The organism is Stenotrophomonas maltophilia group sp. SKK55 (assembly GCF_057179845.1).
Window position 1 is genome coordinate 1 of sequence record NZ_JBXUHP010000010.1, and the last position, 57,671, is coordinate 57,671.

General features: G+C 67.4%; 49 protein-coding genes and 1 tRNA gene (1 of these 50 running past the window's edge). 15 read left to right on the top strand and 35 right to left on the bottom strand.

Annotated features, from left to right (window positions below):
* Positions 1-286: 286 nt before the first annotated feature.
* The 7 genes from tsaB to AC2A1N_RS04650 form a co-directional block, all read right to left on the bottom strand.
* Positions 287-1,000: a tRNA (adenosine(37)-N6)-threonylcarbamoyltransferase complex dimerization subunit type 1 TsaB gene (gene tsaB / locus AC2A1N_RS04620; RefSeq protein ID WP_484371646.1), complete on the bottom strand. Its 714-nt coding sequence runs from the start codon at positions 998-1,000 to the stop codon at positions 287-289.
* Positions 1,001-1,009: 9 nt separating this feature from the next.
* Positions 1,010-3,058, bottom strand: a complete 2,049-nt coding sequence (gene yoaA / locus AC2A1N_RS04625) for a DNA repair helicase YoaA (RefSeq protein ID WP_346477289.1) — start codon at positions 3,056-3,058, stop codon at positions 1,010-1,012.
* Between the two features lie 670 nt (positions 3,059-3,728).
* On the bottom strand, positions 3,729-4,265 hold the full coding sequence (locus AC2A1N_RS04630; RefSeq protein WP_484371649.1) for a hypothetical protein: 537 nt from the start codon (positions 4,263-4,265) through the stop codon (positions 3,729-3,731).
* Positions 4,262-6,688, bottom strand: coding sequence for a penicillin-binding protein 1B (mrcB, locus tag AC2A1N_RS04635; RefSeq protein ID WP_484371651.1), 2,427 nt, complete (start codon positions 6,686-6,688; stop codon positions 4,262-4,264). Before mrcB ends, AC2A1N_RS04630 begins: the two co-directional genes overlap by 4 nt.
* 76 nt (positions 6,689-6,764) lie before the next feature.
* On the bottom strand, positions 6,765-7,718 hold the full coding sequence (locus AC2A1N_RS04640) for a glycosyltransferase family 2 protein (RefSeq protein WP_242894317.1): 954 nt from the start codon (positions 7,716-7,718) through the stop codon (positions 6,765-6,767).
* Between the two features lie 186 nt (positions 7,719-7,904).
* Complete coding sequence (locus AC2A1N_RS04645; RefSeq protein ID WP_484371653.1) at positions 7,905-9,476, bottom strand: hypothetical protein; 1,572 nt, start codon at positions 9,474-9,476, stop codon at positions 7,905-7,907.
* 30 nt (positions 9,477-9,506) lie between these two features.
* Entirely contained in the window at positions 9,507-11,663 is a 2,157-nt protein-coding gene (locus tag AC2A1N_RS04650) for a RelA/SpoT family protein (protein ID WP_065196662.1), read from the bottom strand.
* Positions 11,664-11,793: 130 nt separating this feature from the next.
* Here AC2A1N_RS04650 and AC2A1N_RS04655 point away from each other — a divergent pair, with 130 nt between their 5' ends.
* Entirely contained in the window at positions 11,794-12,318 is a 525-nt protein-coding gene (locus AC2A1N_RS04655; RefSeq protein WP_061480345.1) for a hypothetical protein, read from the top strand.
* 74 nt (positions 12,319-12,392) lie between these two features.
* Here AC2A1N_RS04655 and hrpA read toward each other — a convergent pair whose 3' ends face one another.
* Complete coding sequence (gene hrpA, locus AC2A1N_RS04660) at positions 12,393-16,475, bottom strand: ATP-dependent RNA helicase HrpA (RefSeq protein WP_484371656.1); 4,083 nt, start codon at positions 16,473-16,475, stop codon at positions 12,393-12,395.
* A gap of 86 nt (positions 16,476-16,561) precedes the next feature.
* On the opposite strand from hrpA, the gene AC2A1N_RS04665 reads away from it, so the two are divergent.
* The 6 genes from AC2A1N_RS04665 (at position 16,562) to AC2A1N_RS04690 (ending at position 23,445) form a co-directional block, all read left to right on the top strand.
* Complete coding sequence (locus tag AC2A1N_RS04665) at positions 16,562-17,110, top strand: Dps family protein (RefSeq protein WP_006439098.1); 549 nt, start codon at positions 16,562-16,564, stop codon at positions 17,108-17,110.
* A gap of 511 nt (positions 17,111-17,621) precedes the next feature.
* Positions 17,622-19,424 (top strand): DNA helicase RecQ, encoded by a 1,803-nt coding sequence (gene recQ, locus AC2A1N_RS04670; protein WP_242894170.1) that lies wholly within the window; start codon positions 17,622-17,624, stop codon positions 19,422-19,424.
* 170 nt (positions 19,425-19,594) lie between these two features.
* Complete coding sequence (locus AC2A1N_RS04675; RefSeq protein ID WP_061480342.1) at positions 19,595-19,978, top strand: CopL family metal-binding regulatory protein; 384 nt, start codon at positions 19,595-19,597, stop codon at positions 19,976-19,978.
* A gap of 75 nt (positions 19,979-20,053) precedes the next feature.
* Complete coding sequence (locus AC2A1N_RS04680; RefSeq protein ID WP_242894171.1) at positions 20,054-21,865, top strand: copper resistance system multicopper oxidase; 1,812 nt, start codon at positions 20,054-20,056, stop codon at positions 21,863-21,865.
* The gene (locus AC2A1N_RS04685; protein WP_242894173.1) at positions 21,862-22,851 is read left to right on the top strand and encodes a copper resistance protein B; all 990 of its coding nucleotides are present in this window, start codon (positions 21,862-21,864) and stop codon (positions 22,849-22,851) included. The genes AC2A1N_RS04680 and AC2A1N_RS04685 overlap by 4 nt, the downstream gene beginning before the upstream one ends.
* Positions 22,852-22,932: 81 nt before the next feature.
* Positions 22,933-23,445 (top strand): GNAT family N-acetyltransferase, encoded by a 513-nt coding sequence (locus AC2A1N_RS04690; protein WP_242894176.1) that lies wholly within the window; start codon positions 22,933-22,935, stop codon positions 23,443-23,445.
* An 89-nt stretch (positions 23,446-23,534) separates the two neighbouring features.
* Here the strand turns inward: AC2A1N_RS04690 and AC2A1N_RS04695 are convergent, their stop codons facing one another.
* Positions 23,535-23,846, bottom strand: coding sequence for a TFIIB-type zinc ribbon-containing protein (locus AC2A1N_RS04695; RefSeq protein WP_484371660.1), 312 nt, complete (start codon positions 23,844-23,846; stop codon positions 23,535-23,537).
* Between the two features lie 149 nt (positions 23,847-23,995).
* Between AC2A1N_RS04695 and AC2A1N_RS04700 the strand changes: the two genes are divergently transcribed.
* Positions 23,996-24,763 (top strand): CPBP family glutamic-type intramembrane protease, encoded by a 768-nt coding sequence (locus AC2A1N_RS04700; protein WP_242894182.1) that lies wholly within the window; start codon positions 23,996-23,998, stop codon positions 24,761-24,763.
* Between the two features lie 93 nt (positions 24,764-24,856).
* Positions 24,857-25,282, top strand: coding sequence for a response regulator (locus tag AC2A1N_RS04705; RefSeq protein WP_061480336.1), 426 nt, complete (start codon positions 24,857-24,859; stop codon positions 25,280-25,282).
* A gap of 37 nt (positions 25,283-25,319) precedes the next feature.
* Here the strand turns inward: AC2A1N_RS04705 and AC2A1N_RS04710 are convergent, their stop codons facing one another.
* Together AC2A1N_RS04710 and AC2A1N_RS04715 are read right to left on the bottom strand one after the other, a co-directional pair.
* Positions 25,320-26,258 (bottom strand): alpha/beta hydrolase, encoded by a 939-nt coding sequence (locus tag AC2A1N_RS04710; protein ID WP_242894186.1) that lies wholly within the window; start codon positions 26,256-26,258, stop codon positions 25,320-25,322.
* Between the two features lie 82 nt (positions 26,259-26,340).
* Positions 26,341-27,189 (bottom strand): alpha/beta hydrolase, encoded by an 849-nt coding sequence (locus AC2A1N_RS04715; RefSeq protein WP_242894191.1) that lies wholly within the window; start codon positions 27,187-27,189, stop codon positions 26,341-26,343.
* Positions 27,190-27,658: 469 nt separating this feature from the next.
* Here AC2A1N_RS04715 and AC2A1N_RS04720 point away from each other — a divergent pair, with 469 nt between their 5' ends.
* Positions 27,659-28,738, top strand: a complete 1,080-nt coding sequence (locus AC2A1N_RS04720; protein ID WP_061480334.1) for an acyltransferase family protein — start codon at positions 27,659-27,661, stop codon at positions 28,736-28,738.
* A gap of 383 nt (positions 28,739-29,121) precedes the next feature.
* Positions 29,122-29,346, top strand: coding sequence for a hypothetical protein (locus AC2A1N_RS04725; RefSeq protein WP_242894194.1), 225 nt, complete (start codon positions 29,122-29,124; stop codon positions 29,344-29,346).
* 75 nt (positions 29,347-29,421) lie between these two features.
* Here the strand turns inward: AC2A1N_RS04725 and AC2A1N_RS04730 are convergent.
* Positions 29,422-29,497 (bottom strand) — tRNA-Lys (locus tag AC2A1N_RS04730).
* A gap of 178 nt (positions 29,498-29,675) precedes the next feature.
* Between AC2A1N_RS04730 and AC2A1N_RS04735 the strand changes: the two genes are divergently transcribed.
* Complete coding sequence (locus AC2A1N_RS04735; protein ID WP_061480333.1) at positions 29,676-30,632, top strand: DUF2268 domain-containing putative Zn-dependent protease; 957 nt, start codon at positions 29,676-29,678, stop codon at positions 30,630-30,632.
* A 97-nt stretch (positions 30,633-30,729) separates the two neighbouring features.
* Here AC2A1N_RS04735 and queC read toward each other — a convergent pair whose 3' ends face one another.
* The 18 genes from queC to aspS all read right to left on the bottom strand — a co-directional run bounded on the left by queC (position 30,730) and on the right by aspS (position 46,891).
* Positions 30,730-31,395: a 7-cyano-7-deazaguanine synthase QueC gene (gene queC, locus AC2A1N_RS04740; RefSeq protein ID WP_061480332.1), complete on the bottom strand. Its 666-nt coding sequence runs from the start codon at positions 31,393-31,395 to the stop codon at positions 30,730-30,732.
* A 77-nt stretch (positions 31,396-31,472) separates the two neighbouring features.
* Positions 31,473-32,174, bottom strand: a complete 702-nt coding sequence (gene queE / locus AC2A1N_RS04745; RefSeq protein WP_484371664.1) for a 7-carboxy-7-deazaguanine synthase QueE — start codon at positions 32,172-32,174, stop codon at positions 31,473-31,475.
* Between the two features lie 176 nt (positions 32,175-32,350).
* Positions 32,351-33,169, bottom strand: a complete 819-nt coding sequence (ybgF, locus tag AC2A1N_RS04750; protein WP_019660125.1) for a tol-pal system protein YbgF — start codon at positions 33,167-33,169, stop codon at positions 32,351-32,353.
* Between the two features lie 3 nt (positions 33,170-33,172).
* Entirely contained in the window at positions 33,173-33,691 is a 519-nt protein-coding gene (gene pal, locus AC2A1N_RS04755) for a peptidoglycan-associated lipoprotein Pal (RefSeq protein WP_005418510.1), read from the bottom strand.
* Between the two features lie 64 nt (positions 33,692-33,755).
* Positions 33,756-35,075: a Tol-Pal system beta propeller repeat protein TolB gene (tolB, locus tag AC2A1N_RS04760; RefSeq protein WP_005418511.1), complete on the bottom strand. Its 1,320-nt coding sequence runs from the start codon at positions 35,073-35,075 to the stop codon at positions 33,756-33,758.
* Between the two features lie 283 nt (positions 35,076-35,358).
* Positions 35,359-36,414 (bottom strand): cell envelope integrity protein TolA, encoded by a 1,056-nt coding sequence (tolA, locus tag AC2A1N_RS04765; RefSeq protein ID WP_242894196.1) that lies wholly within the window; start codon positions 36,412-36,414, stop codon positions 35,359-35,361.
* Complete coding sequence (tolR, locus tag AC2A1N_RS04770; RefSeq protein WP_005410751.1) at positions 36,404-36,832, bottom strand: protein TolR; 429 nt, start codon at positions 36,830-36,832, stop codon at positions 36,404-36,406. Before tolR ends, tolA begins: the two co-directional genes overlap by 11 nt.
* A gap of 24 nt (positions 36,833-36,856) precedes the next feature.
* Positions 36,857-37,636 carry a protein TolQ gene (gene tolQ / locus AC2A1N_RS04775; protein ID WP_005410752.1) on the bottom strand — a complete coding sequence of 260 codons (780 nt, stop codon included), beginning with the start codon at positions 37,634-37,636 and terminating at the stop codon, positions 36,857-36,859.
* A gap of 10 nt (positions 37,637-37,646) precedes the next feature.
* On the bottom strand, positions 37,647-38,078 hold the full coding sequence (gene ybgC / locus AC2A1N_RS04780) for a tol-pal system-associated acyl-CoA thioesterase (RefSeq protein WP_061480413.1): 432 nt from the start codon (positions 38,076-38,078) through the stop codon (positions 37,647-37,649).
* Positions 38,068-39,108 (bottom strand): Holliday junction branch migration DNA helicase RuvB, encoded by a 1,041-nt coding sequence (gene ruvB / locus AC2A1N_RS04785; RefSeq protein WP_005418515.1) that lies wholly within the window; start codon positions 39,106-39,108, stop codon positions 38,068-38,070. Before ruvB ends, ybgC begins: the two co-directional genes overlap by 11 nt.
* Positions 39,109-39,439: 331 nt before the next feature.
* Positions 39,440-41,290 (bottom strand): potassium transporter Kup, encoded by a 1,851-nt coding sequence (locus tag AC2A1N_RS04790; RefSeq protein WP_171953504.1) that lies wholly within the window; start codon positions 41,288-41,290, stop codon positions 39,440-39,442.
* 118 nt (positions 41,291-41,408) lie between these two features.
* A complete protein-coding gene (gene ruvA, locus AC2A1N_RS04795) occupies positions 41,409-42,002 on the bottom strand; it encodes a Holliday junction branch migration protein RuvA (RefSeq protein ID WP_005418517.1) in 594 nt (197 codons plus the stop codon).
* A gap of 13 nt (positions 42,003-42,015) precedes the next feature.
* Entirely contained in the window at positions 42,016-42,537 is a 522-nt protein-coding gene (ruvC, locus tag AC2A1N_RS04800; RefSeq protein WP_005418518.1) for a crossover junction endodeoxyribonuclease RuvC, read from the bottom strand.
* A 105-nt stretch (positions 42,538-42,642) separates the two neighbouring features.
* Positions 42,643-43,374: a YebC/PmpR family DNA-binding transcriptional regulator gene (locus AC2A1N_RS04805; protein ID WP_005418519.1), complete on the bottom strand. Its 732-nt coding sequence runs from the start codon at positions 43,372-43,374 to the stop codon at positions 42,643-42,645.
* A 176-nt stretch (positions 43,375-43,550) separates the two neighbouring features.
* Positions 43,551-44,183, bottom strand: a complete 633-nt coding sequence (locus AC2A1N_RS04810; RefSeq protein WP_032954421.1) for an esterase/lipase family protein — start codon at positions 44,181-44,183, stop codon at positions 43,551-43,553.
* Between the two features lie 75 nt (positions 44,184-44,258).
* Positions 44,259-44,780 carry a GNAT family N-acetyltransferase gene (locus AC2A1N_RS04815; RefSeq protein WP_111201913.1) on the bottom strand — a complete coding sequence of 174 codons (522 nt, stop codon included), beginning with the start codon at positions 44,778-44,780 and terminating at the stop codon, positions 44,259-44,261.
* Positions 44,781-44,811: 31 nt separating this feature from the next.
* The gene (locus tag AC2A1N_RS04820) at positions 44,812-45,123 is read right to left on the bottom strand and encodes a hypothetical protein (protein WP_061480409.1); all 312 of its coding nucleotides are present in this window, start codon (positions 45,121-45,123) and stop codon (positions 44,812-44,814) included.
* Between the two features lie 16 nt (positions 45,124-45,139).
* The gene (gene aspS, locus AC2A1N_RS04825) at positions 45,140-46,891 is read right to left on the bottom strand and encodes an aspartate--tRNA ligase (RefSeq protein ID WP_061480408.1); all 1,752 of its coding nucleotides are present in this window, start codon (positions 46,889-46,891) and stop codon (positions 45,140-45,142) included.
* A 158-nt stretch (positions 46,892-47,049) separates the two neighbouring features.
* Here aspS and AC2A1N_RS04830 point away from each other — a divergent pair, with 158 nt between their 5' ends.
* Entirely contained in the window at positions 47,050-47,793 is a 744-nt protein-coding gene (locus AC2A1N_RS04830) for a DUF3011 domain-containing protein (RefSeq protein WP_061480407.1), read from the top strand.
* A gap of 76 nt (positions 47,794-47,869) precedes the next feature.
* Here AC2A1N_RS04830 and AC2A1N_RS04835 read toward each other — a convergent pair whose 3' ends face one another.
* The 4 genes from AC2A1N_RS04835 to blaL2 form a co-directional block, all read right to left on the bottom strand.
* Entirely contained in the window at positions 47,870-48,514 is a 645-nt protein-coding gene (locus tag AC2A1N_RS04835; RefSeq protein WP_242894061.1) for a hypothetical protein, read from the bottom strand.
* Between the two features lie 59 nt (positions 48,515-48,573).
* Complete coding sequence (locus AC2A1N_RS04840) at positions 48,574-50,130, bottom strand: ArnT family glycosyltransferase (protein WP_061480405.1); 1,557 nt, start codon at positions 50,128-50,130, stop codon at positions 48,574-48,576.
* Positions 50,131-50,234: 104 nt separating this feature from the next.
* The gene (locus AC2A1N_RS04845) at positions 50,235-51,464 is read right to left on the bottom strand and encodes a cation:proton antiporter (protein WP_061480404.1); all 1,230 of its coding nucleotides are present in this window, start codon (positions 51,462-51,464) and stop codon (positions 50,235-50,237) included.
* An 83-nt stretch (positions 51,465-51,547) separates the two neighbouring features.
* Positions 51,548-52,462, bottom strand: coding sequence for a L2 family extended-spectrum class A beta-lactamase (gene blaL2 / locus AC2A1N_RS04850; protein ID WP_242894064.1), 915 nt, complete (start codon positions 52,460-52,462; stop codon positions 51,548-51,550).
* A gap of 174 nt (positions 52,463-52,636) precedes the next feature.
* Here blaL2 and ampR point away from each other — a divergent pair, with 174 nt between their 5' ends.
* Positions 52,637-53,500, top strand: coding sequence for a LysR family transcriptional regulator AmpR (gene ampR / locus AC2A1N_RS04855; protein ID WP_061480416.1), 864 nt, complete (start codon positions 52,637-52,639; stop codon positions 53,498-53,500).
* Positions 53,501-53,614: 114 nt separating this feature from the next.
* Here ampR and AC2A1N_RS04860 read toward each other — a convergent pair whose 3' ends face one another.
* A complete protein-coding gene (locus AC2A1N_RS04860; protein WP_242894067.1) occupies positions 53,615-55,480 on the bottom strand; it encodes an ABC-F family ATP-binding cassette domain-containing protein in 1,866 nt (621 codons plus the stop codon).
* A 335-nt stretch (positions 55,481-55,815) separates the two neighbouring features.
* Between AC2A1N_RS04860 and AC2A1N_RS04865 the strand changes: the two genes are divergently transcribed.
* Positions 55,816-57,671: the 5' portion of a TonB-dependent receptor plug domain-containing protein gene (locus AC2A1N_RS04865; RefSeq protein ID WP_242894071.1), read on the top strand. It continues 532 nt past the right edge of the window; only the first 1,856 of its 2,388 coding nucleotides appear in the window; it begins with the start codon at positions 55,816-55,818; its stop codon lies off the right edge, out of view.

The following is a 57,671-nucleotide window of genomic DNA, read 5'->3' on the forward strand; positions in this document are numbered from 1 at the left end:
CATCGGTGTAGCTACGACGGGTGATACGGGACATAAGGGACCTCCAAGTGCGATCAAAGTATCGCTTCTTGGCGTCCGCTGACGGGGGGCCAGATCAATCCGCGCCATGGATGGCGCGGCTAAGCCCCCATGGGTGAGGGCGCTTCGCTTGCGAAGCATTGCTTCGCAAGCGCCCGAACGCCCAGCCGCCAGCGGCTGGGCCGGACTGGGGGTTCACGGCGTCCCCCGCGCACCCACCTCGCCCGGCCAAGCGCGGCTCGTGCTTTCGCGCTCCGCCACGAGGGGCTCAGCCGTTGGCCTTCGCCTTCGCTTCTCGCGCCGCCTGCTGCTCGACCAGGGTCAGTGCCACGTTGTCGCGCAGGTACGCCGGCTCGACCTTCTCCGGTGCGATCGCCTCGCCACGCGCGAACGCCGGCACGGCCAGTGCCAGCACGTCCGACGCCCGCGGCAATGCCGCAGCATCGAAACCGCGCAGGCCACTGCCCAACTGTGCCACCAGCGCGCCGTCGGCCGCGCCGAAACCGGTACCCACACCGTAGGCGGACAGCCCTTCCGGCAACGTCACCACGGAGGGCGCGCAGACGCGCTCGGCATCCTGCGCGACCGGCAGGCCGTCCACGCGTTCGAAGCGCGCGACGTAGAGTTCGCCCATCCGGGCATCGATTGCCGACAGGATCTGCGTTTCTTCCACCGGTGCCCGCAGCGCCAGCACCTGCAGCGTCGAAACCGGCAGCAGCGGGCGGTCCAACGCCAACGCGATGCCTTGGGCGATGGCGATCGCCAGGCGCACACCGGTGAACGCCCCCGGGCCGCGACTGAGCGCGATGCCGTCGAGCTGGCGACGGCTGATGCCGGCTTCGGCCAGCAGCGCCTCGGCCCATGGCAGGCTCAGGTCGGCATGCCGGCGCGGGGCGATCTCGAAGCGTTCCAGCACCTGCCCATCGACATGCAGGGCAACGGAGCAGGCTTCGGTGGCGGTTTCAAAGGCGAGCAATTTCATCAGATCAGGTCAGAACAGGGGGAACGTGGCACCGGGAGCCGGCTCCGGGCCCGGCGCAACAGCGGCCGGGTCAGCCGCATCATCAGCCACGGGCAGCCATTGTGGCGTAAAGAAGGCCTGCACATCGGCCAGGCTGCGGGTGCGGCGGAAGGGTGGTAGTGAATCCAGGAAGACCCGGCCATAGCCACGGTTGAGCAGGCGCGGATCGCACAGGACCAGCACGCCACGGTCGCTTTCGCTGCGGATCAGGCGACCGACACCCTGCTTCAGTGCGATCACCGCCTGCGGCAACTGTTCGTCGCGGAACGGATTGCCGCCCTGGCTGCGGATCGCCTCCAGGCGTGCCTCGTACACCGGATCGTCCGGTGCCGCGAACGGCAGCTTGTCGATCATCACCACACTCAGCGCTTCGCCGACCACGTCCACGCCCTCGCGGAAACTGGCCGAGCCCAGCAGCACGCCATTGCCCGATTCACGGAAGCGCTGCAGCAGCGTCGCGCGCGGTGCCTCACCCTGCACGAACAACGGCCATGGCCCGTCGCGCAGTGCTTCGGCCGCCTCGCGCAATGCACGGTGCGAGGCGAACAACAGGAATGCCCTGCCCTGCGATGCCTGCAGCACCGGCCGAAGGGTCTGGATCAGCGCGGTTCCGAAGCCCCGTGCAGCCGGATCAGGCAGGCCTTCCGGGAGGTAGCACAACGCCTGCTCGGGCCAGTTGAACGGACTCGGCTGGACCAGGGTATGCGGATCGTCCAGGCCCAGGCGCGTGGCGATGTGGTCGAATCCATTGCCCACGGTCAGCGTGGCCGAGGTGAAGATCCATGCCGCGCGGCTGCGCTCGCGATGCTCGCGCAGCGGGCCGGACACATCCATCGGCGTGCGCTGGCAGCGGAAACCCCGCGGCGTGAGTTCGTACCAGAGCACATCGGTGGCACTGGCGTGGTCCGCCGGATCGGCATCGAAATCGAGGGTGGGTTCATCATCGCCCAGCCAGCGCTGCAACCGCGACACCGCCTCGCGCGCCCGCGCATGGCAGGCGTCCAGACCCGCCGCCGATTCGCGCAGCGGCTGAAGTGCCTGCTCCAGCGCCACCAGGCCGGCCATCACCGTATCGAAACCGTCGCGGACCTGTGGCATGGCCAGCGCACGCCACTGCGTACCACGCGGCGGCAGCCCCTCCATCGCCGAACGCAACGCCAGCAATGCCTGTTGCAACTGGTCGACCGGCTCCTGCAGCGCCGATTGTGCGCCCCCTACGCCGCGCGCTTCAGCCAGGCAGTCGCGACCCAGTTCCTGCCATGGGCGCATGCCGAAACCTTCGCCGAAGAACTGCGCTGCCAGTTCGGGCAGCTGGTGTGCCTCGTCGATGACAAAGGCCTGCGCCCCCGGCAGCAACTCGCCGAAGCCGTCCTGTTTCAGTGCCAGATCGGCCAGCAGCAGGTGGTGGTTGACCACCACCACGTCGGCGGCCTGCGCACGCTGCCGTGCGCGCACCACGAAGCAGTCATCCCAGAATGGGCAATCGGTGCCCAGGCAATTGTCGACAGTGGAGGTGACCATCGGCAGCAGCGGCGAGTCATCGGCCAGGCCCTCCAGTTCGGCGATGTCACCGAACTCCGAGCGGCCGGACCACGCCAGGATGCGCTGGAACTGCGCGGCCTGTTCGGGACTGGAAAACCGCGGCTCGCCCCGCGCCTGCTGCAGTCGGTAGCGGCACAGGTAGTTCGCGCGCCCCTTCAGCAGCGCGCTGCGCAGGCCGACGCCCAGCGCCTGGCGCACGCGCGGCAGATCGCGGTGGTAGAGCTGGTCCTGCAGCGCGCGGGTACCGGTGGAGATGATGGTGCGCAGCCCGGACAGCAGCACCGGCACCAGATAGGCGAAGGTCTTGCCGGTGCCGGTACCGGCCTCGGCCAGCAGCAGGTCCCGCTGCTGCAGCGCGTCGGCAATGGCTGCGGTCAGGTGCAGCTGTGCCGGACGCGGGACGAAGGCATCCAGGTGCGAGGCGAGCGCGCCGCCTTCGCTGAGGGCTTCGCGGCTGGCATGGACAAGGTCGGACATCAGAGGGAAAGGATACCCGGCCGGGCGCTGCCCGGCACCCGTTTCAAGCCGGAGCGCAGGCAAAGGCAACAGCAACAGCGTGGTTCATGACTCTGGGTTGCTGCGTGTTTGGCGGGGCGGGAGGGGCAGGCAGGACACGCCGTAAACCCGTCCATGGGGGCTCGATGGCGCCTTGCTCGTGTGCGCTGTCCTGCGCACACGGCAAGACCGGGGTTGGGCGTCCTGCCCAACCCGCCCGAGGCGTGCCTCGGGCCCATGGCGCCAACGGTCCTGCCTGCCCCTCCCGCCCCGCCTTCGACAGTTTCTCGGTGACGGATGGACGTGCTTCGTGGCGTCGCGCTTGCTCGACTGGATTCAGAAGCGGTGGGTCGAACGGAAACAAGAAGGGGTCGGAGCCGTTTTCCTGCGGAAAACGGATCCGACCCCACAACGAGTGCGCGCAGCGCGCGACCCGCTTTTGATTTTCTTTTTCTCTTCCGTGGCTGGCAGCACACGGAAACTGTCAGGGGCCGGGCGGGTGGGCTGCGCAGGGGCGTGAGCCGCATGGATGCGGCGACCGAGCTTACATGGACGTACTTGCAGCGTCCCCTGCGCAGCCCACCCGCCCGGCCCAATCACATGACCCGCATTTTGCGGCCAGCCACGAGGGGCTGCGCCGTTGGCTGGAAACTCAGTACCGCTTGATCCCCGGCACCGTGCAGCCCTCAATCTGCGCGTGCGCCGACACCGCATTCTCCTTCTCGCCCCGCGCCAGCCGCGACTGCTCGATCGTCGCCCAGTGCCGGCGGCACAGCGGCCCGGTCTTCGAGCCCAGATCCACGGCCTTGCGCGCGAACGTCTCCGCCTGTGCCCACTGCCCCTGCAGCAGCGCCAGTTCGGCACGCTCCTGCAGCACCGCCGGGTCACCAGCCACCATCTCCAGCGCATGGTCCAGGCTGCTGGCGGCACCGGCGAGGTCGTTGGCCTGGCGCTGCGCCTGCGCGGCCAGCCTCAGGTCTTCCACCTGCGAATCACGCAGCGGCTGCACCGACAATTCCTTGTCGTCCGGACCCGCTGCAGCATCCACGGCCGCCAGGCGCTGCGCCGGCGTGGTGGTGTCGACCGGTTTGACTACCGGCGGCGCGCTGCTCACGCAGGCGGCCAGGGCCAGACTTAGGCCGGTCAGGGCCAGGGGCTGCAGCAGGGTTCGCATGTTCATCGGCATCATCGGCTCGGGGGAGGAGTGGTGGCGGCAGGTTCGGCGGGTGCTTCCGGCTTGCGGTCCAGGCCGAACCAGCTGCGCCAGCCACCGCCCTCGCCTTCAGCCTCGCCCTGCCCCTCGGGCGACGCGGCCGGCGCGCACGGCGCATAGGCAGGCGCATAGCCCACCACGAACGGGAAACGACGCGCGCCGGGGCAGCCTTCATCGGTGCTGTTGAGACCGGTGGGAGCCACCGGCTGCCAATCCAGGCCCTTGTTGCTGACCCGCAATGGCGCACTCGGCAGGCGCTGGAAGATGCCAGACCAGACCCGCATCGCGCCAGTGGCGCCATACAGGCCGGCCTGCTGGTTCTGATCGTTGCCGATCCAGATCACCGCCAGGTGGTCGCCGGTGTAGCCGGCATACCAGCTGTCACGGCCATCGTTGGTGGTGCCGGTCTTGCCGGCTGGCTGCAGACGGCCGAGGCCATCAGCATTGAGCCGCTGCGCGGTACCACTGGTGACGACCTGCTGCAGGCCGACACTGATCAGGTTGGCGGCAATCGAATCGCCTTCCTGTGCCGGTGCCGGGGTCTTGTCATAGCGCTTGAGCAGCTTGCCCTGCGGATCGAGCACGCCACGCACGGCGTGCAGCGGCTGGATCTCACCCCCGGACGCGAGGAACTGGTACAGCTGCGCCATCGCATACGGGCTCTGGTCGGTCGAGCCGAGGATCACCGCCGGATTGGCCTCGGCCTTGATGCCGGCCAGCACATGGATCAGCTGGGTCACGCGCTCGGGGCCGACCTGCATGCCCAAGCGCACCGTCGCCTGGTTGTACGAATGCGCCAGCGCATCGATCAGGCGCACCGTGCCGTGGCTGCGGTTGTCGGCGTTGCCGGGGCTCCAGTTGCGGCCGCGGCCGAGCTGCACCGTCACCGGCGAATCATCGACCCAGCTGGCCAGCGAATAGCGGTCCGGCTGCGCCAGGGCCAGCAGGTACACGAACGGCTTGAGCAGCGAACCGACCGGGCGCTGCGCCTCGATCGCACGATTGAAGCCGACCTCGGACACCTCACGGCTGCCGATCACCGCCAGCACGTCGCCGTTGTGCACGTCGGTCAGCACCATGCCTGCCTGCAGTTCAGGGCGACGCTGGCTTTCCAGCGACTTGATGGTGCGGGTCACCGCGCCTTCGGCATAGGCCTGCGCGGACGGCGACATGCCGGTCATCACGCTCAGGCCCGCGCCCTGCAGCGCAGATTCCGGATAGTCATGCGCAAGCTGCCGGCGGACCAGGTCGACGTAGGCGGGGAAGCGGTTGGCTGCCACCAGGCCCGGTGTCTTGGGCACACCCAACGGAGCCTTCAGCGCGCGCTGGTACTCGGCATCGTCGATCAGCGTGGCCTCGTGCAGCTTGCCCAGCACGAAGTTGCGGCGATCCAGCGCACGTTCCGGGTTGCGCCGCGGGTCGTAGAAGGACGGCCCCTTGACCAGGCCGATCAGCAGGGCGATCTGCTCGGTCTCCAGCGACTGCAGGTCACGCCCGAACCAGAATTCGGCGCCGGAGGACATGCCATGGATCGCCTGGCTGCCGCGCTGGCCCAGGTACACCTGGTTGAGATACGCCTCGAAAATCGTGCGCTTGTCGTAGCGCGCCTCCATGATCAGCGCGTACAGCACCTCATTGAACTTGCGGGTGAGCGTCTGCTCCTTGCCGATGCCAAGCAGGCCGCTGCGGGCCAGCTGCTGGGTGAGCGTCGAGGCGCCCTGGCGGCTCTGGCCACCGGAACGGATCGTCACCCACACCGCGCGCGCGATGCCGGACAGGTCGATGCCGTGATGGCGGTTGAAGTCCTTGTCTTCCACTGCCTGCAGGCCGGTCACCAGCAGGTCCGGCGCCTCGTCCATGCGGATCAGGCGGCGTTCTTCCTGCTTCTGGCCGTACAGCGTGGCGATGCGCGCCGGATCCAGCCGCGCGGCCTTCAGTGCCTTGCGGCTGTCGGCATCGCGCAGCGAGGCCACGCCGCCATCGGCCAGCGACAGCTCCACCCGGCGCGGCGCCACCCGGCCATCGACATCGTTGTAGCCACGACTGGAGATCACAAAGCGACCGCCGTTCACCGCATAGGTGGCCGGCTCCTTGCCCTGGCCGTCATCACGATAGGCGGAGGCGGCCAGTTCGGTCTTCAGCGTGGACGCATCCATCGCCTTGCCGGGGGTGAGCACCAGCGGGCGCGCATACACGCGCGTCGGGATCTGCCAGCGCAGCTCGCCGAAACGCTGGGTCACCTGCTGGTTCAGGTACAGCGTATAGGGAATGAGGAAACCCAATCCCAATGCGACCGCAGCCATGCTCCAGGTGATCAGCCGGCGCCGCCACAGCGGACCGCTGTCCTGCGGGTCGTCGTCGAAATCGTCGATGTCGTCGGAATCGTAGCGTCGGGGCACGGGAGAAACATGGCATGGGCGTCAGCGGAGTCTACCCCAGCCCATTTCCACAGGTCAGGTTCACCAAACCGCCTGTTCAGCGATTTACCGGAGGCAATGGTCCGCCCTTGCCTCGAAGTCCATCCCACAGACCTCTCAGCATGAACCGCAACCGAATCCAGCGAGGGGCGAGGAACAGACCGTTGCCTGCCAGCTTCAGCAACAGGCGCGGCACATCCTGGGCAATCCACACCCGTGGCGTATAGGCACGTCCATAGAGTAGAACGCGATTGCGCATAATGAAGTAAAGGCGGAAGGGCTTGTGCACGATCACGCCATCCGGCTTCGTACGTGATGGCAGCAGCTCCTCGCCGATGCTATGGGTCATCTGCGCATCGCAGATGCCGTACAGAGAATAGCCCTGGCGCTTGGCCCTGAAACACCAGTCCATGTCCAGGTTGTCAATGAACAGGTCTTCGTCCATTGCACCAATATCCTGCAATGCCGACATCGGCACCAGCGAACCGGACGTGATGAGGAAATCGCAGGAGATGCGCTGGCCCGCCCCCCCTCGCAACTTGTGGTTGAACGGGAAGCCAAAGCGAACGAACGGGGCAAGCATGCCACTGCGCGAATCGCGGAACTGCGGCCCGACAGCAGCCACGCGCTCTGCGCGGGTGAGTTCGATCAGTGCAGTCCCCAGGACATCCACCATCTTTGGCGCCAGCACACTATCCTGATCCATCAGCAGCACATAAGCGAAGCCGAGCGCCTGCGCCCGCTCATAGGCCCGGTTCAAGGCACTCCCGAGGCCAACGTTGTGCGCCGAGGCAACCACGCTGATCCCCCCCCTTCCGGCCAGCAGTTCGTCGACATCAACACCAGTGCTGCCATTGTCGAACACCACCAGATGCCCCACCTGCTGCAGCACACTGTCAACCACCCGCCGCAACAGGTCCGGCTCGGGCCCATAGGTGACGATGACAGCGCAGACAAGGGAGGCATCGAATGCGGGCCCCGGACCTGGCCCTTGCGGAATCACTGGATTCATGACGTCATGTCGCTGGCTGCGGAACGCAGGCTGTGTGAAAAACGATGAAAACGACCAAAGGCCATCTCCCGCCAAGCCTGCAGCAATAGCATTGACAGCAAGACTGACAACTCACTGCACCGCTTGAGCGTGACGCAGCGGCTGGACTATACCCGACCAGTGCGACCTGCACGAATCCTGTCGATATCAGCGTGGTGGCAGCTCACCACCGGCGCGGCGCAGGCGATCTTCAAACGCCGGCAGTTCGGCCAGGTCCGGCTGCAGCAACCGCGCCTGTTCGGCGGCATGCGCGGCGAAGGCGAGGTCACCGTTACCGAGCCGCTCGCTGCCGATCGCCAGCCAGCGCTGGGCCAACCGCAGCCGCGCCGAGGGCAGTCCGGCTGCGGTCGGTGACAGGGTCTGCCAGGCCTGCAGGCAGGCGCCTGCCGCCTGCACGCGGTTCTGCCGCAGATTGTCGTCGAAGCAGCGTCGGCTGGCGGGCAGCAAGCGTGCGGCGGCCGCCTTCACCCGCGCATCGCGGGGAGCCAGCGACTGGGCTTCGCGCAACGCGTCGAACGCGCTGTGCCCGGGTGGGCTGATCCACTGCCCCGCGCGCTCGGCACGTTCGATCTTCCGCAGGTGGTCGCGCAGCTGGCGTTCGCGCTGCGCCGTGCTGACCGCGGGCTGCTGCAGAGCCCGCTGCGCCTGCTGCGCGCGCTGCAGGCGCTGCGCCAGTTGTTGCCGGACTGCCTGCGAAGCCCCCAGCTCCGCCGCCAGGGCCGCATCACGTTGCGCCGCATCGAACTGGAAGTCGTCGGCGGACTTCTGGCTGCGTGCAACCACTGCCTGCAGGGTCTGCTCACGCCCGCGCTGCGCATTGGAATCATCGGCGGCCACCACCAGAACCGCCTGGAAACCCTGGGCCGCAGCTTCCAGCTGCTGCCGTCGCAACGCACGCTGCGCCTGCCGCAGGCGCCGGTCGGCCGCGCGCGCGAGGGCCTCCTCGCTCGCCGGCAGATCGGCATGACCGGCATCGAACTGACGGGCACGACGCAGGAGCGCGGCCGCCTCGGCCAACTCCCCACGCTCTGCCAGCGTGCGTGCCTGCAGCAGCAGGTCGCTCAGCGCATCTTCGCGCCCTTCCAGCGCCGGCAGGTTGTCCGGCTGCAGGGCCAGGATGCGCTGGAACAAGGGCAACGCACTGCTGTCGCCGTCATCCAGGCGTCCGGCCGCGAACGCGTTACGCGCCTGCGCCAACAACGCACCAATACCGGCTCCGGCGCTGCGTCGCGCCTGCAACTGGCGGGCGACCGCATCGGCGTCGCCCTGCGGCACCTGCAGCTCACGGGCCAGTGCCAGGGCCTGCGCGCTGCCGTCCAGGTCATCCACCTGCAGGCGATCGCGCGCCTGTTGCAGCGCTGCCGCGCCGGTATTGGCCAGGCCCTGGCGCGCCTGCGGGCGATCACCGTCCAGCGCCAGCGCCGCCTGGTAGCGCTCGCGCGCACCACTGCCATCGGCATCGCTCAGGCGCCCAGCCGCCAATGCACGATCCCCCTCGGCCAGCAGCTGTTCGATCTGCGGCTCATCCCAGAACCAGTCTGCCAACGGCTTGCGCAGCAGGACCAGCAGCACGAACACGGCCAGCGCTGCGAGCAGCGCCCAGCGCCAGATCCGGCGCGCATGGCGCGCCTGCAGCCACCACCAACGCCCCTCGCGACGGACACGGTCCAGCGCAGGATGTTCAGCGCCATGCGGGCGATGCGGGGGCTCGCGTTCCATGCGTGCAGGGTAGCCGGGGCAGCGTGAAGCTCAGCCGAGGCGACGCGCCTCGCTCACGCCCGGCAGCGCATCGAGCTTGCCCAGCAGCGTCGACAACTGCCCGTAGTCACTGACCTTCAGGCGCAGCCGCAGATGGGCACGGCCACTGTTGCGCACGTTGTCACTGTGGATGTCGAGCACGTAGGCGTCTTCCTGGGCGATCAGGTTGGTGATGTCCTTCAGCAGCCAGCGGCGATCGACCGCATCGACCACGACGTCCACCTCGTAGCCGCCTCCGGCCTGGCCCCATTCCACCGGCAGGATGCGCTGCGGGCTGCTGGCCGCCAGCCGGGCCAGCGCGGCGCAGTCTGCACGATGCACGGTGACACCCCGGCTACGGGTCAGGTAGCCGACGATCGGCTCGCCGGCCACCGGCTGGCAGCAGCGTGCCAGCTGCACCAGCAGGTTGCCCACGCCCTGCACGGTGAACTTGGACTTGCCCAGGTTCTCGCGGCGCGCGGTCGGCCGCGGCAGGGTCGGTGCGGGTGCGGGCTGGCTGGCGGCACGCTCCGCCTCCAGCAGCGCACGGCTGACCTGGTTCGGGCCGGTATCGCCCAGCGCCACCTGGATGTACAGGTCATCGACGCTGTCGGCATGGAACTTCTTCGCCGCCACAGCCAGGTCCGCGTGCTGCAGGCCCAGCCGCTTCAGCTCGCGCTCGAGCAGCTCGCGACCGGCCTGCACGTTGCGCGCGCGGTCCAGCTTGTGGAACCAGCTGCGCACCTTCTCGCGCGAGCGGTTGCTGGCCAGGAAGCCGTTGGCCGGCATCAGCCAGTCGCGGCGCGGATCGGCCTCCTTGCCGGTCAGGATCTCGACGCGGTCGCCGCTGCGCAGGCGGTAGGTCAGCGGCACGATGCGGCCGTTGACCTTGGCGCCGCGGCAGCGGTGGCCCACCATGGTGTGCACCTGGTAGGCGAAATCGAGCGGCGTGGCGCCCTGCGGCAGATCCAGCACCTCGTCCTTCGGGCTCAGCGCATAGACCCGGTCCTCGGTCAGCTCGGCATCAAGCGCCCCGGCCAGTTCATTGCCCTGCCCGTCCTGCGCCTGTTCCAGCAGCTGGCGCATCCAGGTGATCTTGCGGTCGAAGGACTTCTCCGCGCCCTTGCCACCTTCCTTGTACTTCCAGTGCGCGGCCACGCCCAGCTCGGCCTGCGAGTGCATTTCATGGGTGCGGATCTGCACTTCGATGGTGCGACCTTCCGGGCCGACCACGGCGGTATGCAGCGAGCGATAGTCGTTGGCCTTCGGGCGTGCGATGTAATCATCGAACTCGCTCGGTACCGGTGCCCACAGCGCGTGCACCACGCCCAACGCGGCATAACAGGCGGCAACGTCGTCGACCATCACGCGCACCGCACGGATGTCATACAACTGGTCGAAGGCCAACCGCTTCTTCTGCATCTTCCGCCAGATGCTGTAGATGTGCTTCGGGCGGCCGCTGACTTCGGCCTTGATGCCCTGGGCGACCAGCTCGCGCGACAGCACCTTCTTGACGTTCTCGACGTAACGCTCGCGGGCGATGCGGGTTTCATCCACCTCGCGGGCGATGCGGCGGTAGGTTTCCGGTTCCAGGTGGCGGAACGCCAGGTCCTCCAGCTCCCACTTCAGCTGCCAGATGCCCAGCCGGTTGGCCAGGGGCGCGTGGATGTCGCGGGTCAGCTGGGCCAGCGCGCGCCGCTGCTCCTCGTCCAGCTTGTCGGCCGCACGCATCCTCGCGAGCTGGCGCGCCAGCAGGATCGGCACCACGCGCAGGTCGCGGATGATCGCCAGCAGCAGCCGGCGCAGGCCCTCACTGTTGCGCCCCGCCTCACGGCCGGCATGCAGCGCCCACACCGGATCGGCCGCATCCTGGCCATCCAGCAGGCCGGTCACCGCCGCCTTGTGGTTGCCCAGCGGTAGCTGGTCCAGGCTGGCGCGCAGGCCCGGCAGGTCGAACAGCAATGCGGCCACCACCGCGCCTTCGTCGGCCGAGAGCATCGCCAGCGCATCGAGGGTATCGCCCAGCACCGACCAGCTGGCACGCATCTGGTGGTCGCAATCCGGCGCTTCCCAATGCTCACGCAGGGCCTGGCGCAGCGGAGCAGGCAGCACCGCTGCCGAGGGACGGTTCAACAAGGCATCCAGGCCGGGGACGGAAGCGCGGTTCACAGCATCGAGCAGGCAAGACAGAGGCCCCTACACTAGCGCCGGCGCCGTTCAGGGACAATCACTGCACCTACCATCACCCGGCATGAAGACATGCCGCTACACTCGCCCACACACCCAGGAGAGACCCGCCATGCCTTCGATTGCCCCGCGCGTCCGTCCACGGCTGCTGGCCTGTGCCGCCGTGCTGCTGTCCCTGTCCGCGCCTGCGCTGGCCCAGCGCGTGGTGGAGGGCGACCTGCAGCAGCAGATGTCGCCCTCCGAGTTCAAGGCCGCCGGGCTGGACAAGCTCAGTGCTGGTGAACTGGCCACGCTCAACCGCTGGCTGCAGGGCAAGGTCGAGGCGGCCACCACCCAGGCCGTCGCCGCAGCGCGCGAAGAAGGCCGCCAGGAAGTGATCAAGAAGAACCGCGGCTTCCTGGACTTCGGCAGCAGCGAACCGATCGAAAGCAACCTGCAGGGTGAATTCCGTGGATTCGGCCAGGGCCGCCGCTACGTGCTGCAGAACGGCCAGGAGTGGGAGCAGATAGACGCCACGCACTATTCCGGTGGCCGCAAGGACGCCCCGCGCGTCAGCATGCGCCCAGGGGTGATGGGCGCCTGGTATATGAAGGTGGACGGGGTGAACGTGCAGCCGAAGGTTCGCCGCACCAAGTAACGTCCGGGCATTCCGGCCGTGCCGGCTCCCTGCCCGGCCGGCCCCGGTCGCCCGAGGGGGCGATCCGGGCGCGCTCAGGCCTGGCGCAATGCAGCCACGCGCTGCGCCAGCTTCTTCGCCGAGATACCGGTGCGTGCCCCCAGCTCCTGCGCGAACAGCGATACCCGCAGTTCTTCCAGATCCCAGCGCAGCGCCTGCCATTGCGGGCGATCACGCAGGCCCTGCTGCTCGCCCGCCGCCAGTGCTTCCAGGAACGGATGCAGTTCCAGCATGCGCGCCTGGTCGCGCGGCGGATCACGCTTGGCACGTTCGGTGCGCAGGATCATCGCCTTCAGGTAACGCGGATACTGCGCCAGCGCGTCGGCCGGCGTATCGCGCAGGAAGCCGGGGTGGATCAGCCCGGCCAGCTGCGCTTCCATGTCGTCCAGGTTGCCGCGCGCCCAGCCCATCAGCGGCGCCTCCAGCATCGGCTTCAGCTCCGCCACCAGCGCCAGGATGGATTCGGCCAGCTTCAGCCGCGACATCGCCTCGCCAAACAGGGCCTTGGCGGCATGCTCGCGGCGCTGCTCGAAGGCCGCCGCATCACGGATGTCTTCCAGGCCCTCGGCCAGCACCGCGTTCATCGCTGCATCGACCAGGTCACCACGCAGGCGCTCCTGCGATTCGATCGCGGCATACAACAGGCCGGTCTTGGCACCGACCGGCAACTGCTTGCGTGCCTGCTTCACCTTGTCGGCCAGGGCGATCTCCAGCAGGCGGCGCACGCCCAGCGGATGGGCGTCCTGCGCCTGCTGGCGGTCGGCGAAGATGCGCAGCGCCACGCTGTCGCCCTCGTCCAGCAGCGCCGGATAGGCCGGCACGCCGGCTTCACCGGGTACCTGCAGCGGAATCGGCGTGGCCGGGAACGTGCGCAGGCCGTCAGCCGCCATCTCGCGCCCGGCACGCGCGGCGAAGGCATCGCCAGCACGGCCACCGAATTTCGCGCGCAGCGCTTCCAGATCACGCGAGGTGGCCAGCACCTTGCCCTGTTCGTCGCGCAGCCGCAGGTTCATGTGCAGGTGTGGCTCGATCGAACCCGGCTCGAAATCCAGTGCGGTCACCGTCGCGCCGGTCGCACGTGACAGGAAACGCGCCAGCTCGCCGGTGATGGCATCGGCGCTGGGCTGCGGGAAGGCCTCGTAGAACGCGCGACCGAAGTCCGGCGCCGGCACGTAGTTGCGGCGCATCGCCTTGGGCAGGCTGCGGATCAGTGCCGAGGCCTTGTCGGCGACAAAGCCCGGCGCCAGCCAGCCCAGCTGCACCGGGTCCAGCGCGTTGAGCAGGTGCAGCGGCACGTCCAGGGTGACGCCATCGTCGTCGGCCCCCGGTTCGAAGCGGTAGTGCAGCGGCAAGCGTGCCTGGCCCAGCGCCAGGTACTTCGGATAGCGCTCCTGTTCGCTGCCCTCACCGGGCAACAGGTCTGCCAACGACCAGTGCAGCGCCTTGCGCTGTTCCGGCGCCAGCCCTTTCCACCAGCTATCCAGTCCCGCCGCCGAGTGGATCTGCGGCGGCACCCGGTCCAGGTACCAGCGTGCCTGCCAGTCTTCGTCGGCAACGATGCCGGCGCGGCGCAGCTTGGCTTCTTCCTCGCGCGCGACCTCCAGCACTTTCTGATTGTCGGCGACGAAACTGGCGCGGGTATTGATCTCGCCGGTCACCAGTGCCTGGCGCACGAAGATGTCATGCGCCTCGCCCGGCGCGATGCGGCCGTAATGGACCGGCTTCTTCGGTGCCAGCACCAGGCCGAACAGGCTGATCTGCTCAGACGCCAGCACCTGGCCCTGCGCGCGCGACCAGTGCGGGTCGAAGTGCTTGCGCAGCAGCAGGTGCGGCAGTTCGGCGATCACCCAGTCCGGCTCGATCGCGGCCAGGGTCATGCCCCATACCTTCTGCGTATCCAGCAGGTTGGCCACCAGCAGCCACGGCGGTGGCCGCTTTGCCAGCGCCGAACCGGGGAACGGCAGGAAGCGGCGCTGGCGTGGTGCCTGGAAATCGCCCTTCTCGGTGCGGTGGCCGATCTGCGTCGGCAGGCCCGCCACCAGTGCCCGGTGCAGGGTCTGGTAGGCAGCAGCGCGTACACGTTCGCTGAAGCCGCCGCCCACGGGCGCCTGTTCCTTCTGCGCGCGCACGGCCACCGGTGCCGGTGCGGCCTCGGCCTTGCCTTCGCGGGCCAGGCGCGCGGCACGATGCAACTGGCCGCGGGTGGCCTTTACTGCGGCCGCGTCATCACGCGCCGGTGCCGGCGCACTGCTGCCGGCCAGCAACGGTGCCATCGACGCCTCGCTGGCCTCTTCCTTCCAGCCCAGTTCCTCGCACAGCAGCCGCAGCTGGCGATGCAGCTCGCGCCACTCGCGCATGCGCAGGAAGCCGAGGAAATGACGTCCGCACCAGTCGCGCAGCTTGGACTGGGTCAGGTCTTCATGGGCCTGCCGGTAGGCATCCCACAGGCGCAGCACGCCGACGAACTCGGAGCGGCCATCGGCGAACTGCGCATGCGCGCTGTCGGCCGCACCGCGCGCTTCCGGCGGGCGTTCGCGCGGGTCCTGGATGCCCAGGAACGAGGCAATCACCAGCATCGGCCGCAGGCAGCCGGCGGCCTGCGCGGCGACCAGCATGCGCGCCAGCTTCACGTCCACCGGCAGGCGCGCCATCTGCTTGCCGATGGTGGTCATGCGCCGCTCGGCATCGATCGCGCCCAGCTCGGTCAGCTGCTGCCAGCCATCGGCTACCGCGCGCTCGTCCGGTGCCTCCAGGAACGGGAACTCCTCGATGCGGCCCAGGCCCAGCTGCAGCATGCGCAGGATCACGCCGGCCAGGCTGGAGCGGCGGATTTCCGGATCGGTGAACTCCGGCCGCGCCTGGAAATCCGCCTCGGCATACAGGCGGTAGCAGATGCCTTCGGCGATACGACCGCAGCGACCCTTGCGCTGGTTGGCGCTGGCCTGCGAGATCGGCTCGATGTGCAGGCGATCCAGCTTGTTGCGCGGGCTGTAGCGCTTGACGCGGGCGAAGCCCGGATCGACCACGTAGCGGATGCGTGGCACCGTCAGCGAGGTCTCGGCCACGTTGGTGGCCAGCACGATGCGCCGGTTCGGCCCGGGGTTGAACACCCGGTCCTGGTCCTGGTTGGACAGGCGCGCGTACAGCGGCAGCACCTCGGTATTGCCGTACTTGCGCCGTTCCAGCGACTGGTGCGCATCGCGGATCTCGCGCTCGCCCGGCAGGAAGATCAGCACGTCGCCGCGTGCGTCCAGGCGGGTGATCTCGTCGATGGCCGACACGATGGCATCGTTGACGGTGCGCTCGCCCTGGTCTTCGCCCTCGCCTTCCAGCGCGCGGTAGCGCACTTCCACCGGGTAGGTACGGCCTTCGACGCTGATCACCGGCGCATTGTCGAAATGCTGGGCGAAGCGTTCGGTGTCGATGGTGGCCGAAGTGACGATCAGCTTCAGGTCCGGGCGCTTGCGCAGCAGCTGCTTCAGGTAGCCCAGCAGGAAGTCGATGTTGAGGCTGCGTTCGTGTGCCTCGTCGACGATGATCGTGTCGTAGTTCGACAACCAGCGGTCGCTGGCGATCTCCGCCAGCAGGATGCCGTCGGTCATGAACTTGATGCGGCTGTCGTCGCTGACCTTGTCATTGAAGCGCACCTGGTAGCCTACCAGCTGGCCCAGTTCGCTCTGCAGTTCCTGCGCCACGCGGCTGGCCACCGCACGTGCGGCGATCCGTCGCGGCTGGGTGCAGCCGATCATGCCGGCCTGGCCACGGCCTGCGGCCAGGCACAGTTTCGGCAGCTGGGTGGTCTTGCCCGAACCGGTTTCACCGGCGATCACCACCACCTGGTGGTCGCGGATCAGTTTGATGATCGCGTCGGCTTCACGCGCAATCGGCAGCTGCGGGTCCAGAGTAATGGACGGCTGCTGTTGCGCCCGCACCTGCCGGCGCTGCACCGACGCCTGCAAGGCCTGCTCGAAAGTAGCGGCCAGTGCCGCATCCTGCGGCTTGGCCTGGCAACGCGAGAGCATTCCCAGCAAACGGCCCCGGTCGCGGCTCATGGCGCCGTCGATGGCGGCGCGCTGTTGGCGCAGGCGGGGCGATGGATTTTTATCGATAGAGTTCATCAATCGGTTCGTTCAAAACTTTGAAAGCGACCAGTCATCACGACCGGTTTATTGTGAAGGCCAACGATTCCACAAGGAGGAACCCCATGGCGAAGACCAAGAGCACGACCAAGGCCAAGACCGGCAAGCAGAAGCTTGCAGCGGCGGCACCGTCGGCACCGAACATCGATATCGGGATCACCCAGGGCGACCGCAAGAAGATCGCCGACGGTCTGTCGCGCTTCCAGGCCGATGCGTTCACGCTCTACCTGAAGACGCACAACTTCCACTGGAACGTGACCGGGTCGATGTTCAACTCGCTGCACACCATGTTCGAGACGCAGTACACCGAGCAGTGGGCGGCCTTGGACGACGTGGCCGAGCGCATCCGCGCGCTGGGCTTCAATGCCCCGGGCTCCTACCGGGAGTTCGCTGCGCTGACCTCGATCGCCGAGGAACCGGGCCTGACCGACAGTGCGGACTGGCGTGAAATGGTACGCCAGTTGGTGGTCGCCAACGAAGCGGTATGCCGTACGGCACGTGAAGTCCTGGACGTGGCGGCCAAAGGGGACGACGCCCCGACCGAGGATCTGATGACCCAGCGCCTGCAGACCCACGAGAAGTACGCCTGGATGCTGCGTTCCCTGCTCCAGTAAGAGTTGGGGGTGGTTCGGCAGGGCTGCGCCCTGCACCCGCAGAGGCAACTGCAACGGCAACGGCCGGAGCAAAAGCGGGTTTCCTGTGGGTTGGCGGGGTGGGTCCGGTTGCGGGGGACGCCGTGAATACGTCCATGTAGGCTCGGTCGCCGCATCCATGCGGCTCACGCCCCCGCAACCGGACCCACCCCGCCTTCGACAGATTTCCGCGATCTGCCGGCAAAGCCATTGGGGTCAGATCCGTTTTCCGCAGGAAAACGGATCTGACCCCATTTTGTTTGTCGATACCTGACAGATTTCATCCACGCATGGCGTGGAACTACCGGCCACCGGGCCAGGTCTGGGGGAGAGCCCCCTGAGTCAGGGGGCGGACGCGAAGCGGCGGGGGTCTGGGAGCTGGTAAGTGGGGCCCGCGTTTCGCGCAGCGAAGCGTGGGAGCGGCGGCGCGCATGCGATGGCGCGTTCCCAGGGCGCAGCCCTGCCGACTCCCCCGCCGGGGTAAACTAGCCGGATGGCTTCCCGTCCCGCGCACGACCTGCTCCAACGCGTCTTTGGTTACGACGATTTCCGTGGTCCCCAGCAGGACATCGTGGAGCATGTGGCTGCCGGTCACGATGCCCTGGTGCTGATGCCCACCGGCGGCGGCAAGTCGCTGTGCTACCAGGTCCCGGCCCTGCTGCGTGACGGTTGCGGCATCGTCATCTCGCCGCTGATCGCGCTGATGCAGGACCAGGTCGAAGCCCTGCGCCAGCTCGGCGTGCGTGCCGAGTACCTGAATTCAACCCTGGATGCCGAGACCGCCGGCCGCGTCGAGCGCGAACTGCTCGCCGGTGAGCTGGACATGCTCTATGTCGCGCCCGAGCGGCTGCTGACCGGTCGCTTCCTGTCGTTGCTGTCGCGCAGCCGGATCGCCCTGTTTGCCATCGACGAAGCACACTGCGTCTCGCAGTGGGGCCATGACTTCCGCCCCGAATACCGCCAGCTGACCGTGCTGCACGAGCGTTGGCCGCAGATCCCGCGGATCGCGCTGACCGCCACCGCCGATCCGCCGACCCAGCGCGAGATCGCCGAGCGCCTCGATCTGCAGGAAGCGCGCCATTTTGTCAGTTCCTTCGACCGCCCCAACATCCGCTACACCGTGGTGCAGAAGGACAACGCCCGCAAGCAGCTGACCGACTTCCTGCGCGGCCACCGTGGCGAGGCCGGCATCGTCTACTGCATGTCGCGGCGCAAGGTCGAGGAGACCGCTGAATTCCTCTGCGGCCAGGGCTTCAACGCCCTGCCCTACCATGCCGGCCTGCCGCCGGAAGTGCGCGCCGGCAACCAGCGCCGCTTCCTGCGCGAGGACGGCATCGTGATGTGTGCCACCATCGCCTTCGGCATGGGCATCGACAAGCCGGACGTGCGTTTCGTCGCGCACACCGACCTGCCCAAGTCGATGGAGGGCTACTACCAGGAAACCGGACGCGCAGGCCGCGATGGCGAAGCCGCCGAGGCCTGGCTGTGCTACGGCCTGGGTGATGTGGTACTGCTCAAGCAGATGATCGAGCAGTCCGAGGCGGGCGAAGAGCGCAAGCAGCTGGAGCGGGCCAAGCTCGACCATCTGCTGGGCTACTGCGAATCAATGCAGTGCCGCCGCCAGGTGCTGCTGGCCGGCTTCGGCGAAAGCTACCCCCAACCGTGCGGCAACTGCGACAACTGCCTGACGCCACCGGCCTCGTGGGACGCGACCATACCGGCACAGAAGGCGCTGAGCTGCGTCTACCGCAGCGGCCAGCGCTTCGGTGTCGGCCACCTGATCGACATCCTGCGCGGCAGCGAGAACGAGAAGGTGAGGCAGCAGGGCCACGACAAGCTGAGCACTTATGCCATCGGCCGCGACCTGGATGCACGCACCTGGCGCAGCGTGTTCCGCCAGCTGGTCGCCGCCAGCCTGCTGGAAGTGGACAGCGAGGGCCACGGCGGCCTGCGCCTGACCGATGCCAGCCGCGACGTGCTGACCGGCCGCCGCCAGATCAGCATGCGCCGCGACCCGGCCAGCAGCAGCGGACGCGAGCGCAGTGCGCAGCGCACCGGCCTGTCGGTACTGCCGCAGGACCTGGCCCTGTTCAACGCGCTGCGCGGCCTGCGCGCCGAACTGGCCCGGGAACAGAACGTACCGGCGTTCGTGATCTTCCACGACAGCACCCTGCGCAACATCGCCGAGCGGCGCCCGACCAGCCTGGACGAACTGGCCCGGGTCGGCGGCATCGGCGGTACCAAGCTGAGCCGCTATGGCCCGCGCCTGGTCGAGATCGTGCGTGAAGAAGGGTAGTGCCGGGCCAACCGTGCGCTGGTACCCCTGTAGAGCCGAGCCCACGCTCGGCTACCGTTCCCGCAGAAGCAGCCGAGCGTGGGCTCGGCTCTACATTGGTGCAGGTCCAACCTTGAACCGGCCATTCAGCCGGAAGTGCATCCACAGCCGCTTGCGGCTAGATTAGCGCCATGTCCCTCGCCTCGACCCTGCTCCGTGTCGTGCTCATGCTCAGCCTGTTGCTCAACGGGCTGAACGCGGCCATGGCCCGTGGTCACGAAGAAACGGGGCGGATGGCCCACGCCGCAGCCGCTGCTGTTGATGGCGGCACTGCCGACTGCCACCACCACGCCGGCATGCAGGCCGACCCGGCCCCGCAGGCCAAGGCCCCGGCCCACGACGCCCACTGCCAGATCAAGGACTGCGTGCGCAGCTGCGCCCAGCACCCGCTGCTGGTGGTGCAGCCGTTGCCGTTCATGGCCGGACCGGCACTGTCGCTGGCCCCGCAGCCGATGCCGGCCACCGGCCGGCCGGCGCCGCCGCTGCCGCCGATCTCACGCCCTCCCATCGGCTGATTCCACACGCACCGTGCGCCCTGCGCACCGCAGCCGGCCGCCTGCCGGCGTCTTTACGTGTCTGGAGTCACCACCATGAATACCCGCATCCCCCGCGGTCCGGGCGCTGTGCCCATGCCGTCGCGCCGCCTGTTCGTACAGGGCCTGGCCGCCGGTGGCGTGGTTGCCGGCATCGCCGCTGTCGGCGTGCCGCAGCGCGCGCTCGCCGCCGCCACTGCCGCCCCACGCCTGGCCGGCGCCCCCGCCGTGCTCAGCGACACCCGCATCGAACTGGCCATCGGCGAATCGCTGGCCAACTTCACTGGCCGCACCCGTCCTGCGATCACCGTCAACGGCTCGCTGCCCGCACCGATCCTGCGCTGGCGTGAAGGCCAGACCGTGGATCTGTTCGTGCGCAACACCCTGGACCGCCACCCGACCTCGATCCACTGGCACGGCATCCTGCTGCCGGCCAACATGGACGGCGTGCCCGGCCTGAGCTTCAACGGCATAGGCCCCGGTGAGACCTACCACTACCACTTCGAGCTGAAGCAGTCGGGCACCTACTGGTACCACAGCCACTCGATGTTCCAGGAACAGGCCGGCCTGTACGGCGCGCTGATCATCGATCCCGCCGAGCCGGCGCCGTACCGGCACGACCGCGAGCACGTGATCATGCTGTCCGACTGGACCGACATGGACCCAGGCGCCCTGTTCCGCCGCATGAAGAAGCTGGCGGCGTACGACAACTACTACATGCGCACGCTGCCGGATTTCCTGCGTGACGTGAAGCGCGATGGCTGGTCGGCAGCGCTGTCCGACCGTGGCATGTGGGGCCGGATGCGGATGACGCCCACCGACCTGTCCGACGTCAATGCCAATACCTACACCTACCTGATGAACGGCACCGCCCCGGCCGGCAACTGGACCGGCCTGTTCCGCAGTGGCGAAAAGGTGCTGCTGCGCTTCATCAACGGTGGGTCGATGACCTACTTCGACGTGCGCATCCCCGGTCTGAAGATGACCGTGGTCGCTGCCGACGGCCAGTACATCCACCCGGTGAGCATCGATGAGTTCCGCATCGCGCCGGCCGAAACCTACGACGTGCTGGTGGAACCGACCGGGCAGGACGCGTTCACCATCTTCTGCCAGGACATGGGCCGCACCGGCTACGCCGCCGGCACGCTGGCGGTGCGCCACGGCCTGCAGGCACCGATTCCCGCGCGCGACCCACGCCCGTTGCTGACGATGAGCGACATGGGGCACGACATGGGTAGTGGTGGCCATGGTGGCCACGACATGGCCGCGATGAAGGGCATGGAAGGCGGCTGCGGCGCCAGCATGGGCCACGGTGCGCACGGCGGTAGCGATGCCGCCAGCAAGGCACCGAAGCACCCGGCCAGCGAACGCAACAACCCGCTGGTGGACATGCAGAGCTCGGCCACCGAACCGAAGCTGGACGATCCCGGCATCGGCCTGCGCGACAACGGTCGCCAGGTACTCACCTACGGCGCGATGCGCAGCCTGTTCGAGGACCCCGATGGCCGCGAGCCGAGCCGCGAGATCGAGCTGCACCTGACCGGCCATATGGAGAAGTTCTCCTGGTCATTCGATGGCATCCCGTTCGCCAGCGCCGAACCACTGCGGCTGAACTACGGCGAGCGCATGCGCATCGTGCTGGTCAACGACACCATGATGCAGCACCCGATCCACCTGCACGGCGTGTGGAGTGATCTGGAGAACGCGCAGGGCGAATTCCAGCTGCGCAAGCACACCATCGACATGCCACCCGGCACCCGCCGCAGTTACCGCGTGCGTGCCGATGCGCTCGGTCGCTGGGCCTACCACTGCCATCTGCTGTACCACATGGAAGCGGGCATGATGCGCGAAGTGAGGATCGAAGAATGAGCCGCTCACTGCTTTCCCCCAGCCTGCTGGCCCTGGGCCTGGCCGCGGCATGGCCGGTGTTCGCGCAGTCGCATGCCGGGCATGACATGGCCGCGATGGATCCGACCGCGAAAACCGCGAAGTCTGCCAAGGCGCCGGTCGAACAGGTCGATCATTCGAAGATGGACATGGGCGCGGCGGATCACGCCGGCATGGACCACTCCACGATGGACCACTCGAAGAGGGATCATTCACAGATGGACCACGAGGCGATGGGTCACGGCACGCCTGCACCGATCGAACCGCGCGAGCCGATCCCGGTTCCCACCGATGCCGACCGCGCTGCCGCATTCCCACCGATCGCGCACGGTGCGATGGAGCATGCACCGCAGATCAACAGCCTGCTGCTGATCGATCGCCTCGAACACTGGGACGGCAAGAACAGCACCGGCCAGGCCTGGGAGGCCACCGGCTGGATCGGTGGCAACATCAACCGCCTGTGGTTGCGCACCGATGGCGAACGCAGCCGCGGCCGCACGGAGTCGTCGTCACTGGAAGCACTGTATGGTCGCAGCGTATCGCCGTGGTGGGACGTACTGGTCGGCGTGCGCCAGGACTTCCGGCCGGCCGACTCGCGCACCTGGGCGGCCATCGGCATCCAGGGCCTGGCGCCGTACAAGTTCGAGAGCTCGGCCACGCTGTACATGGGTTCTGGCGGCCAGCTGCTGGCCAAGGCCGAGGTCGAGTACGACGTACTGCTGACCAACCGCCTGATCCTGCAGCCGCTGCTGGAAGCCACCATCGCAGCCAAGGATGAACCGGAGTACGGCATTGGTCGCGGACTGAACAAGGTCGAAGCCGGGCTGCGCCTGCGTTATGAGTTCAGCCGTCGCTTCGCGCCGTACATCGGCATCAGCCACGAGCGCACGTTTGGCGACACCGCCGATTATGCCGGGGACCACGCGCGCGACACGCGCTGGGTGGCCGGCCTGCGCATGTGGTTCTGAGCAGCAGATCGTGAGCAATGGCCAGCCCCGGCAGCCGCCGGGGCCGGCTACACTGCGCCACGTTCCAATGCAGGCACCGCCATGTCGTTGCAGATCCGCCGCGCCACCCTCGCCGACGTCGACACGCTTTCGGCAATCGCCATCGCCACCTACAACGAAACCTGGGGCGACTCGTATCCGGCCCAGGAGCTGCAGGATTTCCTGCAGGCGCACTACAGCAGCGAACCGCAGCGCGCCGAACTGTCCGACCCGCGCAGCGCGATCTGGCTGCTGATGGACGGCGACGCCCTGGTCGGCTATCTGGCCGCCGGTGCCAACACCCTGCCGCATGCCGAGGCCCGCGAGGGCGACATCGAACTGAAGCGTTTCTACATCCTGGCCGCCTACCAGAACGGCGGCCATGGCGCGCGGCTGATGGACGCGTTCATGGCCTGGCTGGACCAGCCGCAGCGCCGCACCCTGTGGGTGGGCGTATGGGAAGAAAACTTCGGCGCGCAGCGCTTCTACGCGCGCTATGGCTGCAGCAAAGTGGGCGAGTACGACTTCATCGTCGGCGATACCCACGACCGCGAGTTCATCCTGCGCCGGCCGTGATCATGCGGCCCCTGTAGAGTCGAGCCATGCTCGACTATTGGCGGCAACAGCCAGTCGAGCATGGCTCAACGCTACAAAGAGCGAAGCGCCTAGAAATCGAACAGCTCCGACAGGAAGCTCTCCTTCTTCTTTTTCTTGTAGCCGTGGCCACGGTTGTCCTCGTAGCGCTGGCCGAGGTGGCGGGTATCACGGTGCATCACTGGTGGCGGCGCGGACGGCGGCTGAGCCTGCACGGCTGGCGGCGGTACGGCCGCACCGGCACCGGCACCGGCACGTTCGATGATCTTGTCCAGCTCGCCACGATCCAGCCAGACACCACGGCAGCCAGGGCAATAGTCGATTTCGATGCCATGGCGTTCGGCCATCTGCAGGGTCTGGGTCTTGCACACGGGGCACAGCATCGGCATTGCTCCTCTCGGTCTGGTTTCGACTCTACCTGCCCTGTGATGACTGTGCGGCAACACATGACCGATGGCACAGGGACTTCCGGCGCGTGCCAGCGTGCCCGGTCCCTTCCACACTGCATGCTGGTTCCGCAGGGAGTGCGTGCATGACCGTCCTGTCCCGCCTGCCCAGCGCCGCGCGCCTGCTGCTGGTGCTGCTCGGCGTCGGCGTTGGCCTGAATCTGCGCGACATCGCAGCCGCCGCAGGCACGCCGATTCCCGCCTTGCCCATTGCTTACGGCGGCAGCCTGCTCGACAACGCGCTGGCCGTGCTCGTGGCACTCCTGCTGGCCGCGCTGCTGCGGCCACGCGAGATGGGCCTGATGACCAGCCTGGGGCTGCGCGGCAACGGCTGGAGCGGCCCGATGTGGGTACTGCTGGCCAGCCTGCCCTGCTGGCTGGGCCTGGCGCTGCTCGGTACACCGAACAAGGCACTGACCGTACTGGATGCCATCATGCTGGCGGTGCTGTTCCCACTGGCCGAGGAAGTGCTGTTCCGCGGCCTCGGCTTCGTGCTGCTGGTGAAGCTCATGCGCGGGCCATGGCCCCTGCTCGCGCTGCCGCAGGCGCTGCTGTTCGGCTGGGTGCACTGGCTGGGTTTCGGCGGGTTCGACGGTGGCGGACTCGCGCTGTTCGTCGGGGCGGTGATCGCCCTGGGCGGCTTCATCTTCGCCTGGCTCGACCACCTCGACGGTGACACCTTGTGGTGCGGCCTGGTCCTGCACGTGTCGATGAACCTGGCCTGGAACGTGTTCAGCCTTGATGACGCCGTTGCACTGGGCTGGCAGGCCACCAGCCTGCGTATCGGCACCGCGCTGCTGGCGCTGGCGGTGCTGGCCTGGCAGGTGCGCCGCCGGCAGCAGCATCGGCTGTAACGCCCACTTAGCCTGCCGTGCACGCCGGGATCACCCCCGGCTTGCGCATACTTGCGCGCCTTTTGCTCCCCTGTTGTCCGGAGTTGCCGCGTCATGTTGCTGTCCAAGCGCTTTGTGGAACCGCGCGTCCTGCTGATCGAGGACGCCGAGGAAACCCAGGAACTCAGCCGCCTCGCCCTGGAAAGCCAGGCCTGCCAGGTCACCGCTGTCAGCAGTGCCGAGGCCGCGCTGGGCCTGCTCAACGCCGGCGAGCCGTTCGACCTGCTGTTCACCGACGTCTGCCTGGGCGGCATCAGCGGCATCGAAACCGCCAACCGCGTGCGCGAGCACCTGCCGCAGCTGCCGATCCTGGTCACCTCCGGCATGGACCAGCATCATGTGCTGCCGCAGCTGCGCGCCGGCATCCACTTCCTGCCCAAGCCGTACAGCATGAGCGAGCTGCTCGATGCCATCCGCCTGTGCTTCCGCCATGCAGCGGATGCCACGTTGATGCCGCCGCCGCAGGCCAGCGCGGCCTGAGGCAATCATTCACGCATGGCGTGGATTGAACCTGCAATCAACCGCTGCTGTACGGTCCGGTACCTGGGAACACCTTCAGCAACGCGCGGGTGATCATGTCCGGATACACGGTGAAGTGATCCTCGTCATCGATCACCATGTTGTCCACCGTCAACGAGCGCCCGCTGGCGCGCAGCTGCTCGGCGAATTCGGCGTTGTGGCGCAGCATGTCGTTGCGGGTGAAATAGCGCGGCTCCGGCTTCACCGTTTCGAAGCTGCCGATCGACAGCACCACCGTGGTCGGCTGCGTGGGCGCCTTGGCCTCGGCCTGCATGCGCGGCACCCGATGGTTGTCGAACCACAGCGACGGGCTTGACAGGATGTAGCTGTGAAACATGTCCGGGCGCGTGGTCAGCACGTAGGCACCGAACAAGCCACCATAGGAATGACCGGCATAGGCGCGCCGCGCCGGATCGGTGCGGTAGCGCGCATCGATCATCGGCAGCACATGCTCAGCGAGGAAATCGCGGTAGTGCGCCGCGCCGCCGTAGCTGACGTCGTCGCTGTAGTCACGCGGATCGGTGCGCGCCGGATCGCTGGGCGTGTAATCGCGCGAGCGGCTCTGCTTGGACGTCAGGCCTTCCTGCGGCGGCAGCCCGACCAGGATGAAATCCTCCAGGTTGACACCCTTCTGGCCCACCAGGTTGCGCACGCTGCGCACCAGCGGGAAGCTGTACAGCGCGTCGGTCACGTACAGCACCGGATAGTGCTTTTCCGGATGTGCGGCGTAGTCGGCCGGCAACGCCACCCAGACCGGATAATCGCGGCCGATCGGATCGTGCACGCGCAGCGCTTCGGTATCCGGCAGCACCACGCCCGACACTGCGGCGGCCGGGCTCTCCTTCGCTTCACTCTGCGCTGCCGGCGGCGCCACCGACATCGCACAGCCACTCACGGCCAGGCAGGCCGCCACACTCCATCCACGCATACGCTGCATCCACAGGCTCCCATTGCGGGCGGCGCACCGGATGGCGCCGCTGCCGCATCCTTGCATGGTGCGCAACCCGCTGCCAGTGCGGTCAGGGCGAGGCCGGCGGCGCCGGGAACAGTGTGCGCAGCGCCTGCAGTGCGGCTGGATGATAGATCGTAGCGTGGGTTTCTTCCGGCAACGGCAGGTACTTCACCAGCGGCGACGGCGAAGCCTGCTGCAGCAACTCGGCCAGTCGTGCAGTGGATGCGGCCAGCTCCGGCTGCCCACTGCTGGCCAGGAACACGTGCGGCTGCGCACGCGTCACCGCAGGCAACTGCTTGGCCACTCCGGCCAGCATCGCGCCGCGGTTCCACCACAGGCTGGGATCCAGCGCGATGTAGCTGTTGAACAGCATCGGCTCCTGCAGCAGTGTTTCCACCACGAACAGGCCGGCCAGCGACTCGCCGATCAGTGCGCGCTCGTCGGTGGTCGGGTAGCGCTGGCGTACCTGCGGCATCAGTTCATCGCGCAGAAACGTGCGGTAGGCCGCGGAACCCCCAATGCGCGGCGCGATCTTCTGGTCCTGCGGATCGCTGCTGGGGCCGGTCATGTCGCGACGGCGCTCGGTGTTCTCGATGCCGACCAGCAGGAACGGGCGCATGCTGCCATTGCCGCTAAGCACCTGCACCAGTCCTGCCACGTGCAGGAAGTCCTCGCCGATGCCGCCGTCGGGCATGTAGAGCACCGGCAGCGGCGTTTTCGGGTCCAGGCCCCAGGGCTGCGGGCGGTAGACATTGATGCGGCGGGTTTCACCCAGCGCCTTCGATTCGATGGTGAAGGTTTCGCCGATCACCAGCGGGGTTGCGGCCGCTGATTGTGCGGACGGCGCCGGTTCGGCGGCCATCAACGGCGCGACGGAGACGGCGGACAACAACAGCGACAGCATGATCAAGCGCATGACGGGCCCCTTTCTCGGAAAGACGCTGAGCATAGCGTCAAGGCCAGGGTGGCGACTCCGCATGTCTGCACGTGTACAACGGCGCTGCGCGATGCTTGACGCGCCTCGAAGAATGGCTGGCATCCGGGTGCTACCCTGCATCGTTTCCTGCAGGGGTTCGGATATGGGAGGTTTCAGCATCTGGCACTGGATCATCCTTCTGGCCGTGGTTCTCATCCCGGTCGGCATCGCTGCTGTCATCGCAGCGATTGTTCTCAAGCGAAGGTAGTACCTTCTCAGCTGCGGCATCCATTGTTTGCAGGGGGCTGCGCTGCGCCGCAAGCCATCAGCGCGTGGCCCGAACCTCCGGTTCTGCGGGACGGCCAGGCGTCGCGCGCAGCCGTGCAAGCCAACCCGATGCACTGGCCGGTCCGGTGCCGCCCCAGGACTGGACCGGGTAAGTACAATGCGCGGCAGCAATGGAGAAAAGATGAGCCAGCACGCCAGTCCACACCGCTTTCTGTCGCTGCAAGTTCTACGCGGCGTCGCAGCACTGGCCGTGGTCGTGTTCCATCTTCGGGGCGTCGAGATCAAATATCTGCCTGGCGAGGGGATCCTTGACGGGGTCGGGCGCTACGCGGACGCCGGCGTGGATCTGTTCTTTGTGTTGTCCGGCTTCGTCATGACCACCCTTACCGCCGGTCGTGAGGGAGGGATTGCCGCCGCCGGCACCTTTCTGATCCGGCGTGCGTGGCGAGTGCTGCCGCCGTACTGGATATTCACTACGGTGGTGGTGGTGTTGATGGCCCTGGTCCCGACGATGGTGAACTCTTCTTACCACGACCAGAGCATACTGGCCTCCTATCTGTTGATCCCGCATCAGCAACTGCCAGTGTTGACGGTAGGGTGGACTCTTGTGCACGAGGCCTACTTCTATCTGATGTTCGCCGTGGCGATCGCCTTCGTCCCGGCTCGAGCCCTGACCACGTTCCTGCTCGGGTGGGCCGCTCTGATCGGCGTCGCCCATCTGTTTGCACCGGCGGCCACTTCGCCAGCCCATGTGCTGGTCATCAATCCGCTCACCTTCGAATTCATTGCGGGTGCGCTGCTGGGCCTGCACTGGCGCTACCTTCCGCGCAGCCTTGGTTGGCCCTTGGCACTTGGCGGGGGAGCACTCGCGGTGGCCGCAGCCAGTCTTCTGTCCACCGAAGGCCCGTCGATCATGCCGGTGTGGACCCGGGTCATGCTGTTTGGCACGGCCAGCGCGCTCCTTGTCGCCGGGGCAGTGCTGATCGAAGCGCGTGCACGGCGAGCGCCACCGAACAGCCTGATCCTGTTGGGCGATACGTCCTATGCTCTGTACCTGTCCCATATCTTCGTGATCTCGGTCGCCGGCCGCCTATGGTCGATGCTGCTGCCCACAGGTGCCTGGTGGAATCACGGCCTCTTCGTCGCTGCGACCCTGCTGGCGTGCTGCGTGGTCGGCTATCTGGTGCATCGCGTGGTCGAGCGGCCGTTGCTGCTGTTGCCGCAACGGATGGCACAGCGCGGGCTCAGCAGGCCTGCATAGATCCAGGCCTTGCCGGGGGCGCCCGTGAAAGTGTCGTCTTTGAATCGTCACTGACGGCACGCACAGCGAATGGCATACAAAGCCAGCACGACACGTGCGCGCGTTCTCCATTGATGGCGGACGCGGAACTCGCCTCATGCCCCTCCGTTCGGGCCGGGTCATCCGCATTCCGCGCTTTGCGCCTTGTCTGACCCCAGCCGCCGGACGCCGGACGCCGGACGCCGGACGCCGAAGCAGGAACACTGCTCCATGATCCGGGCCATGCTCGGCCTGGTCCCTTCTCGGACCCATCCAGACTTGCAAGGAGGTTCACATGCTGGACCGCGCTGGCCGCCGGCTCGCCAACCTACGCCGATTGCCTGCTTGGCAACATCCAACCCGGGTTGTCCGACCGTGCGGTACAACTGATACAGCAGGCATGTGCTGCGAAGAATCCGGAGAGCCTTGCCGCAGCGATGGAACTGGAACGCAGGTTCAGTGAACAGCGGCAGGCCGAGTTCGCGGCGGCCCAGGCGCAGGCGGCACGTTCTGCAGATGCGGCCGCAACCGCTGCAAAGCAAGTCTCCGACGCGGCGGCCGCCAAAACGACGGCGGTAGGGACGCAGTAACGGCGGCGAACAGGTGCAACAGAAAAAGCGCCGCCAAGCGGTGCCTTTTTGAATGACTTGAGTCATTGACCGCAATGGTGGGCCGTGAAGGATTCGAACCTTCGACCAAAAGATTAAAAGTCTTCTGCTCTACCGACTGAGCTAACGGCCCATTGCACTGCCCCAGCCTTTCGGCGGGGTGGGCATTCTACCCTACTTTGCCGGGCCGGGTGAAACCCTGGTGCGTCGAGGTTGCCAGCCAGCGGCCGGCACTACCCGATCTGGACCGCCGGCTTAAACCTTCCGGGCCGTCGTCGCATCCCATCTGTGATCCTTCCCCGGAGCCACGGATGCGCCTGCCCCTCTGCCTCATTGCCGCCCTGCTGCTGCCCTGCGCGGCACTGGCCGCCCCGCCCCAGGTCGTCACCGACGACATCGGCCGCTTCTGGGCCACCTATGACGCGGTGCGCGCCGAGCCCGACGTTGACCGCCAGGTCGCACTCGTGCAGGAGCGCTACATCGATCCAGGCAGCCCCGGCCTGCATGCGCTGATGCAGGTCCGCAACTACACCGCCCGCGAATACGCCGAGGCCATGCGTGCGTGGCCGCGCTTCTGGACGTCGGTTCGGCCGTTGACCGCCAACGCGCAGCAGGCCAGCGCCACCCTGGAACGGGATCTTTCCAAATTCCGGGCGCTCTACCCGGCCTTGCGCCCGGCCACCATCACCTACGCAGTCGGTGTGCTGCGCACCGGCGGTACCACGCTGGACGACAAGGTGCTGATCGGCGCGGAGATGGCGCTCGGCGATGAGCGCGTGGACGTGAGCGAGCTGCCCGAGCCGATGCGCAGCCGCCTGCGGATCTTCTACGACAGCCGCCCCGGTGCGAACAACGCGCAGAACAACCTGCACGAATACGTGCATACCCAGCAGCGCGAGACCACCGGCAGCCTGGCCCAGTACGCGATACGCGAAGGCGTGGCCGAATACGTGGCAGAGCGCATCAGCGGGCGCCGCCCGGCGTTGCCGCTGTACACCTATGGGCCCGCGCACGAAGCGGAAATCCGCGCGCGCTTCCGTGCGGAGATGCACGGGGACAACCTGGACAACTGGCTGTACAACAGCGCGCGCAATCCGTTCGGGGTGAGTGACCTGGGCTACTACGCCGGCTACCGCATTGCGCAGGAGTACATGCGCCAGCAGGCCGATGAGAGAGCCGGCATCGCGCGGATGATCGAGCTGGACTATGCCGATCCGAATGCGGTGCGGGCGTTTATTGAAGCGTCGGGGTGGTTGCAGCAGCGGTAGCGCCGGGACAGAGAGTGCGAACCAACGGTTCGCACCCACCAGGGAGACATTCGCACCCACGGGGATGCCGGCCAGCGGCCGGCACTACCGGAAGCGGTCAGGCGTACCGCGTCGGGTCCGGCACGCCGGCCTCGGCGAAGCCCTGCGCGCGCAGGCGGCAGGCGTCGCAGTGGCCGCAGGCGGCGCCGTTGGCGTCGGCGTTGTAGCAGGACACGGTCAGGCCGAAGTCCACGCCCAGGCGCACGCCTTCGCTGACGATCTGGCCCTTGCTGAGGAACTGCAGCGGGGCATGCACCTTGATGCCGGCGCCTTCCACGCCCGACTTTGTGGCCAGGTTGGCCAGCGCCTGGAACGCGGCCACGAACTCGGGGCGGCAGTCCGGGTAGCCGGAGTAGTCGACGGCGTTGACGCCGCAGAAGATGTCATTGGCACCGAGCACTTCGGCCCAGCCCAGCGCCAGCGACAGCATGATGGTATTGCGCGCCGGCACGTAGGTGACCGGAATGCCGGCTCCGCCCGCCTCCGGTACGTCGATGTCGTCGGTCAGCGCCGAGCCACCGATGCTGCGCAGGTCCACGTCCACGGTCTTGTGCGCGACCACGCCCTGGGCCTTGGCCACGCGGGCGGCGGCATCCAGTTCGGAGGTGTGGCGCTGGCCGTAGCGCACGCTCAAGGCATGCACGGCAAAGCCCTGTTCCTGGGCCATGGCGATGACGGCGGCTGAATCCATGCCGCCGGAGAGAAGCACGACTGCCTTCTTCATGGGAAATCTTCCGGTTGGGAGGGGAAAGCCAGCACGCTGTCCCGCGCCGGAGCTACATCAGGGAACGCTGCGCCGGCTCATCGGCCCGGCTCGTTGTTCCACAGGATTTTATGCAACTGCATCTGGAAGCGCACCGGCAGCCGGTCTTCGACGATCCAGTCGGCCAACTGCCGCGCGCTGATCTCGCCCTTGCTCGGCGAGAAGAACACGGTGCAACGCTCCACCAGGCCGTGCTCGGCGACCATGGCCTTGGCCCAGTCGTAGTCCTCGCGGTTGCAGATGACGAACTTGATCTGGTCGCGGACGGTCAGCAGCGGCAGGTTTTCCAGGCGATTGCGGGCGGCTTCGGCCGAGCCCGGCGTCTTGATGTCGACCACGCGCGACACGCGCGGGTCCACTGTGCTGACATCCAACGCGCCGGAGGTTTCCAGCGAGACATCCATGCCCGCATCGCACAGCTTCTGCAGCAGCACCAGGCAGCGCTTCTGCGCCAGCGGCTCGCCGCCGGTCACGCAGACGTGGCGGACGCCCTGGGCCAGCACCTCGGCCACGATGTCGTCGATGTCCCACCAGGTGCCGCCGTGGAAGGCATAGGCGGTGTCGCAGTACTGGCAGCGCAGCGGGCAGCCGGTCAGGCGCACGAACACGGTCGGCCAGCCGGCGGTATCGGCCTCGCCCTGCAGCGAGGTGAAGATCTCGGTGATCTTCAGGCGCGGCAGCGGCGACTGCACGATGTCGCTGGGGGTGGCGACGGCGTTTGACGGGGTAACGGCGGTCATGGCGGGTACTTCTTGGTGGGACACGTGGCGGGTGGGCTACCGTGGCCGGTAACGAAAACAGCCGAGCATGGCTCGGCTCTACAACAGCAACCGGACGGGTTTGCTGGTCCGGAAACGAAAGCAGCCGAGCGTGGGCTCGGCTCTACAGGGCACCTATTGTACGCCCGCTCAGCGGATCAGCGGATCTGCTTGCCCAGGCGGATGGACTGCAGACGGTCCTGCGCGGTGCGCGCGGCGTCCGAGCCGGGGTACTGCGCCACGACGGTCTCCAGCGTCTGCTGGGCCTGGTCGACCTTTCCCTCGCCGTACTGCGAGAGGCCGATCTTGAGCAGGCCGCCCGCGGCCTTGTCGTGGGTCGGATAGCGCGAGAGCAGCTCTCGGAACTGGGTCTCGGCCATCGGGAAATTGCGGGTGGCGTAGTAGCTCTCGCCCAGCCAGTACAGCGCATTCGGCGCGTAGACGCCGTTCGGGTACAACTCCAGGAAGCTCAGGAACAGCTGCGCCGAATCGTCGTACCTGCCGGCCTTCAACGCATCGAAGGCAACGTTGTAGGAGGTGCGCTCGTCGCCGGTGGCGGCAAGGCTGCCAGCATCACCATGGACGGAAGGCGGCCGCTCGGAAGTGGCCGCCGCTGCGGGTTTTGCCGGGGCCGGTGCGGCCTTCGGCGCGCTCGCCGGAACGGGCGGCAGGGCCGGGGCGGCGTTGCCCCCTTCCAACCGGTTCAGGCGGCTGTCCAGATCCAGGTACTGATCCTGGGCGGACTGCTTGAGCTGGGCGTTGTCATGCTGCAACTGCTCGATCGAGGCCTGCAGGCTGGTGACCTGCTGCCGCAGCTGATTGATCTGGTTCAACAGGTCCTGGTTGGCACTGTTGTTGTACATCTGCTGCTCGAGCGCGCCGACACGGTCAGCCAGGCTCTGTCGCTGTGCGTGCGCCGGTGCGGCAGCCACAAGGGCTGCCGCAACGACCAGCATCAGTTTGATGCCAATGCGCATGGATTACTGCGCGGTGTAGACGATTTCGACGCGACGGTTCTGCGACCAGCACGACTCGTTCGACTCGGTGCAGACCGGACGCTCTTCACCGTAGGACACGACGGTCAGCTGCGAAGCCGAACCACCGTTGGCCTGCAGGGCCGAGCTGACGCCGTTGCCACGACGCTCACCCAGGGCCTGGTTGTACGCGCGCGAACCGCGCTCGTCGGTGTGGCCCTGCAGGGTGATGCGCGAGGACGGACGGTCACGCAGGTACTTGGCGTGGCACGCCATGATGGCCTGGAATTCCGGCTTCACGTCTTCCTTGTCCAGGTCGAAGTAGACCACGCGCTGGCGCAGGCAAGCGTCGGTGTCCAGGTCGCCCGGGCCGTACAGGCCGGAGGTCGACGGACCGGTCGGGGTGGTGGTCGAGGTGCCGGTGTCGACCGGGGCTGCCGGCTCTTCCTTCACCTTCTTCGAGCAACCGGCCAGGACGGCCACAGACAGCAGGGAAACAAGCAGAACGCGGGTGGACTTGTTCATGGCGATACCTTTGTGGCTCCTAAGCCGATGAGGGGTTCAAGACAACGAAAATATTAACACTCTTTTAGCGCTGGGTACGGTATGGGGACCATGCCGGTTCGCGCACATCACCGTCAGCCAGGACCAGGCGCTGGCGAACCCGCGCATCGGCCGAAACGGCATACAACACACCACGGCCACCTTCGCGGGCGGCGTACAGCACCATGCTTGCGTTGGGCGCAAAGCTCGGCGATTCATCCAGCGAACCCGGGGACAGCGTGCTCCAGCGCGGCGAGCCCAGCGAGCTGTCCATCATCGCGATCTTGTAGCTGTTGCCCGAGCCCTGGGCGACGGCGATCTTCTTGCCATCGTAGGACACCGACGGCTTGGCATTGTAGTTGCCCTGGAAGGTCACGCGCTCGGCGCTGCCGCCACCGGCACCGACCTTGTAGACCTGCGGACGGCCGCCGCGATCGGAGGTGAAGTACACCGCGCTGCCGTCCGGTGCCCAGGTCGGCTCGGTATCGATGGCGAAGTGGTTGGTCAGCTGGGTCAGCTGCTTGCTGCCCAGGTCCATCACGTAGATTTCCGGGTTACCGGAGCGCGACAGGGTCAGGGCCAGCTTGCGGCCGTCCGGCGAGAACGCCGGGGCGCTGTTGATGCCGCGGAAGCTGGTGACCAGCTCGCGTGCACCGGTGCCGATGTTCTGGATGTAGATGGCCGAATTGCCACGCTCGAAGCTGACGTAGGCCAGCTTGCTGCCATCCGGACTCCACGACGGCGACAGCAGCGGCTCGGCCGAGCGCACGATGGTCTGCGGGTTGAAGCCATCGGAATCGGCCACCATCAGCGCGTAGCGCATGGCGTCGCCCTTGCCACTGGCGGTCACGTAGGCGATGCGGGTCCAGAAGGCGCCGCGCACACCGGTGATCTTTTCGTAGATGGCGTCGGCCATCTGGTGGGCAACGTCGCGCATGGCGTTGCCACGGGCGGTCATCGCCAGGCCCAGCAGGCGCTCGCCCTTGGGCACGTCGAACAGTTCGTACTCGACGCGGTAGGCACCGGCACCGGCATCAAGCACGCGGCCGACCACGATGTAGTTCTGCTTCAGCGCGCGCCAGGTCGCGAACTGGATATCCCCTCCCCGCACGGGCTTCTCGACGATCTGCGCTTCCGGCAGCGTGCGGAACTGGCCCGAACGCTCCAGATCGGCACGGACCACGCCGGCGACGTCGGTCTGCGGAGCGGCCGACGAACCCTGATAGGGCATCGGCACGATGGTGATCGGCAGCGCGGAGGCATTGCCGCCGATGATGTCGATATCCAGCCCCTTCTGCTGCGCGACGGCAGCAAAGGGCAGCAACAGGGCCGCAAACACGGCAAGCCAGCGAGGCATCTTTTTCATGGAGCGCTCAATAAGGGGAAACCGGAACGAGGGATAACAAAGCGGGAGTGAACCGCTTCGCAATCATGAACCAAGGGTACGTGAATTCCGGGTCAGTTCCAGCCCGTCTTCTCACGCACCGTTAACGTCGTGGCTAACATCGCACCGTCTGCCCTGGTCACGCCGCCCCGGAGGACGGCGTTCGACAGCAGCCCACAGCCTGCCCGGTCGAAACCGAGCACACCAGAGGCAAGCGCGACAACCGTGGGCAGGAGTGGCCCGAGGCCCCCCTGCCCTGCCCGCCTCAGCGATCCTGGGCGGTAAAGGTGAAGTTGAGCGTGCGTGCGAACACCGACTCGAAGCCACGGTACGGCAGGGGCTGCGCGTTGAGCACGGCGGCCTCGATCGAACGCTTGCCGGCCTCGTCGTAGGGGCAGTTCGGGCTGACCTTGGCCTGCATCACCGTGCCACCCGGAATCTGGGTGATGGTGATCTGGCAGCGCTGGCCCAGCGGCACCGTATCCGGGCGCACCCACTGCGACAGGACCTTGGCCTGGATCGCCGCGGCGTACTTGGCCGAAAGATCATCGCTGTTGCCACCGCCACCGGCGGCCGGCTGGGACGCACCGCTAGCACCGGCGGCGGCACTGCCCGCGGCATTGCGCGCGGCGGCGACCTGGCGCAGCTTCTGCTCGGCCAGCTTGGCTTCCTTTTCGGCCTGCTCGCGGCGGGCACGGATCTCGGCGATCTTCTTCTGCTTCTCGGCCTCGGCCTTGTCCGCGGCCTGGCGCGCCTGATCGGCCAGCTTCTTCTTCGCGTCTTCTTCCTGCTGCTTGGCCAGGCGCAGCTTCTGCTCGGCCTCTTCCTGGCGCTTGCGTTCGGTCAGGTCGATCTGCTCCTGGCGGCGCTTGGCTTCCTGCTCCTGCCTGGCCTTCTCCTGCGAGATGGCCAGCGCGCTCACTGCTTCCTGGTCCTTGGTATCCGGCTGCGCGACACGTTCCTGCGCCTGTTGCTGCTGTGGCGTGGGGGCGTCCTGTGGGCGCGGCTCGGGAATCGGCTGTGGCGGCGGAATGGTGTCTTCCGGCACCGGAACCGGCTCGGCCACCGGCGGCGGCAGGTCCTCCAGCTTTTCGGACTGGCGCAGGGCCTGGCGGGCGGCGGACGCCTCGGACGCGGACAGCGCCAGGCTGGCCTCCACCGACGGATCACCGGCGGCGGCGTCGGTGTTGCGCTCGGGCGACCAGAACCAGGCCACGATGAAGACCAGCGCGACCAGCAGGTGCACCAGCAACGCCAGCGCCAGGGGCAGGCCCCAGCCGGGTTCGCGCTGCTGCGGAGGTGGCAGGGCGTCAACGTGCATCGGTGGCCAGGCCTACCTTGTCTACCTTGGCGCGCTTGATCACATCCATCGCGGCGATGACCTTTTCATAGGCCACGGCACGGTCGGCGGCGACGATCACGCGCACGCCCTTGTCCTGGGCGGCGATGCCGGCCAGGCGGCCCTCCAGTTCCTCGGCCGACACGGCGGTCGGTTCCTTGGCGTCGGGCAGCTTCAGGCTGAGCTGGCCGTCCTGGCGCACCGAGACGATCACCGGGTCCTGCTTGCTTTCCAGCGCCTTGGCGTTGGATTGCGGCAGGTCGACGTCGAAGCTCAGGGTGAGCAGCGGCGCGGTGACCATGAAGATGATCAGCAGCACCAGCATGACGTCGATGTAGGGGACGACGTTGATTTCCGATTTCAGCTTGCGGCGCTTGCGGCGACCGATGGCAGCGGACATGGCTTGGACTCCCGGGTCAGGCGCTTACTCGTCGCCAGCGCTCTGGCGCTGCAGGATGGAGCTGAACTCTTCGGCGAAGGTCTCGAACCGCACCGACATGCGCTCCACGCGGGTGGTGAAGCGGTTGTAGGCCCACACCGCCGGGATCGCCACGAACAGGCCGATGGCGGTGGCGAACAGGGCTTCGGAGATGCCTGGCGCGACGGCGGCGATACCGGCCTGCGCACCGCTGCTGATCATGTCGTGCATGGTCACCATGATGCCGAACACGGTACCGACCAGGCCCACGTACGGGGCAGTCGAACCGATGTTGGCCAGCAGTTCCAGGTTACGCTCAAGCTGGTCCACTTCGCGGGTGTAGGTGGTGCGCATGGCACGCTGCGCGCCTTCCAGCTGCGCACGGCCATCCAGGCGGCGCTTGTCGCGCAGGCGGGTGTACTCGCGGAAACCAGCTTCGAAGATGGCTTCCAGGCCGGTCACGCTGCGGCTGCGGTCGGTGGCGGCGCTGTACAGCTTGCCCAGGTCGGCGCCGGACCAGAAGCGGTTCTCGAACTCGTCGGCTTCGCGGGTGGCCTGCTTGAACACGCGGGCCTTGCGGAAAATGATCACCCAGCTGACGAACGAGCCGACCAGCAGCAGCAGCACGATGATCTTCACCGGCAGGCTGGCCTTGGCCATCAGTTCGAGGTAGTTGATGCCGCCGCCGGTGGTGGCCTGGGCAAGGGTCTGTGTCGCGGCGTTGCTGACGTCGGCCGGCAGTGCCTCGGTGACCGTGGCCTGCAGGGCCAGGAGCGTTGCGATCATCCGTTGTTCCTCAGTGTTCGGATTCGGGGTGGAGGTGGGGTTGCAGCATGGCAAGGACGGCCTCGTCCATGCCACGCGGACGGAAACTGGCCGCTTCCAGTGCGGCGATGCGGACCCGGGCCGACAGCAGCAGCTCGCCGTCGCGCAGGATCTGCTGGTCGAAAACCATGCTGGCCTTCTTCAGCTGGACCAGGCGGGCGCTCACCTGCAGGGTGTCATCCAGCCGTGCCGGCCTGATGAAATCCATCTGCATCGAGCGCACCGCGAAGACCATCCCATGCTCGGCGCGCATGCGCTCCTGGCCGTAGCCGAGCGCACGCATCCATTCGGTCCGGGCCCGTTCCATGAAGGCCACGTAGCGGGCGTGGTAGACCACGCCGCCTGCGTCGGTATCTTCCCAGTAAATGCGTGTCGGCCAACTGAATAGTGGCTCAACCGACATCGGGAACCTCCGCGAACAGGTCCTGCGGCGGGTTCTTCGGCTTCAGGCCCATGTGCCGGTAGGCCTTGTGGGTGGCCATGCGGCCGCGCGCGGTGCGCACCAGGAAGCCCTGCTGGATCAGGTACGGCTCGACCACGTCTTCCAGCGTGCCGCGTTCCTCGGACAGCGCCGCGGCCAGCGACTCGATGCCGACCGGGCCGCCATCGAAGTAGTCGACCAGGGTCTTGAGCAGGCGCCGGTCGAGCTCGTCGAAGCCTTCCGGATCAACCTTGAGCATCTTCATCGCGGCCTGCGCCACGGCCTCGTCGATGTGGCCGCCCGCCTTCACCTGCGCGTAGTCGCGCACGCGGCGCAGCAGGCGGTTGGCGATACGCGGGGTGCCGCGCGCGCGCCGCGCGATCTCGCCGGCGCCGTCGGCGGTGCAGTCGATGCCGAGGATGGTGGCCGAACGGCGCACGATCCGGGTCAGCTCCTCGACGCTGTAGAACTCCAGCCGCTGGACGATGCCGAAGCGGTCGCGCAGCGGCGCGGTCAGCAGGCCGGCGCGGGTGGTGGCACCGATCAGGGTGAACGGCGGCAGGTCGATCTTGATCGAACGGGCCGCGGGGCCCTCACCGATCATGATGTCGATCTGGAAGTCTTCCATCGCCGGGTACAGCACTTCCTCGACCACCGGCGACAGGCGGTGGATCTCGTCCACGAACAGCACGTCGTGCGGCTGCAGGTTGGTCAGCAGTGCGGCGAGGTCGCCGGCCTTTTCGATCACCGGGCCGGAGGTCACCCGCAGGGCCACGCCCAGTTCGTTGGCGATGACGTGGCTGAGCGTGGTCTTGCCCAGGCCGGGCGGCCCGAAGATCAGCACGTGGTCGAGCGCGTCGCCGCGCCCCTTGGCCGCTTCAATATAGATCTCCATCTGCTCGCGCACCGGGGCCTGGCCGAGATAGTCGGCCAGGCGCTTGGGGCGGATGCTGGCGTCGGCGGCGTCATCCTCGCGGGTGGCGCCGGCGCCGATGATGCGGTCGTCGGTCATGTGCTGATTATGCGGCAAAAGCGGGGTGATTCGGCCGGGCTGCGCCCGGCACCCGCAGAGGCAACGGCAACATCCAGAGCAACAGCCGAAGCGGGCTTCCTGGGGGAATGGCGGGGTGGGTCCGGTTGCGGGGGACGCCGTAAATACGTCCATGTAGGCTCGGTCGCGCCATCCATGGCGCTCACGCCCCCGCAACCGGACCCACCCCGCCTTCGACAGTTTCCTGCGGTCTGTCGGAACGGCGTTCTGCTTTGGTGGGTGCCGACCGTTGGTCGGCACGGTAGATCCACGCCATGCGTGGACGGATCTCTGGAGGAATCGACGGTGGAGATTAAATCTCCACCTGCGCGCCGAGTTCCACCAGCCGGTTACCCGGAATCCGGAAGAAGCCGGTCGCCGGCGCGGCATTCCGGTGCATCAGCGCGAACAGCTTGTCGCGCCAGATCGGCATGCCGCGGTTGGCGGTGGCCACGATGGTTTCGCGGCTGGCGAAGAAGGTGGTGTCCATCGGGTCGAAGTAGATGCCACCGTGGTCACACGAGCGCATCAGCGCCAGCGGCACGTCCGGGGTTTCCATGAAGCCGAAGCGCACATAGACGCGGTAGAACTCGTCGCCCACCGATTCGATCTTCAGCCGCTGCCCTTCCATCGCATACGGAATCGGCAGGGTTTCCACGTGCAGGAACACGTTGCGCTCGTGCAGCACCTTGTTGTGCTTGAGGTTGTGCATCAGCGCATGCGGGGCCACGGTCGGGTCGGCGGTGAGGAATACCGCGGTGCCCGGCACGCGTACCGGCGGTGCCAGCATCAGGCCCGGCAGGAAGGTATCCAGACGGATGCCGTCCTTGCGGATCTCATCGCGCAGCAGCTCGCGGCCACGGCGCCACGTGCGCATCATGGTGAACAGGAAGATGCCCAGCACCACCGGGAACCAGGCGCCCTGCAGCAGCTTGGCACCGTTGGCGATGACGAAGCCGAGGTCGATGATGAAGAACACCACGCACAGCGGCAGCAGCCAGGCGCGCGCCTTCGGCCACAGCGAACGGGCCACCAGGGCCAGCAGCAGGGTGTCGATCAGCATGGTGGCCGACACCGAGATGCCGTAGGCCACCGCCAGGTTGGACGAGCTGCGGAAGGCCAGCACCAGGCCGATCACCATCACCGCGATGCCCCAGTTGATGCCCGGGATGTAGATCTGGCCGATGGTGTCGTGCGAGGTGTGCTTGATGCGCATGCGCGGGATGTAGCCCAGTTGCATCGCCTGACGCGAGACCGAGAACGCGCCGGTGATGACCGACTGGGACGCGATCACCGCCGCCATCGTGGCCAGGATGATCATCGGGTACAGCGCCCACGACGGCACTGCCTCGAAGAACGGGTTCTTCAGCGCCTCGGGGTGGTTGAGCACCAGTGCGCCCTGCCCCAGGTAGTTCAGCACCAGGCACGGCAGCACGAAGAAGTACCAGGCGTGTCGGATCGGCTTGGCACCGAAGTGGCCCATGTCGGCGTAAAGCGCCTCGCCACCGGTCACCGCCAGCACCACTGCGCCGAGGATGAAGATCCCATGCCAGCTGTGCTCCATGAAGAAGCGGATCGCCCACCACGGGTTGAATGCCTTGAGCACTTCCGGCGCATCGACGATGTTGTAGATGCCGATCGCCGCCAGCGAGATGAACCAGACCGATGTGATGGGGCCGAAGGCCTTGCCGATCTTCTCGGTACCGAAGCGCTGCGCCGCAAACACCATCAACAGCACCACCACCGTGATCGGCACGATGAAGGCATGCAGGCCCGGCGCGGCCACCTCCAGGCCTTCCACCGCACCCAGCACCGATATCGCCGGGGTGATCACGCCGTCACCGAAGAACAGCGACGCACCGAAAATGCCGAGGATGCCGACCACGTAGGCCGAGCGCGAGCCGTTGCGCAGCGTGCGCTGGGTCAACGCCATCAGCGCCATGATGCCGCCCTCGCCGTCGTTGTCGGCGCGCATGATGATGGTCACGTACTTCAGCGTGACCACGATGTTCAGCGCCCAGAACGCCAGCGACAGCACGCCCAGCACGGTGTCGTGGTCACTGTTGAGCCCGTAGTGCGGCGAGAACGCCTCCTTCAGCGTGTACAGCGGGCTGGTACCGATATCGCCGAACACCACGCCGATCGCACCGATGATCAGCGCCATGCCTCCTGCTGGAGGGGCGTGACCGTGGCTGCCGGAGGCAGCTGCGTGCGGGGTTTGACTGCTGGACATGGGACTCCTGGCGATGCTCAGGCGGTTCGTTGAAGGAAAGGGACGCGGCTCAGCGCAGCGCCGACTGCAGCGCCTTGCGGATCACGGTGGCTACCTCGTCGCCTTCATTGAAGGCGTCGCGGGCCATGCGTGCCGCTTCGGCCGGCTTGTAGCCCAGCTGCTGCAGGGCCACGGTGGCATCGGACAGCGGGTCGGCCGGGGCTGGGCCGCTGCCGGTGGGCAGCGCGCCGCCGGCGCCGAACTGGGCGGCGCGGTCACGCAGTTCCAGCACCATGCGCTCGGCAGTCTTCTTGCCGATGCCGGGGATGCGGGTCAGCGCGGTGATGTCACCGGCCTGGACCATGCGCGCGAACTCCTCGACGGAAACGCCGGACAGCACCGCCAGCGCGATCTTCGCGCCGATGCCACTGACCTTCTGCACGTCGCGGAACAAGCGCCGCTCACCCTCGCGCAGGAAGCCGTACAGCGAAACGCTGTCTTCCTTCTGCGCGTAGTGGGTGTACAGCGTGACCTCGCGGCCGAGCTCAGGCAGGTCGTAGAAGGTGCTCATCGGCGCCTCCAGTTCGTAGCCCACCCCGTTCACGTCCACCACCAGCCACGGCGGCGCCTTGTAGGCAACGATGCCGCGCAGTCGACCGATCATTGCGTGCAGCTCCTCATTTGCGGCCCCACGCCTGGCGGGCACTGAGCCCCAGGCGGTTGGCCGTTGCCCGTACGTGGGCATGGGTGATCGCCACCGCCAACGCGTCGGCCGCGTCGGCCTGCAGCTTGGTTTTCAGGTTGAGCATGAGCCCGACCATGTGTTGAACCTGTTGCTTTTCGGCGCCACCACGGCCAACCACGGCGAGCTTGATCTCGCTGGCGGCGTATTCGTGCACCGGCAGGTCGCGCAGCACCACGGCCGAGATCGCCGCGCCCCGGGCCTGGCCCAGCTTCAGCGCCGAATCGGGATTGCGGGCCATGAACACCTTTTCAATGGCCACTTCCTGCGGCTGGTACTCGCGGCACAGGTCGGCCAGGCCCAGCACCAGCAGCTTCATGCGCTGCGGGAAGTCGTCGGCGCCCAGCAGCACCAGTGGCTGGTGGTGCACGTAGGTGACGCGGCCGGCGGCATCGACATCGATGATGCCGACCCCGGTCCGCTGCGAACCGGGGTCGATGCCGAGGATGCGGGTCATGCTGCACTCCTGGCGGGGCGGAACGGGATGCGCTGGCAGGCGTATGGGCTCATGACTGTCCGCGGTGACCGTTCAACGGCCCGCGCCCAGGCCGTCGAAGACGGCTCAGGCGTAGGCGTCGGCGCCGAGTTCGGCGTTGGAATACACGTCCTGCACGTCGTCCAGGTCTTCGAGCATGTCCAGCAGCTTCTTGACCTGCAGGGCGACGTCGCCTTCAACCTTGATGTCGTTGTCCGCGCGGAAGGTGATCTCGGCGTGGTCGGCGACATGGCCGGCGGCGGCCATCGCATCCTTCACCGCGTTGAACGCGTCAGGGCTGGTGACCACATCGATCGAGCCGTCATCGGGGTAGACCACGATGTCATCGGCACCGGCTTCAATGGCCGCTTCGGTGATGGCTTCCTCGTCGGCCCCTGCGGCGAAGCTGAGCACGCCCAGGCGCTTGAACATGAAGGCCACCGAGCCCTCGGTGCCCATGTTGCCACCGCACTTGCTGAACGCATGGCGGACATCGGCCACGGTGCGTACGCGATTGTCGGTCAGGCAGTCGACGATCACGGCCACGCCACCCGGGGCGTAGCCCTCGTAGCGGACTTCCTCGTAGTCGACGCCTTCCAGCTCACCGGTCGCCTTCTTGATGGCACGCTCGATCACGTCCTTGGACATGTTCACGGCCAGACCCTTGTCCACGGCCACGCGCAGGCGCGGGTTGTTGTTGGGGTCGCCTCCACCGCCGCGCGCGGCAACGCCGATCTCGCGGATGATCTTGGTGAAAATCTTGCCGCGCTTCGCGTCGGACGCGTTCTTGCGGGCTTCGATGGAGGGGCCTCTACCCATGGGTGCTACCGTCTGGCTGCTTCAGGATCAAGGCGCGGATTCTACCTGATCGGGCGCTGCAACCGTGTCTAGGCCCGTATTGTTGTAGAGCCGAGCCCATGCTCGGCCCAATGGGCCCGACGGAATGCAGCCGAGCATGGGCTCGGCTCCACAGGGCGGCCCTGCCTCCCCTGCCCCTATGCTGCCGCCGCGTCGCGGCTGTGGTCGAACTTGCCATGACGCAGGAAATGCGCGGTCTGCCGCGCGGCGTCGGGCGACACCACCAGGCCGCTGTGGCTGGTGCGGACCACGCAATGGTCGGCCAGGCCCGGCAGCCGGGTCTCGGCCAGTGCCACGGTGCCGTCGGAGGCATCGTCGATGGCACCCAACAAGCTGCCCAGACCATGCGGCACCGAGCCGGCGATCAGGCCAACCTCGGCCCTGCCCTGCCAGTCCGGCAGGCCATCGAGCAGCAGCTCGCTGCTGCGTCCCAGCGCCAGGCCCCAGCCATGCTCGGACAACGAGCGTGCGGTGCCACTGCCGCGCAGCGGTGAACCCAGGCAGACCACCCGCTGCACCGGCAGCTGCGGATTGCGCCGCAGCGCTTCCAGCGCCAGCAACCCGCCCAGGCTGTGGCCGACCAGCGACAACGGCCCGGCGTCGGCCAACCGTTCCAGCAGCTGGGGCACCGCCACGTCGGGACCACCGAACACCGAGGAGTAACCGAACGCATGCACCTGGAAACCACGCGCGCGCAGGCGCCAGGCCAGCGGCCCGACCCAGGCGCGGGCATTCCAGATGCCATGCAGCAGCAATACGGGGGGAGTCATGCAAACAGCCTGGCGGTCAGCGGGGCAGGAACGTGAGGTGATTGAACACGCGCGCGCAGCAAGCGGCGGTGAACGTCAGGCCGCGCGCGGTGCGCGGCGCAGGATGAATTCAAGATCGTTGGTATTGCCGACCGGGAACAGGTACTCGCCGGCCTTCTCGAAACCATAGCGCGCGTAGAAGCGTTGCGCGCCGAAGTTCTCCGACCACACACCCAGCCACAGCGTGCGCGGGCCTTCGCGCTCCAGCCAGGCCAGCGCGGTTTCCAGCAGGCGGCTGCCCCAGCCGCAGCTCTGCTGCGTCTTGATCAGGTACAGGCGCTTGAGTTCGCCGTCACCGGGTTTCACATCCGGATGCGGCAGGCCACAGGGGCCGGCGGCGGCATGGCCGACCGCCTCCCCATCCAGTTCCAGCAGCCACACCGCGTAATCGGGGTGGGCCAGGATCACGCGCTGGCGCTCGACCGTGTAGGCCTCCTCCAGGAAGGCCTGCAGGTCCTGCGGCGGGTACAGATGGCCGAAGGTTTCGGTGAACGTGCGGGCGGCCAGCGCCGACAGGGTCGGCGCGTCGTCCACAGTGGCGCGGCGGATCGAATACATGCAGGAAGTTGACGCCAGGGCGAAGCGGGGGTCAAGCCTTTTCAGGCGACTCCGCTTCTTCTTCCTCGTCCTCTTCCTCGTACTCCTCTTCGTCCTCGTCCTCTTCTTCCTCGTCCTCTTCGTACTCTTCCTCTTCGTCGTCCTCGTAATCCTCGACGCCGAAGTCTTCACCGTCCCAACGGCCTTCGCCGTCGGCGACGAAGGTCAGGGCCATCGCCGCCGGGTTGGTACCGACGCGGACCAGCCAACCACCGAACACGCGTGCACGCTCGGTGACCAGGTTGGCCTCGGAGCCTTCATTGCCCAGCTTTTCCCACTCCAGCGAAAACGCAAACTCGGTCATTGCCTGGATCTCCTGATCAGTTGGTCTTGGGGCGAACCTGGATGTGCACTTCGGCCAGCTGCGCGTCGACGATCGGCGACGGCGCGTCGGTCATCAGATCCTGTGCACCGGTGGTCTTCGGGAACGGGATGACGTCGCGGATCGATTCGGTGCCGGCCATCAGCGCGGCGATGCGGTCGATGCCGAAGGCGATGCCACCGTGCGGCGGCGCGCCGTAGTTCAGCGCGTCGAGCAGGAATCCGAACTTGGCGCGGGCCTCTTCGGCGCCGATGCCGAGCAGCTCGAACACTGCGCTCTGCATGTCCGGACGGTGGATACGGATCGAACCGCCGCCGATTTCATTGCCGTTGAGCACCATGTCGTAGCCGCGCGAGACGGCGGTACGGGCGTTGGCGCGCAGGTCGGCGATGTCATCCACGGCCGGTGCGGTGAAGGGGTGATGCAGGGCGACGTAGCGCTGTTCTTCCTCATCCCATTCGAACATCGGGAAGTCGGTGACCCACAGCGGCGCCCAGCCATCGGCGATCAGGCCGAAGTCCTTGCCGGCCTTCAGGCGCAGCGCACCCATGAAGTCGGAGACCTTGTTGTAGCTGCCGGCGCCGAAGAACACGATGTCGCCGTTGCCGGCGCCAACATGGGCGACCAGCGCAGCGAAGGAAGCCTCGCTGAAGAACTTCTGGATCGGTGAGCTGACTTCGCCGTTGTCAGCGATCTTGATGTAGGCCAGGCCCTTGGCGCCGTACTTGGCGGCGTGCGCGGCGTACTCGTCGATCTGCTTGCGGCTCAGCGCTGCACCGCCCGGGATGCGCAGCGCGGCGACGCGGCCTTCGGCATCGTTGGCCGGGCCGGTGAACACTGCGAACTCGCTGTCCTTGACCAGTTCAGCCACGTCGACCAGCTCCAGCGCGATGCGCAGGTCCGGCTTGTCCGAACCGTAGCGGCGCATCGCCTCGGCCCAAGTCATGCGCGGGAAGCTGGCATCCAGCTGGACGTCGACCACTTCCTTGAAGATGGCGCGGATCATGTCTTCGACGAAGTCCTGCACGTCGCGCTCGCGCACGAAGGCGAATTCCATGTCCAGCTGGGTGAACTCCAGCTGGCGGTCGGCACGCAGGGCTTCGTCGCGGAAGCAGCGCGCGATCTGGTAGTAACGGTCGAAGCCGGCCACCATCAGGATCTGCTTGAACAGCTGCGGGCTCTGCGGCAGGGCGTAGAACTCGCCCGGGTGCATGCGCGCCGGCACCAGGAAGTCGCGGGCGCCTTCCGGGGTGGCCTTGGTCAGGATTGGGGTCTCGATGTCCTGGAAGCCCTTCTCGTCCAGGTGGCGGCGCAGGGCCTGCACCAGCTTGATGCGGGTGCGCTGCATGCGCTGCATTTCCGGGCGGCGCAGGTCCAGGTAGCGGTACTTCAGGCGGGTTTCTTCGCCCGGGTTCTCGTGGGCGTGGAACGGCAGCGGCGCGGCCTTGTTCAGCACGGTGATGGCAGTGGCGATCACTTCCACCTTGCCGGTGCGCATCTTGTCGTTCACCGCGTGGCGGGCGCGCACGACGCCCTCCACCTGCAGCACGTCCTCGTAGCCCAGCGACGCGGCCACGGCGAACACGTCGGCGTTGTCGACTTCCACGGTCACCTGCACGATGCCTTCATGATCTCGAAGATCGATGAAGCAGACGCCGCCCTGGTTACGGGCCACGTCGGTCCAACCGGCGAGGGTGACAGTCTGGCCAATCAGGGTCTCGTCGACCAGGCCGCAGAAGTGGGTACGCATGGGGGGAAGCTCCGCTGGAGAACGCCGGCACCGGATGGGGGCCGGAAAGCCTCGTATTCTGCGGCCGAGGCCCCGGCCGGGGCAAATCCGGCCAGTCACACCGGCTTGATCATCCCCCTCCCTATAGTCAGGCACCTGCCACCGTATGGGATGCCGCCATGAATCCGCTGTCCCTGGCCCGCCTGGCCGTGACCCTGAGCCTGGGCACCATCGCCACGCTCGCCCTGCCCTCCGCCCCGGCCGCCGCGCAAAGCGGGGTGATCCGTTGCGAGAGCCAGAACAACCGAGAACGCGTGTGCAATACAGGCTGGCGCAATGCGCAGCTGGTCCGCCAGCTGTCCGGCAGCGCCTGCGACGAGGGCCGCACCTGGGGCAGCCGCAATGGCAGCATCTGGGTCAGCAATGGCTGCCGCGCCGAATTCGTCGAGGCCCGTGGTGGCTGGGGCGGCGGCAACGGCGGTGGCTGGGGCGGCAACAACGGCCGGCCCGGCGAGACCATCCGCTGTGAGAGCCAGAACAATCGCGAACGCAGCTGCCCGGTCGGCTGGCGCAATGCCCGCCTGGTCCGCCAGCTGTCCGGCAGCCCCTGCGACGAAGGCCGTACCTGGGGGGTGCGCAATGGCGCGGTGTGGGTCAGCAACGGCTGCCGCGCCGAATTCGCCGAAGCTCGCGGCTGGGGTGGCGGGGGCGGTGGCTGGGGCGGCGGCAACAGCAACTACTCCATCACCTGCAGCAGCAACAACAACCGCACGCAGAACTGCGACTGGGATGAGCGCCAGGGCCGGCCGGTGCTGCAGCAGCAGCTGTCCGGCAGCGCCTGCCAGGAGGGCCGCAGCTGGGGCTACTCACGGGGCCAGGTGTGGGTGAGCAACGGTTGCCGGGCGCGCTTCGGTACGCGGTGAGGGGTAGCGCCGGGCCATGCCCGGCGAGCGCAGTGGCGCGGTCAACTGCAGAAAACCCGCCGGGCACGGCCCGGCGCTACCGGGCTGGCTGCGCGGCCTCATCACCCCACGGCGGCGGCGGCAGATCGACCGGCTTGCTCAGGTCGAACTTCACGCGGAAGCGGCGGCCGTCCGGGCGGGCCAGCTCGTAGACGAAGGTCTGGTCGGGGTCGATCTCCATCGCCCAGGTGTTGTGCGTGGAGGCCAGCATGTCGGCACGACGGAACATCGCCACCGAATCGGAGTCGGCCGGGAACTGCTGCCGCTCGGCGGTGCCCGGTGGCGTGCTGTCGCCGCCATAGAGGGTGATCGCATCCGCGCTGCCATCCGGGTGGCGATGGTCGTGCTTCAGCCGCAGGCCATTTTCGGTACGGGTCAGCACCCAGGTGCGCGAATGGTCATCCCCCACATGGAAGGGAATCCGCAGTTCATGGGCGGGGTCGGCACAGCCGCGCACATGCATGACCAGGCGCTGCCCGGCGAACGGGTCCTTGCCGGTCGGCGCCGGCGTGTCCTCCACCACCCGGCCTTCATAGGCCTGGCCGCAATGCGCGGCGACGGCCGCCATGAAGGCATCGGCCGGTGCGGTCGCCAGATCATGGGCGACCGAATCGGAACGCTGCGAGCAGGCAGCGAGGCTGAGCAGGAGGGCGGAAGCGGTAACTACGGCAGGCAGTCTCATGCCCCAACCCTAACGACCCGGGCCGGTGCGCGCAAACCTTGCGCACCGGCCACGTCACCTCATCGGTGCAGCCAGACCTCGCAACCGCCGACGTCCTGCTTCTGGCCACCGGCGGCATAGCGGCGGATGATCTCCGCCTGCCACTGCTCGCGCTCGGGGCTGCTGCCCACCTGGCTGGGGCAGTTGACCAGTGCGGCCAGCGGCAATCCACCCAGTGCTGCGTCATCTGCAGCCAGCGATGCGAGCACGTCGTCCGATGCCCAGTCCGGAATCATCACCGCGCGGCGGCCGGAGAAATACGGCAGCTCGGAGGACCAGTCCTGACCGAACGCGACCACCACACCCTGCGCCGGGGTGCCGGTCCGGATGGCCTCGGCGATCTGCGAAACCGGTGTCGGCTCGCGTGCCTCCTTGATGTCCTTCAGCGACTTCACCAGGCCAAAGCCCACCGACAGCACGCACAGGAAGATCGCCAGCGCAACGCCACGGCGCGGCTTGCCCGCCGCTTCGGCCGCCAGCACCGTCGACCACAGCACCAGGCCGATGATCGACGTGGCGAACACGATATTGGCCGCCTGGTAGTAGGGATGGGCGATGTGCAGGTTGGTGAAGACCAGGAACGGCGCCAGGTAGGCCAGCAGCAGGACAGCCACCGCCGTGCGCGTGCGCTTCTGCCACAGCCCGGCGATGACGAAGATCAGGAAGATCCAGTTGGAGCCGATCGCACCGGAGAAGCGCTTCTTGAACACCGTGCCCCACCAGGTAGCCGGATCCAGGCGCTGCTGCAGGGTGCCGTAATTCCAGGTGGACAGAGCATCGGAGGTGATCTGCCGGCCCAGCGCCGACTGCGCCTTCAGCGCATCGGCATGCTGCAACCACAGGCTGAGCGTGGCCAGCACGGCAAGCGCGGACAGGCCACCCCAGAACAGCAGCTGCCAATGCTGCTGCAGCCACCGCGGACGCCAGCCGTGCTCGCGCAGGGCCAGCCACAGGAAGGCCAGTGCAACGAACGCGGCAAAGCCGAAGAACGAAGTCACCTTGATGGCCGCCGACAGCACCGCCGCGACGACGGCAACCAGGCCCACCCACGCGCGCGGCTGGCTGCGCAGGCGTGCCATCGCCCAGACAAAGAGCAGGCCAAAGAACACCGCGCTGGATTCCATCATCACCGAGCGCCCCCAGAACTGCGCGTACGGTGAAACGGCGAAGGCGCCGGCCACGGACAGCGCCAGCGTGCGATCAGGGCGCCATGCCAGCAGCGTGCGGTAGACCAGCCAGATGCAGCCGGCATGGAAGACGGTGGAGACCAGCCGCCCGCTGTTGTCGGCACTCATGCCGGTGACGCTGGACAGCAACGCCGCCAACCACTGGTAGAACGGGAACTCGAACGGGATCGACCAGGGCGCGCCCAGCACCGGGGTCACGTAGTCCAGCCAGGGACCGCCGCGCAGCAACCAGTCGATCGACAGAGCAGTCTGTGTCTGCCGGAAACCGGAGGCATCGACCGGGGGCATCGACCAGCTGCAGCCCAGCAGGACCAGCAGCGCGACCGCCGAGAACCACAACAGGATCTTGCCCGGCAACAGGCTGCGGTCTGGGTTGCTTTCCTGGGTCACGCCTGTTGCTCCTGGCTGTGGCCGCCCACGACAGGGCGCGCTTCACGGGCGCGCAGTGTCTGTGTTGGCACGCGGGAGTGCAAGCCGCTGCACGCGTCTGCGGCTCAGCCCTGCGGTGGCAGCGGCGCCTTCGGCGGCTCGGCGTGGCTGACCTCGGTGGCCGCTACCGGTGCGGCCTCGCCCTCGCCCGCCGGCTCCTGCTCCACCGGATCGACGTCGAACGGCGTGCGGAACACCAGCGACGGCAGCAGCGTGGTCAGTGCGGCGTACAGCAGCAGCGCGCCGAACAGCACCGCCGGAATCTGGAAACGCTCGCGCATGATCGCCGCCAGCACCAGGGTGAAGATCAGGGTCGGAGCCAGCGCCAGCGAGACGCGCAGGCTGCTGCGGAAGCTCTCGCCGAACATCACCCGGCGCTGCAGCCAGACCACGCCGATGCGCAGCGGCAGCACCACCAGGGTGATCACGATGCCCAGCCCCAGCGCCTCGAAGCTCAACGCTTCGCTGGGCACCTTGGTGCCCGCGTTGAAGAAGTAGAACGGCACGAAGAACGAGGCGAACAGGCGCAGCGCGTGCAGGTTCTCGTGCGAGGCCAGCAGCGGCATGCGCTGGTGCAGCAGGCGCGCGACCAGGCCGGCGATGAACGCGCCCACCAGGTAATACACGCCCAGCAGGTAGGTGATGTAGGCCGCCACCATGCCGACCATTACCAGCAGCGAGAACTCCGAGCCCGGCGCGTGCGGCGCCACCCAGCGGCCCAGCGCGATGAACAGCAGCGGCAGGCCGACCATCATCGCCAGCAGCGCCAGGCTGGACAGCGCCATGTGGCCCGGATCGCCCGCCTGCAGCACGATGAACAAGGCAGCCAGCGCCAGCAGCTCACCGGCAATGGCCTTGCTGGTGACCCAGAACCGTTCGTCCTCGCTCAGGCCCAGCCGCGACAGCGAGTCCATGATGAAACCGGTCGAGGGCGTCAGCAGCGCCAACGCCAGCAGCCCGGCGGCCTGCCACGGCAATCCTGCGTAACGCCAGGCCAACCAGCCGACGCCGAACAGCGTGCCGGTACGGATGACCAGATGTGCCAACAGCGGCCACATGCCCCGGCGCAGCGCCTGCAGATCCACTTCCAGGCCGGCGAACAGGAACAGCGAGGAAATGCCCAGGGTGGCCAGCAGTCCGATCACCGCATCATGTGCCTGATCCCCCAGCCAGAGCATGCCGATGATGCCGAACAGCAGGCAGGTCAACGGGGCAGGCAGGCTGAAACGCTGCAACGCGCGTGGGATCACCAGCAGCGCGAAGATCAGCAACAGGTAGATCAGTTCATGGCTCATGGGGTCTTCCGTGGGGTTGGAACGCGCGCAGGATGCGCGCGCTGAACCGATCCGGCAAGCCATTTCGAATGACCCCGGTTACCTCATCCGATCATCGCGTCGGCCAGCGTCCCCACCCGTGCAAGCACCGCTGCGCGCTGGTCGTCATCGACCGACGCGCCCTGCAGATAGGCGGTGACCACCCACGCTGCGCCGCCCGCATGCGGCCACAGCACGGCGATGTCGTTGCGCGTGTCATCACCGTTGCTGCCGGTCTTGTCCCCCACCCGCCAGCGCTTGCCCAGCCCGGCGCGCAGGCAGGCATCGCCGGTCTGGTTGTCGATGAGCCAATCAGTGAACTGCTGGCGCGATGCCGGCTGCAGGCCATTGCCCACCGCGAAGCGGGCCAAGCTGGTGGCCATCGCGGCCGGGCTGGTGGTATCGCGCGGGTCTCCCTTCGCGAACAGATTCACGTCCGGCTCGTTGCGGTCATTGCGGGTAACGCTGTCGCCCTGCCCGCGCAGGAATGCCGTCAGCGCCGACGGCCCGCCCACCACCTCCAGCAGCAGGTTGGCCGCCGTGTTGTCGCTGGTGGTCAGCGTGCCCCGGCACAGGTCGCGCACCGTCAGGTCCTTGCCCACATGGCGGCGCGCCACCGGGGCGTAGGACAGCAGATCCTTTTCGGCGATGGGCACACGTGTGTCGAGCGAAACGCGGCCTGCATCGGCAAGGCTCAGCACATGGGCAACCAGCATCGACTTGAACGTGCTGCACATCGGGAAGCGCTCGTCCTGACGATGTCCGCCGATGCGACGGCCGTTACCGGTGTTCAGCACGGTGACGCCCAGTCGGCCACCGCTGGCTTTCTCCAGCGCGGCGAAATCGGCGGCGTCGGCAATGGCGGCGTTCGCGGCGGATAGGCCGGACGATGGGGAAACAGCTCGCGCCAACGCCGGGGCAAGCAGCGAGGAAGCAACGGCAGCACCACTGAACTGCAGGAATCGGCGACGGGCGAGCATAGGGGTTCTCCTGGTGACCACTCGATTATTGGCGCTTCCCCTGCAGCCGACCAGCGCGAAAAATCAAGGCAAGCCATAAGTTTAACTCATGCCTGTCGTAACCAACTTGTTGAGATTTACGAAATTCCTTATTGAACGGTAGGATCAGCCATCACCATGGCTCACGGCTTTCCGATGCTGCACCCGACCCTGCCGCTGAACGCGCTGCGTGCTTTTGAAGCCGCCGCCCGCCATCAGAACTTCACCCGTGCCGCGCTGGAGCTGTGTGTCAGCCAGGCGGCGCTGAGCCACCAGATCCGAGGCCTGGAAGACCGGCTCGGCATCCGCCTGTTCCATCGCCTGCCGCGCGGCGTGGCGCTGACCGATGAAGGCGCAGCGCTGTATCCGGTGCTCAACGAATCGTTCGAACGCATCTCGGCCAGCATCGCGCGCTACACCGGCGGGCCGGCCCGCGAAGTGCTGACACTGGGGGTGGTCGGCACCTTTGCCACCGGCTGGCTGCTGCCACGGCTGGCCGCATTCGAGGCCGCGCATCCGGACATCGAGCTGCGCCTGCAGACCCACAACAACCGCATCGACCTGGCCGGCGAAGGGCTGGACCTGGCGATCCGCTTCGGTGATGGCGACTGGCAGGGCCAGGCCTGCACGGCGATCCTCGATGCGCCCTTCGCGCCGCTGTGCGCCCCGGCATTGGCGCGGCGGCTGAAGCAGCCGCGCGACCTGGCCACGCTGCCGTTGTTGCGTTCCTATCGCAGCGACGAATGGCCGCGCTGGCTGCAGGCGGCCGGCGTCAACGGCGTGGAAGCACGTGGGCCGGTGTTCGATTCCTCGCTGACGGTGGCGATGGCCGCCGCCGGAGGGGCCGGCGTGGCCTTGCTGCCGCTGCGCATGTTCGAGCAGGAACTGGCCGAAGGCCGCCTGCTGCAGCCGTTCGGCACCACGCTGGAGCTGGGCCGCTACTGGCTGACGCGGCTACGCTCGCGCGCCGAGCGCGAGCCGGCCAAGCGCTTCCGCGAGTGGCTGCAGGCGCAGGCATGATGTAGCGCCCAGCCCACGCTCGGCTGCTTCATGTGCGAACCCGCGCTGCGCGCATAAGCCGAGCATGGCTCGGCTCTACAGAAGAGGCAGCTGGCCAGCGGCCGGCACTACCGATTACGACTCCAGCAGCTCCATCCACGCCGCTTCAGCCTTTTCCAGCTGCGCGGCGGCGGTTTCCCGATCGCGGCCGAGCACGGCCATGCGGCTGGCGTCGGCATAGTTGGCCGGATCGGCCAGCTGGCGATCCAGTTCGGCCAGCGCACCTTCCAGCTCGGCCACCTTGGCTTCGGCCGCGGCCAGCTTGTGCGGGTTCACCGGCTTTTTCTGCACCACCTGTGCCACCGGGGCGGTCTTGACCACCACCGGCTCTTCCACCTGCTCCATGCGGGCCTTCGTGCCCTGCGCCTGCGGACGGGTGCGCAGCCACGCGGCGTATGCATCCAGGTCACCGTCGAACGGCTCGACCACGCCATCGGCCACGCGCCAGTAGGTATCGCAGACCAGGCCGATCAGGTGGCGGTCATGCGAGACCATCACGATCGCGCCTTCGAAGGTGGCCAGTGCTTCGGCCAGCGCTTCGCGCATTTCCAGGTCAAGGTGGTTGGTCGGTTCGTCCAGCAGCAGCACGTTCGGCTGCTGCCAGGCGATCAGCGCCAGCGCCAGGCGCGCGCGCTCGCCACCAGAGAAACCATCCACCGGCTCGAATGCACGGTCGCCCGGGAAGTTCCACTTGCCGAGGAAATCGCGGAACGACTGGTTCGGCGCATCCGGGGCAATCTCGCGGAAGTGCTCCATCGGCGACTGGCCTTCGTGCAGCGACTCCACCGTGTGCTGGGCGAAGTAGCCGATCTTCAGGTCCGGGTGCGCCATGCGCTCGCCGACGATCGGCGCCAGTTCACCCACCAGGGTCTTCACCAGGGTGGTCTTGCCCGCACCGTTCGGGCCGAGCAGGCCAATGCGCTGGCCCGCTTCCAGGCCGAAGCCGACGTTGTGCAGGATCACTGCGTCCTTGCCGTAGCCGGCCTCGACATGGTTCAGGCGGATCAGCGAGAACGGCAGCTTGGCCGGCGGCGCGAACTCGATACGGAACTCACGCTCGGCGCGCACCGCTTCGGTGCCGGCCAGCTTGGCCAGGCGCTTCATGCGGCTCTGCGCCTGCGCGGCCTTGCTGGCCTGCGCCTTGAAGCGGTCGATGAAACTCTGCAGGTGGGCACGCTCGGCCTGCTCCTTCTCGTGCGCGATCTGCTGCTGGCGCAGCTGTTCGGCGCGCTGGCGCTCGAAATCGGTGTAGCCGCCCGGGTAGAGCTTGGCGCCGCCGCCGTGCAGGTGCAGGGTGTGGGTGGCCACGTTGTCGAGGAACTCGCGGTCATGCGAGATCAGCAACAAGGTGCCTGGGTACTTCAGCAGCCACTGTTCCAGCCAGTACACCGCGTCCAGGTCCAGGTGGTTGGTCGGTTCGTCGAGCAGCAGCAGGTCGCTGGGCATCATCAGCGCACGGGCCAGGTTCAGGCGCACGCGCCAGCCACCGGAGAACGAGGACACCGCGCGGTGGTGCGTCTCGGCCGGGAAGCCGAGCCCGTGCAGCAGCTTGCCGGCACGCGCTTCGGCGTCGTAGGCGCCCATCTCGGCCATCTTCGTGTGTGCGTTGGCCACCGCCTCCCAGTCTTCGCGGGCGGTTGCCTCGGCCTCTTCGGCCAGCACCGCGGCCACCTCGGTATCGCCGCCCAGCACGAAGCTCAGCGCCGGGTCCGGCAGCGACGGGGTTTCCTGGGCCACGCTGGCGATACGGACCTTGCCGGGCAGGTCGACGTCACCCTTGTCGGCCTCCAGTTCGCCCTTCACCGCCGCGAACAGGCTGGATTTGCCAGCACCGTTGCGGCCGACCACACCTACCCGGTAACCGGCGTGCAGGGTCAGGTCGACATTGGACAACAGCAGCCGCTCGCCGCGGCGCAAGGCGAAATTACGAAGGGAGATCATCGGGGAAGGGGTCCATATAACCGGATGGAATGTGCTGGTGAGCACTGTTCCTGCGACGCAATTCTAGCGTTAACGAATACTTGACGCGTCCCGGGATGCGCAGTGGCCGACGTTCCTCTCTCCCACGTCCTCGCCGCGCGCGTCCCGGGTCTCCTCCCCGCCGATGCCTGTCCGGGCTAAATGGTTGCTGCTGCAACGTTTTTTCCGATGACCGGCATTTGACAGGCACTGAATATCCCGTTAATTGCTGTATTGCGCACCGCAACAACCGCCGTCCGCCTCACCCTCGTGATGTCGATTCCGGTGCCGCCCCCGCCAACCGGAGCCCCATCCCGATGACCCGCAAGACCAGCCTGATCGCCGCCGCCGTCGCTGTCGCACTCGGTGGCTCTCCGTTCGTCGCCGCCGCCCAGCAGGCCGGCACCGCCGCCAACACCCTGGACACCGTGATCGTCACCGGCACCCGCGTGGCCGACCGCACCGTCGCCGAATCGCAGTCGCCGATCGACATCATCACCCCTGAAGTGCTGCAGTCCACCGGCACCAGTGAACTGGCCACCGCACTGTCGCGCGCCCTGCCCTCACTGAACTTCCCGCGCCCTGCCCTGACCGACGGCACCAGCGGCGTGCGCCCGGCGCAACTGCGCGGCCTGTCACCGGACCAGGTGCTGGTGCTGGTCAACGGCAAGCGGCGCCACACCTCGGCGATGATCAACGTCAACGGCAGCATCGGCCGTGGCTCGTCGGCGGTGGACATCAACGCGATCCCGATCGCCGCGATCGAGCGCGTGGAAGTGCTGCGCGACGGCGCGTCGGCGCAGTACGGCTCGGACGCCATCGCCGGCGTCATCAACATCGTGCTCAAGGGCAGCGGCCGTGGCGGCAGCCTGGCCGTGGACTACGGCCAGTACTCGGCCGGTGACGGCAACAAGTACCAGCTTTCCGGCGATACCGGCGTCGAGTTCGGCAACGGCCGTGGCCGCGTGCACGTGGCCGGCCAGATCAGCCAGCAGGACGAGAGCAACCGCGCCGGTCCGTACCGCGGCACCACGCCGAATACCGGCAACTTCCCCAGCATCGGCCAGAAGACCTTCATCGTCGGCGACCCGCGCGTGGACACCACCGCCGCCTCGGCCAACGCCAGCTTCGACTTCAGCGACCACGTGACCGGCTACGCCAGCGCGCTGCTCAGCAACCGCGACATCACCTCGTTCGCGTTCTACCGCTCGCGCAACCACAGCGGGCAGAGCGCGCTGCTGGCACAGACCTACCCGGACGGCTACGTGCCGCAGATCAACCAGTACTCCAAGGACCGCTCGCTGGTGGCCGGGGTCAAGGGCAACACCGACAGCGGCTGGACCTGGGACCTGAGCCTGAACCACGGCGAGAACACCCTCGATTTCCACACCCGCAACAGCATCAACTACAGCCTCGGCGCCACCAGCCCGCGCTCGTTCTACGACGGCACGCTGAAGTACCAGCAGGACATCTTCAACGCCGACCTGACCAAGTCGCTGGACTGGGGCCTGGCCTATCCGGTCACGCTGTCCTTCGGCGGTGAGTACCGCAAGGAGAAGTGGGACCAGAATCCGGGCGAACTGAACTCGTACACCGGGAGCGGCGCGCAGGGCTTCGCCGGCTTCACCCCGACCAATGAAGTGCATGCCGACCGCCACAACTACGCGGTCTATGCAGGCCTGGAAGCGGACCTGACCGAGAAGTTCTCGGCCGGCATCACCGGCCGCTACGAGGACTACTCGGACTTCGGCGACCGCTTCTCCGGCAAGCTGTCGGCGCGCTATGCGTTCACCGACAAGGTCGCGCTGCGTGCCACCGCCTCCAGCGGCTTCCGTGCACCGTCGCTGGCGCAGCAGGGCTACCAGGCGGTCACCAGCCAGTTCCTCAATGGCGTGTTCGTTGAACGCGGCACCTTCCCGACCACCAGCCCGGCCGCGCAGGCGCTGGGCGCCTCGCCGTTGAAGGCCGAAACCTCCACCTCCTACAGCCTGGGGCTGGTGCTGCAGCCGGTCGACCGCCTGTACATCACCGTCGATGCGTACCAGATCGACATTGATGACCGCATCGCGCTGTCGTCCAGCATCACCACCAACGCCGCCACCAGCGCGCTGCTGGGCACCCTCGGCCTGCCGCAGGTGACCGCGTTCTCGTACTTCACCAACGGCCTGGATAC

Coding starts and splice junctions, on each gene's coding strand:
- tsaB (WP_484371646.1), bottom strand. CDS start 1,000: ATGAAATTGCTCGCCTTTGAAACCGCCACCGAAGCCTGCTCCGTTGCC.
- yoaA (WP_346477289.1), bottom strand. CDS start 3,058: ATGTCCGACCTTGTCCATGCCAGCCGCGAAGCCCTCAGCGAAGGCGGC.
- AC2A1N_RS04630 (WP_484371649.1), bottom strand. CDS start 4,265: ATGATGCCGATGAACATGCGAACCCTGCTGCAGCCCCTGGCCCTGACC.
- AC2A1N_RS04640 (WP_242894317.1), bottom strand. CDS start 7,718: ATGAATCCAGTGATTCCGCAAGGGCCAGGTCCGGGGCCCGCATTCGAT.
- AC2A1N_RS04645 (WP_484371653.1), bottom strand. CDS start 9,476: ATGGAACGCGAGCCCCCGCATCGCCCGCATGGCGCTGAACATCCTGCG.
- AC2A1N_RS04655 (WP_061480345.1), top strand. CDS start 11,794: ATGCCTTCGATTGCCCCGCGCGTCCGTCCACGGCTGCTGGCCTGTGCC.
- hrpA (WP_484371656.1), bottom strand. CDS start 16,475: ATGAACTCTATCGATAAAAATCCATCGCCCCGCCTGCGCCAACAGCGC.
- AC2A1N_RS04665 (WP_006439098.1), top strand. CDS start 16,562: ATGGCGAAGACCAAGAGCACGACCAAGGCCAAGACCGGCAAGCAGAAG.
- recQ (WP_242894170.1), top strand. CDS start 17,622: ATGGCTTCCCGTCCCGCGCACGACCTGCTCCAACGCGTCTTTGGTTAC.
- AC2A1N_RS04675 (WP_061480342.1), top strand. CDS start 19,595: ATGTCCCTCGCCTCGACCCTGCTCCGTGTCGTGCTCATGCTCAGCCTG.
- AC2A1N_RS04680 (WP_242894171.1), top strand. CDS start 20,054: ATGAATACCCGCATCCCCCGCGGTCCGGGCGCTGTGCCCATGCCGTCG.
- AC2A1N_RS04685 (WP_242894173.1), top strand. CDS start 21,862: ATGAGCCGCTCACTGCTTTCCCCCAGCCTGCTGGCCCTGGGCCTGGCC.
- AC2A1N_RS04690 (WP_242894176.1), top strand. CDS start 22,933: ATGTCGTTGCAGATCCGCCGCGCCACCCTCGCCGACGTCGACACGCTT.
- AC2A1N_RS04695 (WP_484371660.1), bottom strand. CDS start 23,846: ATGCTGTGCCCCGTGTGCAAGACCCAGACCCTGCAGATGGCCGAACGC.
- AC2A1N_RS04700 (WP_242894182.1), top strand. CDS start 23,996: ATGACCGTCCTGTCCCGCCTGCCCAGCGCCGCGCGCCTGCTGCTGGTG.
- AC2A1N_RS04705 (WP_061480336.1), top strand. CDS start 24,857: ATGTTGCTGTCCAAGCGCTTTGTGGAACCGCGCGTCCTGCTGATCGAG.
- AC2A1N_RS04710 (WP_242894186.1), bottom strand. CDS start 26,258: ATGCAGCGTATGCGTGGATGGAGTGTGGCGGCCTGCCTGGCCGTGAGT.
- AC2A1N_RS04715 (WP_242894191.1), bottom strand. CDS start 27,189: ATGCGCTTGATCATGCTGTCGCTGTTGTTGTCCGCCGTCTCCGTCGCG.
- AC2A1N_RS04720 (WP_061480334.1), top strand. CDS start 27,659: ATGAGCCAGCACGCCAGTCCACACCGCTTTCTGTCGCTGCAAGTTCTA.
- AC2A1N_RS04735 (WP_061480333.1), top strand. CDS start 29,676: ATGCGCCTGCCCCTCTGCCTCATTGCCGCCCTGCTGCTGCCCTGCGCG.
- queC (WP_061480332.1), bottom strand. CDS start 31,395: ATGAAGAAGGCAGTCGTGCTTCTCTCCGGCGGCATGGATTCAGCCGCC.
- queE (WP_484371664.1), bottom strand. CDS start 32,174: ATGACCGCCGTTACCCCGTCAAACGCCGTCGCCACCCCCAGCGACATC.
- ybgF (WP_019660125.1), bottom strand. CDS start 33,169: ATGCGCATTGGCATCAAACTGATGCTGGTCGTTGCGGCAGCCCTTGTG.
- pal (WP_005418510.1), bottom strand. CDS start 33,691: ATGAACAAGTCCACCCGCGTTCTGCTTGTTTCCCTGCTGTCTGTGGCC.
- tolB (WP_005418511.1), bottom strand. CDS start 35,075: ATGAAAAAGATGCCTCGCTGGCTTGCCGTGTTTGCGGCCCTGTTGCTG.
- tolA (WP_242894196.1), bottom strand. CDS start 36,414: ATGCACGTTGACGCCCTGCCACCTCCGCAGCAGCGCGAACCCGGCTGG.
- tolR (WP_005410751.1), bottom strand. CDS start 36,832: ATGTCCGCTGCCATCGGTCGCCGCAAGCGCCGCAAGCTGAAATCGGAA.
- tolQ (WP_005410752.1), bottom strand. CDS start 37,636: ATGATCGCAACGCTCCTGGCCCTGCAGGCCACGGTCACCGAGGCACTG.
- ybgC (WP_061480413.1), bottom strand. CDS start 38,078: ATGTCGGTTGAGCCACTATTCAGTTGGCCGACACGCATTTACTGGGAA.
- ruvB (WP_005418515.1), bottom strand. CDS start 39,108: ATGACCGACGACCGCATCATCGGCGCCGGCGCCACCCGCGAGGATGAC.
- AC2A1N_RS04790 (WP_171953504.1), bottom strand. CDS start 41,290: ATGGCGCTGATCATCGGTGCGATCGGCGTGGTGTTCGGCGATATCGGT.
- ruvA (WP_005418517.1), bottom strand. CDS start 42,002: ATGATCGGTCGACTGCGCGGCATCGTTGCCTACAAGGCGCCGCCGTGG.
- ruvC (WP_005418518.1), bottom strand. CDS start 42,537: ATGACCCGCATCCTCGGCATCGACCCCGGTTCGCAGCGGACCGGGGTC.
- AC2A1N_RS04805 (WP_005418519.1), bottom strand. CDS start 43,374: ATGGGTAGAGGCCCCTCCATCGAAGCCCGCAAGAACGCGTCCGACGCG.
- AC2A1N_RS04810 (WP_032954421.1), bottom strand. CDS start 44,183: ATGACTCCCCCCGTATTGCTGCTGCATGGCATCTGGAATGCCCGCGCC.
- AC2A1N_RS04815 (WP_111201913.1), bottom strand. CDS start 44,780: ATGTATTCGATCCGCCGCGCCACTGTGGACGACGCGCCGACCCTGTCG.
- AC2A1N_RS04820 (WP_061480409.1), bottom strand. CDS start 45,123: ATGACCGAGTTTGCGTTTTCGCTGGAGTGGGAAAAGCTGGGCAATGAA.
- aspS (WP_061480408.1), bottom strand. CDS start 46,891: ATGCGTACCCACTTCTGCGGCCTGGTCGACGAGACCCTGATTGGCCAG.
- AC2A1N_RS04830 (WP_061480407.1), top strand. CDS start 47,050: ATGAATCCGCTGTCCCTGGCCCGCCTGGCCGTGACCCTGAGCCTGGGC.
- AC2A1N_RS04835 (WP_242894061.1), bottom strand. CDS start 48,514: ATGAGACTGCCTGCCGTAGTTACCGCTTCCGCCCTCCTGCTCAGCCTC.
- AC2A1N_RS04845 (WP_061480404.1), bottom strand. CDS start 51,464: ATGAGCCATGAACTGATCTACCTGTTGCTGATCTTCGCGCTGCTGGTG.
- blaL2 (WP_242894064.1), bottom strand. CDS start 52,462: ATGCTCGCCCGTCGCCGATTCCTGCAGTTCAGTGGTGCTGCCGTTGCT.
- ampR (WP_061480416.1), top strand. CDS start 52,637: ATGCTGCACCCGACCCTGCCGCTGAACGCGCTGCGTGCTTTTGAAGCC.
- AC2A1N_RS04860 (WP_242894067.1), bottom strand. CDS start 55,480: ATGATCTCCCTTCGTAATTTCGCCTTGCGCCGCGGCGAGCGGCTGCTG.